Origin of the sequence: Bradyrhizobium shewense, assembly GCF_900094605.1 — a bacterium.
Classification (GTDB): domain Bacteria; phylum Pseudomonadota; class Alphaproteobacteria; order Rhizobiales; family Xanthobacteraceae; genus Bradyrhizobium; species Bradyrhizobium shewense.
Map to the genome: position 1 here is coordinate 1 of NZ_FMAI01000013.1, position 57,671 is coordinate 57,671.

At 63.2% G+C, this 57,671-nt stretch carries 47 protein-coding genes, 2 tRNA genes and 2 pseudogenes (1 of these 51 running past the window's edge); 26 read left to right on the plus strand and 25 right to left on the minus strand.

Going from position 1 to position 57,671, the window contains the following annotated elements:
• On the plus strand, positions 1 to 225 hold a 225-nt coding region (locus GA0061098_RS23600; protein WP_165637563.1), incomplete at its 5' end, for a transposase.
• 144 nt (positions 226 to 369) lie between these two features.
• On the plus strand, positions 370 to 2,070 hold the full coding sequence (locus tag GA0061098_RS23605; protein ID WP_091961933.1) for an alpha-amylase family protein: 1,701 nt from the start codon (positions 370 to 372) through the stop codon (positions 2,068 to 2,070).
• Positions 2,071 to 2,249: 179 nt separating this feature from the next.
• Here GA0061098_RS23605 and GA0061098_RS23610 read toward each other — a convergent pair whose 3' ends face one another.
• On the minus strand, positions 2,250 to 3,848 hold the full coding sequence (locus tag GA0061098_RS23610; RefSeq protein ID WP_091961936.1) for an alpha-amylase family glycosyl hydrolase: 1,599 nt from the start codon (positions 3,846 to 3,848) through the stop codon (positions 2,250 to 2,252).
• 184 nt (positions 3,849 to 4,032) lie between these two features.
• Between GA0061098_RS23610 and GA0061098_RS23615 the strand changes: the two genes are divergently transcribed.
• Complete coding sequence (locus tag GA0061098_RS23615; protein ID WP_091961939.1) at positions 4,033 to 4,713, plus strand: MBL fold metallo-hydrolase; 681 nt, start codon at positions 4,033 to 4,035, stop codon at positions 4,711 to 4,713.
• 4 nt (positions 4,714 to 4,717) lie between these two features.
• Here GA0061098_RS23615 and GA0061098_RS23620 read toward each other — a convergent pair whose 3' ends face one another.
• Positions 4,718 to 5,086, minus strand: a complete 369-nt coding sequence (locus GA0061098_RS23620) for a winged helix-turn-helix transcriptional regulator (protein WP_091961945.1) — start codon at positions 5,084 to 5,086, stop codon at positions 4,718 to 4,720.
• A 142-nt stretch (positions 5,087 to 5,228) separates the two neighbouring features.
• Between GA0061098_RS23620 and GA0061098_RS23625 the strand changes: the two genes are divergently transcribed.
• Positions 5,229 to 5,531 (plus strand): hypothetical protein, encoded by a 303-nt coding sequence (locus GA0061098_RS23625; RefSeq protein WP_245323506.1) that lies wholly within the window; start codon positions 5,229 to 5,231, stop codon positions 5,529 to 5,531.
• Positions 5,532 to 5,733: 202 nt separating this feature from the next.
• On the opposite strand, the gene GA0061098_RS23630 is transcribed toward GA0061098_RS23625, so the two are convergent.
• Both GA0061098_RS23630 and GA0061098_RS23635 read right to left on the minus strand, forming a co-directional pair.
• The gene (locus GA0061098_RS23630) at positions 5,734 to 6,927 is read right to left on the minus strand and encodes an extracellular catalytic domain type 1 short-chain-length polyhydroxyalkanoate depolymerase (protein WP_091962510.1); all 1,194 of its coding nucleotides are present in this window, start codon (positions 6,925 to 6,927) and stop codon (positions 5,734 to 5,736) included.
• A 146-nt stretch (positions 6,928 to 7,073) separates the two neighbouring features.
• A pseudogene (locus tag GA0061098_RS23635) lies at positions 7,074 to 8,485 on the minus strand (MFS transporter).
• Positions 8,486 to 8,789: 304 nt separating this feature from the next.
• Between GA0061098_RS23635 and GA0061098_RS23640 the strand changes: the two are divergent.
• Positions 8,790 to 10,025 carry an LLM class flavin-dependent oxidoreductase gene (locus GA0061098_RS23640; protein ID WP_091961951.1) on the plus strand — a complete coding sequence of 412 codons (1,236 nt, stop codon included), beginning with the start codon at positions 8,790 to 8,792 and terminating at the stop codon, positions 10,023 to 10,025.
• Positions 10,026 to 10,173: 148 nt separating this feature from the next.
• Complete coding sequence (locus GA0061098_RS23645; RefSeq protein WP_091962514.1) at positions 10,174 to 11,550, plus strand: cytochrome P450; 1,377 nt, start codon at positions 10,174 to 10,176, stop codon at positions 11,548 to 11,550.
• Positions 11,551 to 11,781: 231 nt separating this feature from the next.
• Here the strand turns inward: GA0061098_RS23645 and GA0061098_RS23650 are convergent, their stop codons facing one another.
• Positions 11,782 to 12,621: an SDR family NAD(P)-dependent oxidoreductase gene (locus GA0061098_RS23650; protein WP_091961954.1), complete on the minus strand. Its 840-nt coding sequence runs from the start codon at positions 12,619 to 12,621 to the stop codon at positions 11,782 to 11,784.
• A gap of 179 nt (positions 12,622 to 12,800) precedes the next feature.
• Here GA0061098_RS23650 and GA0061098_RS23655 point away from each other — a divergent pair, with 179 nt between their 5' ends.
• From GA0061098_RS23655 to GA0061098_RS23735, 16 genes and pseudogenes are all read left to right on the plus strand, one after another.
• Complete coding sequence (locus GA0061098_RS23655; protein ID WP_091961957.1) at positions 12,801 to 13,766, plus strand: sensor histidine kinase; 966 nt, start codon at positions 12,801 to 12,803, stop codon at positions 13,764 to 13,766.
• Between the two features lie 222 nt (positions 13,767 to 13,988).
• Positions 13,989 to 15,725, plus strand: a complete 1,737-nt coding sequence (locus GA0061098_RS23660) for a putative bifunctional diguanylate cyclase/phosphodiesterase (protein ID WP_165637564.1) — start codon at positions 13,989 to 13,991, stop codon at positions 15,723 to 15,725.
• Positions 15,726 to 15,989: 264 nt separating this feature from the next.
• Positions 15,990 to 17,432, plus strand: coding sequence for a sigma-54 interaction domain-containing protein (locus GA0061098_RS23665; RefSeq protein ID WP_091961963.1), 1,443 nt, complete (start codon positions 15,990 to 15,992; stop codon positions 17,430 to 17,432).
• A gap of 199 nt (positions 17,433 to 17,631) precedes the next feature.
• Positions 17,632 to 18,942 (plus strand): MFS transporter, encoded by a 1,311-nt coding sequence (locus GA0061098_RS23670; RefSeq protein WP_165637565.1) that lies wholly within the window; start codon positions 17,632 to 17,634, stop codon positions 18,940 to 18,942.
• Positions 18,943 to 19,053: 111 nt separating this feature from the next.
• Positions 19,054 to 21,075 (plus strand): annotated as a pseudogene (locus GA0061098_RS47455) (acyl CoA:acetate/3-ketoacid CoA transferase); the annotation flags it as partial.
• Between the two features lie 111 nt (positions 21,076 to 21,186).
• Positions 21,187 to 22,371, plus strand: coding sequence for a substrate-binding domain-containing protein (locus GA0061098_RS23680; RefSeq protein ID WP_165637579.1), 1,185 nt, complete (start codon positions 21,187 to 21,189; stop codon positions 22,369 to 22,371).
• 192 nt (positions 22,372 to 22,563) lie between these two features.
• Positions 22,564 to 23,334, plus strand: a complete 771-nt coding sequence (locus GA0061098_RS23685; protein WP_091961966.1) for an ABC transporter ATP-binding protein — start codon at positions 22,564 to 22,566, stop codon at positions 23,332 to 23,334.
• Positions 23,331 to 24,053, plus strand: coding sequence for a branched-chain amino acid ABC transporter ATP-binding protein (locus GA0061098_RS23690; protein ID WP_091961969.1), 723 nt, complete (start codon positions 23,331 to 23,333; stop codon positions 24,051 to 24,053). Before GA0061098_RS23685 ends, GA0061098_RS23690 begins: the two co-directional genes overlap by 4 nt.
• Entirely contained in the window at positions 24,050 to 25,060 is a 1,011-nt protein-coding gene (locus tag GA0061098_RS23695) for a branched-chain amino acid ABC transporter permease (protein ID WP_091961973.1), read from the plus strand. Before GA0061098_RS23690 ends, GA0061098_RS23695 begins: the two co-directional genes overlap by 4 nt.
• The gene (locus GA0061098_RS23700) at positions 25,057 to 26,142 is read left to right on the plus strand and encodes a branched-chain amino acid ABC transporter permease (protein ID WP_201760019.1); all 1,086 of its coding nucleotides are present in this window, start codon (positions 25,057 to 25,059) and stop codon (positions 26,140 to 26,142) included. The genes GA0061098_RS23695 and GA0061098_RS23700 overlap by 4 nt, the downstream gene beginning before the upstream one ends.
• Before the next feature lie 174 nt (positions 26,143 to 26,316).
• Positions 26,317 to 29,439, plus strand: a complete 3,123-nt coding sequence (locus GA0061098_RS23705; protein ID WP_165637566.1) for an EAL domain-containing protein — start codon at positions 26,317 to 26,319, stop codon at positions 29,437 to 29,439.
• Positions 29,439 to 30,518 (plus strand): sensor domain-containing diguanylate cyclase, encoded by a 1,080-nt coding sequence (locus GA0061098_RS23710; RefSeq protein WP_091961982.1) that lies wholly within the window; start codon positions 29,439 to 29,441, stop codon positions 30,516 to 30,518. The genes GA0061098_RS23705 and GA0061098_RS23710 overlap by 1 nt, the downstream gene beginning before the upstream one ends.
• A 61-nt stretch (positions 30,519 to 30,579) precedes the next feature.
• A tRNA-Arg gene (locus tag GA0061098_RS23715) sits at positions 30,580 to 30,656 on the plus strand.
• Between the two features lie 224 nt (positions 30,657 to 30,880).
• The gene (locus GA0061098_RS23720) at positions 30,881 to 31,105 is read left to right on the plus strand and encodes a hypothetical protein (RefSeq protein ID WP_091961985.1); all 225 of its coding nucleotides are present in this window, start codon (positions 30,881 to 30,883) and stop codon (positions 31,103 to 31,105) included.
• A 39-nt stretch (positions 31,106 to 31,144) separates the two neighbouring features.
• Entirely contained in the window at positions 31,145 to 31,420 is a 276-nt protein-coding gene (locus tag GA0061098_RS23725) for a hypothetical protein (protein WP_091961988.1), read from the plus strand.
• 215 nt (positions 31,421 to 31,635) lie between these two features.
• A complete protein-coding gene (locus GA0061098_RS23735) occupies positions 31,636 to 33,330 on the plus strand; it encodes an ATP-dependent nuclease (protein WP_129590916.1) in 1,695 nt (564 codons plus the stop codon).
• On the opposite strand, the gene GA0061098_RS23740 is transcribed toward GA0061098_RS23735, so the two are convergent.
• The 7 genes from GA0061098_RS23740 to GA0061098_RS23770 all read right to left on the minus strand — a co-directional run bounded on the left by GA0061098_RS23740 (position 33,327) and on the right by GA0061098_RS23770 (position 40,882).
• The gene (locus GA0061098_RS23740; protein ID WP_091961999.1) at positions 33,327 to 33,590 is read right to left on the minus strand and encodes a hypothetical protein; all 264 of its coding nucleotides are present in this window, start codon (positions 33,588 to 33,590) and stop codon (positions 33,327 to 33,329) included. The genes GA0061098_RS23735 and GA0061098_RS23740 overlap by 4 nt on opposite strands.
• Entirely contained in the window at positions 33,587 to 33,916 is a 330-nt protein-coding gene (locus tag GA0061098_RS23745; RefSeq protein WP_245323509.1) for a hypothetical protein, read from the minus strand. Before GA0061098_RS23745 ends, GA0061098_RS23740 begins: the two co-directional genes overlap by 4 nt.
• A 5-nt stretch (positions 33,917 to 33,921) precedes the next feature.
• Complete coding sequence (locus GA0061098_RS23750) at positions 33,922 to 35,016, minus strand: phage major capsid protein (protein ID WP_091962002.1); 1,095 nt, start codon at positions 35,014 to 35,016, stop codon at positions 33,922 to 33,924.
• A 741-nt stretch (positions 35,017 to 35,757) separates the two neighbouring features.
• Entirely contained in the window at positions 35,758 to 38,286 is a 2,529-nt protein-coding gene (locus GA0061098_RS23755; RefSeq protein ID WP_091962005.1) for a virulence-associated E family protein, read from the minus strand.
• Complete coding sequence (locus GA0061098_RS23760) at positions 38,287 to 38,658, minus strand: hypothetical protein (protein ID WP_091962008.1); 372 nt, start codon at positions 38,656 to 38,658, stop codon at positions 38,287 to 38,289.
• A complete protein-coding gene (locus GA0061098_RS23765; protein WP_091962010.1) occupies positions 38,658 to 38,942 on the minus strand; it encodes a hypothetical protein in 285 nt (94 codons plus the stop codon). Before GA0061098_RS23765 ends, GA0061098_RS23760 begins: the two co-directional genes overlap by 1 nt.
• A 674-nt stretch (positions 38,943 to 39,616) precedes the next feature.
• On the minus strand, positions 39,617 to 40,882 hold the full coding sequence (locus tag GA0061098_RS23770; RefSeq protein ID WP_091962013.1) for a tyrosine-type recombinase/integrase: 1,266 nt from the start codon (positions 40,880 to 40,882) through the stop codon (positions 39,617 to 39,619).
• Positions 40,883 to 41,023: 141 nt separating this feature from the next.
• Between GA0061098_RS23770 and GA0061098_RS45140 the strand changes: the two genes are divergently transcribed.
• A tRNA-Ser gene (locus tag GA0061098_RS45140) sits at positions 41,024 to 41,094 on the plus strand.
• 73 nt (positions 41,095 to 41,167) lie between these two features.
• Here the strand turns inward: GA0061098_RS45140 and GA0061098_RS23775 are convergent.
• From GA0061098_RS23775 to GA0061098_RS23805, 8 genes are all read right to left on the minus strand, one after another.
• The gene (locus tag GA0061098_RS23775) at positions 41,168 to 41,650 is read right to left on the minus strand and encodes a DUF2867 domain-containing protein (RefSeq protein ID WP_091962016.1); all 483 of its coding nucleotides are present in this window, start codon (positions 41,648 to 41,650) and stop codon (positions 41,168 to 41,170) included.
• Positions 41,651 to 41,668: 18 nt separating this feature from the next.
• Positions 41,669 to 42,055 (minus strand): DUF2867 domain-containing protein, encoded by a 387-nt coding sequence (locus GA0061098_RS23780; RefSeq protein WP_091962019.1) that lies wholly within the window; start codon positions 42,053 to 42,055, stop codon positions 41,669 to 41,671.
• A 430-nt stretch (positions 42,056 to 42,485) separates the two neighbouring features.
• Positions 42,486 to 42,806: a hypothetical protein gene (locus tag GA0061098_RS23785; RefSeq protein ID WP_091962022.1), complete on the minus strand. Its 321-nt coding sequence runs from the start codon at positions 42,804 to 42,806 to the stop codon at positions 42,486 to 42,488.
• A gap of 56 nt (positions 42,807 to 42,862) precedes the next feature.
• Entirely contained in the window at positions 42,863 to 47,686 is a 4,824-nt protein-coding gene (locus GA0061098_RS23790) for an NAD-glutamate dehydrogenase (protein WP_091962026.1), read from the minus strand.
• A 141-nt stretch (positions 47,687 to 47,827) separates the two neighbouring features.
• Entirely contained in the window at positions 47,828 to 48,121 is a 294-nt protein-coding gene (locus tag GA0061098_RS43970) for a hypothetical protein (RefSeq protein ID WP_129590918.1), read from the minus strand.
• Positions 48,118 to 50,595 (minus strand): hypothetical protein, encoded by a 2,478-nt coding sequence (locus GA0061098_RS23795; RefSeq protein WP_245323512.1) that lies wholly within the window; start codon positions 50,593 to 50,595, stop codon positions 48,118 to 48,120. Before GA0061098_RS23795 ends, GA0061098_RS43970 begins: the two co-directional genes overlap by 4 nt.
• Before the next feature lie 483 nt (positions 50,596 to 51,078).
• A complete protein-coding gene (locus GA0061098_RS23800; protein ID WP_091962029.1) occupies positions 51,079 to 51,288 on the minus strand; it encodes a hypothetical protein in 210 nt (69 codons plus the stop codon).
• A 94-nt stretch (positions 51,289 to 51,382) separates the two neighbouring features.
• Positions 51,383 to 51,826 (minus strand): TspO/MBR family protein, encoded by a 444-nt coding sequence (locus GA0061098_RS23805; protein ID WP_091962032.1) that lies wholly within the window; start codon positions 51,824 to 51,826, stop codon positions 51,383 to 51,385.
• Between the two features lie 43 nt (positions 51,827 to 51,869).
• Between GA0061098_RS23805 and dinB the strand changes: the two genes are divergently transcribed.
• Complete coding sequence (gene dinB, locus GA0061098_RS23810; protein WP_091962037.1) at positions 51,870 to 52,970, plus strand: DNA polymerase IV; 1,101 nt, start codon at positions 51,870 to 51,872, stop codon at positions 52,968 to 52,970.
• A 104-nt stretch (positions 52,971 to 53,074) separates the two neighbouring features.
• Complete coding sequence (locus tag GA0061098_RS23815; protein ID WP_091962041.1) at positions 53,075 to 54,487, plus strand: sensor histidine kinase; 1,413 nt, start codon at positions 53,075 to 53,077, stop codon at positions 54,485 to 54,487.
• A 92-nt stretch (positions 54,488 to 54,579) separates the two neighbouring features.
• Here GA0061098_RS23815 and GA0061098_RS23820 read toward each other — a convergent pair whose 3' ends face one another.
• The 3 genes from GA0061098_RS23820 to GA0061098_RS23830 form a co-directional block, all read right to left on the minus strand.
• Positions 54,580 to 54,873, minus strand: coding sequence for a hypothetical protein (locus GA0061098_RS23820; protein WP_018319488.1), 294 nt, complete (start codon positions 54,871 to 54,873; stop codon positions 54,580 to 54,582).
• A gap of 201 nt (positions 54,874 to 55,074) precedes the next feature.
• Positions 55,075 to 55,368 (minus strand): DUF1330 domain-containing protein, encoded by a 294-nt coding sequence (locus GA0061098_RS23825; RefSeq protein ID WP_091962044.1) that lies wholly within the window; start codon positions 55,366 to 55,368, stop codon positions 55,075 to 55,077.
• Positions 55,369 to 55,398: 30 nt separating this feature from the next.
• Positions 55,399 to 56,085, minus strand: a complete 687-nt coding sequence (locus tag GA0061098_RS23830; RefSeq protein WP_091962048.1) for a DNA-3-methyladenine glycosylase I — start codon at positions 56,083 to 56,085, stop codon at positions 55,399 to 55,401.
• Positions 56,086 to 56,240: 155 nt separating this feature from the next.
• On the opposite strand from GA0061098_RS23830, the gene GA0061098_RS23835 reads away from it, so the two are divergent.
• Entirely contained in the window at positions 56,241 to 57,068 is an 828-nt protein-coding gene (locus tag GA0061098_RS23835) for a metallophosphoesterase family protein (protein ID WP_091962051.1), read from the plus strand.
• Here GA0061098_RS23835 and GA0061098_RS23840 read toward each other — a convergent pair.
• Entirely contained in the window at positions 57,007 to 57,492 is a 486-nt protein-coding gene (locus GA0061098_RS23840; RefSeq protein WP_091962054.1) for a Crp/Fnr family transcriptional regulator, read from the minus strand. The genes GA0061098_RS23835 and GA0061098_RS23840 overlap by 62 nt on opposite strands.
• Before the next feature lie 78 nt (positions 57,493 to 57,570).
• A protein-coding gene (locus GA0061098_RS23845) for a GNAT family N-acetyltransferase (protein ID WP_091962057.1) crosses the window boundary here: on the minus strand, positions 57,571 to 57,671 show its 3' portion. It continues 436 nt past the right edge of the window; the window shows 101 of its 537 coding nt (coding positions 437–537); the start codon falls outside the window, past its right edge; it ends in the stop codon at positions 57,571 to 57,573.

Consider the following 57,671-nt stretch of genomic DNA (forward strand, 5'->3'; position numbering starts at 1 on the left):
AAACGCAAGATCGCCGGCGGTCGAAAGCGCGTTCGCGACGCTCTCTACATGGCTGCTCTCAACGCGGTTCGACGGGCCGATCCGTTCAAGGCCTTCTATGAAAGATTGCGACAGGTCGGCAAACCGGCCAAGCTCGCCCTCATTGCCGTTGCCAGGAAGCTGCTAACGGTCCTTAACGCTATGATGCGCGACAGGAAACCGTACCTGAAGGCCGGCCCCCAATAACAGTTGCCGGATCTGCGCTCCGCTTCGCTGCGCTTGTCCGGGACGACAGTGAGTGTGCGGGAACGACAGCCAACGGAACCTCCCCTCCCCCACGCACTTATCACGCAGCCGCCGCACCTCGGCGGAACCACCGAGGCTGCGCGGATGATCGACGATCTCTGGTACAAGAACGGCGTGATCTACTGCCTCTCCGTCGGCTCCTATATGGACGCCAACGGCGACGGCGTCGGCGATTTCAAGGGCCTGCTGCGCCGGCTCGACTATCTGCACGGCCTCGGCATCACCACGATCTGGCTGATGCCGTTCCAGACGTCGCCCGGCCGCGACGACGGCTACGACATCGCCGATTATTACAGCGTCGATGCGCGCTACGGCACGCTCGGCGATTTCGTCGAGTTCGCCCATGGCTGCAAGCAGCGCGGCATCCGCATCATCATCGACCTCGTCGTCAACCACACCTCCGACCAGCATCACTGGTTCAAGGAGGCGCGGCGCGACAAGAACTCGCCATACCGCGACTGGTATGTGTGGTCCGACAAGAAGCCGGCCGGTGCCCACAAGGGCATGGTGTTTCCCGGCGTGCAGAAATCGACCTGGACGCGCGACAAGGAAGCGGGCGCGTATTACTTCCACCGCTTCTACGATTTCCAGCCCGACCTCAACACCTCGAACCCGCATGTGCAGGCCGAGATCCTGAAGATCATGGGGTTCTGGATCCAGCTCGGCGTCTCCGGCTTCCGCATGGACGCCGTGCCCTTCGTGATCGCGACCAAGGGCGCGAAAGTGAAGAAGCCGGTCGAGCAGTACGACATGCTGCGCGCGTTCCGCGAATTCCTGCAATGGCGGCAGGGCGACGCCATCATCCTCGCCGAAGCCAACGTGCTGCCGAAGACGGACATGGAATATTTCGGCCGCGATGCCGACCGCATGCACATGATGTTCAACTTCCACGTCAACCAGCACCTGTTCTATGCGCTGGCCTCCGCAGATTCGCGGCCGCTGGCGAAAGCGTTGAAGGCGACCAAGCCGCGGCCGGCGACGGCGCAATGGGGCCTGTTCCTGCGCAATCACGACGAGCTCGATCTGGGACGGCTGACCAAGGCCCAGCGCGACACCGTGTTCAGGAATTTCGGCCCCGACAAGGACATGCAGCTCTATGACCGCGGCATCAGGCGGCGCCTCGCGCCGATGCTCGGCGGCGACCGCAGGCGGCTCGAGCTCGCCTACAGCCTGATGTGCACGCTGCCGGGAACGCCCGTCATCCGCTATGGCGACGAGATCGCGATGGGCGACGATCTCTCATTGCCGGAACGCAATTGCGCGCGCACGCCGATGCAATGGTCGACCGAGCCGCATGGCGGCTTCACCAAGAGCAACAAGCCGGCCTGCCCTGTGATCGACAAGGGGCCTTACGGCTATCCGCACGTCAATGTCGCAAAACAGCGGCGCGATCCCAACTCGATGCTGAACTGGACCGAGCGCATCGTCCGCATGCGCAAGGAGGTGCCTGAAATCGGCTGGGGCGATTTCGCGATCATTCCGGTGCGCGATCCCGCCGTGTTCATCATGCGCTACGACTGGCGCAACAATTCGGTGCTGTTCGTGCATAATCTCGACGAGAAGCCGCGCGAGATCGCGTTCTCGGTGGGGCTGCCGGACGAGGCCGGCGCGCACCTGATCAATCTGCTCGCGGAGGACCACAGCCACGTCGACAAGCGCGGCCAGCACCGAATCGTGCTGGAGCCGTATGGCTATCGCTGGTACCGCGTCGGCGGGCTGGATTATCTGCTGAAGCGGAGTGATATCGACGGGACTACGGCGCGGGGGAAGAAGCATCCGGGGTAAGAGCATCTACGCATCGCTATACTCCACCGCAGCCGTCCCCTCCGCTGTCGTCCCCGCGAAAGCGGGGACCCATAATCACAGGGAGAAGTCTGGGGCGCGCTGATCACTCCGAGTCTTCGCCAAACCACTCCCTGTGGCTATGGGTCCCGGATCTGCGCTGCGCTTGTCCGGGACGACCGCTACGGCGGAGCGACGATTACCCCCTCATTGCCACGCAGATCCAGCACGCCTTCAATGCGCTCGTCGTCGCGATCCAGGAACGTTGACAGCAGTATGCTGCTGCCGAAACGTATCGCACTCGTCGTCACCGCGACCGGATCGGGGCCGAGATTGAGCGCCACGATCACCGCCTGCCCCTCGGCTTCGCGGCGATAGATCAGGAGATCGCCTTGTGCCGCAATCGGATGATAATCGCCCGCGACCAGCGGCCGACTGCTCTTCCGCAGGGTGATCAGGCGTCTGTAGAGGTTGAGGATCGAGCGCGCGTCGGCTTCGAGATTGACGACATTGTCGCGCACATAGTGCTCCGGCAGCGGCAGCCACGGCCGCGCCGCCGAGAAGCCGGCGAATTCGGTCGCATCCCACTGCATCGGCGTGCGGCAGCCGTCGCGGCCGACACCGATGCCGGGCACGTTCTTCTCGAAGGGGTCGCGCACGTCCTCCGGCGCGATCGCCACCTGGTGCATGCCGATCTCGTCGCCGTAATAGAGCGTCGGCGTGCCGCGCAGCGTCAGCAGCAGCATGGCGGCGACGCGGGCCTGCTCCGGCCCGACACGGCTTGCGACCCGCGGGCGGTCGTGATTGCCGAGCACCCAGTTCGGCCAGGCGCCGCGCGGCAGCGCCTTCTCGTAATCCTCGATGATCTTCTCGATCGAGCGCGCGCTCCAGAAGGTCAAGAGCAGCGCGAAATTGAACGGCATCTGCGCGCCGGTGAGATCGTTGCCGTAATAGGCCATGAGGCGATGCAGCGGCAGATAGATCTCGCCGATCAGCACGCGGGCTCCGAATTCGTCGGTGACGCGCCGCATCTCGGCGATCACGTCATGCACCTCCGGCTGGTCGGTGGAATATTGCGTCATGATCCTTTCGTTCGGCGGCCGGCCCTCGACGTAGTGCGGATTGAGCGGGTTGTCGCGGAATTCGACATCCTTGATCAGGTGCCAGATCACGTCGACGCGAAAGCCGTCGACGCCCTTGTCGAGCCAGAACCGCATCACGTCGTAGATCGCGGCACGGACGTCCGGATTGCGCCAGTTCAGGTCCGGCTGCTGGGCGAGGAAGGCGTGGTAATAATATTGCCCCGTGGTCTCGTCGAACTGCCAAGCGCTGCCGCCGAACTCGGACAGCCAGTTGTTCGGCACCCCGCCATCGGGTGCCGGGTCGCGCCAGATGTACCAGTCGCGCTTGGGATTGTCGCGCGAGGCGCGGCTCTCGACGAACCAGGGATGCCGGTCGGAGGTGTGGTTCGGCACGAGGTCGAGGATCAGCTTCAGGCCGTTGTCGTGGGCGGCCGCGATCAGCGCATCGAAATCTTCCATCGTGCCGAACAGCGGCTCGATGCCGGTATAGTCGGCGATGTCATAGCCGAAATCCTCCATCGGCGAGGGAAAGATCGGCGACAGCCAGATCGCATCGACGCCGAGCGATCTGACGTAAGGCAGCCGCCGCAAAATGCCGGCGAGATCGCCGACGCCGTCATTGTTCGAATCCTGAAAGGAGCGCGGGTAGATCTGATAGAAGATGCCGTCGCGCCACCAGTTTTTATCGCCCTGAGCCATGCTGGAGAACCCATCCATAAATCTGCGCCTCGGGCGGAAGAACGCGACAGCAGCGCCCCGGTTCAAATTGGCGAGCCAATTGGGACGGCCGTGTGACGGCGGGCGTGATTGTTCCAGGCTCCATTCCAGATCTTTGGCCGAATCTTTTGCTTGGCGGCATGGCAAAAATCGGCATTGTGGCGCCATGACCGAGCAAAATGACACCCAAGACTCTTCGCAATCCAAGGCCGGCGCGATCATCGTTCCCGTGACGCTGTTCGAGCAGAACTGCACCATCATCTGGGACGAGCCCAGCAAGAAGGCCGTGGTGATCGATCCCGGCGGGGACGTGCCGAAGATCCTGGACGCGATCAAGCAGACCGGCGTCACCGTGGAGAAGATCTGGCTGACCCACGGCCATATCGACCATGTCGGCGGCGCGGCCGATCTGCGCGATGCACTGAAGGTGCCGATCGAGGGGCCGCATGAAGCGGACAAGTTCCTGCTCGACAACGTCGTCGACAGCGGCGCACGCTTCGGCATGACCGGCGTGCGCAATTTCGCGCCGGACCGCTGGCTCACCGAAGGCGACAGCGTATCGATCGGCGGCTTGCAATTCGATATTTTCCACTGCCCCGGCCACTCGCCCGGCAGCGTGGTGTTCTTCAACAAGGAGCTGCGCTTCGCCCATGTCGGCGACGTCCTGTTCGCCGGTTCGGTCGGACGCACCGATTTGCCGGGCGGCAGTCATGCGACGCTGATCAACTCGATCCTGACAAAACTGCTGCCGCTCGGCGACGATGTCGGCTTCATCTGCGGCCATGGCGCCGGCTCCAGCATCGGCCAGGAACGGATGACCAATCCGTTCATCACCGGCGAGATGTGAGCTTTTATTCTGCCGCGTCCACAAGCGACACCGCTTCACTGAGGTGACGATCGCCCCAGTCGCGGATCGCCGCGACGACGGGCACGAAGCTCTTGCCCTTGCGGGTCAAGCGATATTCGACCTTCGGCGGCACTTCGCCGAAATCCTTGCGGTCGATCAGGCCGCTCGCGGTCAGGGCCTTCAATTCACGGCTGAGCACGCGCGGGGTGATCTCGGCGCTGCCTTCCGTGCCGCGCAACAGGCCGCTGCGGATCTCGCCATAGCGGCGCGGGCCGTCCTTGAGGTCCCAGACGATGCGCAGCTTGTACTTGCCGCTGATCATCCTCTGAAAGGCCGCGACCGGGCAGATGCGCGCCGGGTTCGCCTTCGCCATGTCGTCTCCTCCACGCGTTAGCCACGCCTCACGCGAGGATAGGAGCAACGTCGAAAAAGTCCATACTATCAATTTTGTCCATACTTGCAGGATCGTTTGCGAGCCGCAGATGATGACGCACACGACGAACAGGGAGCGTCACATGAAGCACTTCATGATCAGATATGAATTCAGGAACGGCACCACGGAAGCCTGGCACCAGGAGGTCGGCCGCTTCATCAAGGCGATCGACGGCGATCCCGAGCTGACGGGCCGGATCGGCTATCGTGTCTTGAAGAATCGCGACGACGGCAGCTATTTCCATCTCGCCAGCGTCGCTGACGATGCCGCGCAAAAAGCGCTGCAATCGCGCGACTTCTTCAAAGCCTATCAGGAGATGACGCGGAAGGTCGCCGGCGGCGAGGTGACGGTGACGCCGATCGAGTGGATCGGTCAGACGGCGTAGTTTCCGCGGGCTGACGCGACGACATCGCTACAAACTCCGCTGTCGTCCCGGACAAGCGAAGCGCATATCCGGGACCCGTAACCACAGGAAGCCGTGACTTGCGGGGGCTCGGAGTTGCACCTTCGCGCCTCACTTTGCCCTGTGGCTATGGGTCCCGGATCGGCGCGCGCTTGGGGCGCGCTTGTCCGGGACGACAGTGGGGCTACTTCATCAGCCCCGCGGCGGTCAGTGCGCGCGTGATGATCTGGCCGAGATCGAAGCTGCGAGCCTCCTCGCGCGTCGGCTCGGCCGGCTGTTCGGCGACCGCCGTGCGGATTGAGCGGGCGAGATGCGGCGCGGGCGTCAGTGCCGGTTGCGCTACAGGCTTGCTTGTAGACTTGCTTGTAGGCTTGGCCTCCGCCTTTGCAGCGTCTGCAATCCAGCCGGTGAGGCCGAAGAACTTTGCGATGTGATAGGACGAGGAAATGCCGGCCTCGATCAGGAATGCGCCTTCGACGCCATAGCGCTGGTCGTTGTCGGCCAGCCCCAGCGGCGTGCCGTGCGCCATGTCGGTGATGGCGTAAGACTCGACCAGCGTCTCGCCGTCCTTGCCCCACCAGGCCTGGCGCGGATAGCCGTCGACATTGGTCTCCGCCATCGGCGCTTCCGGCAGATCGTGCAGATCGAGCCACTGCTTGACGATCTCGTTGGCATTGCCGGGATTGACGGTGCGGTCGGCGCTGCCGTGCCACACCGAGACCTTCGGCCAGGGACCGCGATAATCCGAGGCATTGCGCACGAGATCGCCGAGCTCGCGCGCGGAACGCACCGGGGAATGAAACATGCCGTCCAGTGCCTCGCGCAAATTCGAGGCGATGCCATAGGGCAGTCCGGCAATGACCGCACCGGCCGCGAAGACTTCCGGATAGGTCGCGAGCATCACCGACGTCATGCCGCCGCCGGCGGACAAGCCGGTGATGAAGATGCGCTTGGGATCGATGCGATGCGCCTCTGTCATATGTGCGATCATCTCGCGGATCGAATGCGCCTCGCCGCTGTCCCGCGCCGTATCTTCCGGATTGAACCAGTTGAAGCAGGTGTTGCCGTTGTTGATACGCTGCTGCTCGGGCATCAGCAGCGCGAAGCCATAGTGCTTCGCGAGCGTCGACCAGCCCGCGCCGAGATCGTAGCCCGCTGCGGTCTGCCCGCAGCCATGCAGCACGACGACCAGCGCGCGCGGCTTCTGCAACTGCGCCGGCACGAACGCGAACATGCGCAAGGCCCCCGGGTTGTGGCCGAAGCCGGTGACCTCTTCCAATGGACTGGACGCATCGGCGCTTCGGCCGAGCTCGGCAAAGCGCAGACCGTCCAGCCTCGGCAGACGTCTCAACAGATCAACATTTTTGGCTAACGACACGGCAACTTCCTGGTGGGCGGCTTTCAACGTTCAGCCAAACCAGATAGTTGCTGCATTGCAAAATAAAAAGACCGTGCGCTGTCGATCCACGACAATCACGGGAAATTCCGCAGAAATCCGCACGAATTAACCGCAATGCCTCGGCTTCACGCAGATGCGCGACGCATCCACGACAGAAATGCGGCACAGATCATGATTAATGTCACAAACAGCGCAAGCGAGACCAGAAATCCTGCGCGCGCTGATTGCAAGGCATCGATCGCGAAGAACACCGCGCCGATTGCGGCCACTCCGGCCGCATTTCCGATCTGCGCCGTCGTGCCGTAGATGCCGGACGCCGAGCCTGCGGCGACAGGCTTGACGGTCGAGAGCACCGCGCCGGAGAGCGGCGCCATCACCAATCCCTGACCGTAGCCGAAGATGATCATGACGAACGCGAGCAGAAGCGGCGATGGCGCATCGATACAGGCTGCAACAAGCGCGAGCGCGGCGAGGCCTGCGATCTGCAGCGTGCAGCCTTCGATCAACACCTTGGTGCCGCGATGACGCGCCCGCGCGCCGCTGTGGCGCGAGGCCACGACGAAAGCGAGCGCAAGCGGGATGAAGGCCATGCCGGCTGAGAGCGGCGGGATCTTCAGGCCGCGCTGCATGAACAGCGTCATGACGAGGTAGAAGGAGAGATTGGCAAGGAAGAAAAAGAAGGCGGCGCCAAGCCCGCGCAGGAAGGCGGCATCCGCCAGCAGCGTGAGGTCGATCAAAGGCATGCCGCCGGCACGAGCGACTGCGTGCTCGAGCTTCAGGAACGCTACGAGGACGACGCCGCCGGTCGCCATCACGGCCCACAGCCAGGGTGCCCAGCCAACATCGTGACCAAACAGCAGCGGGCCGATCAGGCAGAGCAGCCCCGCGAACAGGACCATGCTGCCTTTGATGTCGAGCCTCGTCCCCGATCGCCGCGGCACCGACGGCATGATGCGCCAGGCGGCAGCTGCAATGACGAGGCCGCAGGGCACGTTGACGAAGAACACCGAACGCCAGCCGGTGCCGGCAAGATCAATCGTGACCAGCAGACCGCCGAGCAGGAAGCCTGCGGCGCCGGCCAGCCCGAGCACGATGCCGTAGATCGCGAAGGCGCGGCTGCGCGTCTCGTCCGTAAAGAGCAGATGCAGCGTCGCCAGCACCTGGGGCACCATCAGCGCCGCGGTCGCGCCCTGCGCCAGGCGGGCGATGATCAGCTCCACCCCGGACTGCGCGAGCCCGCACCACAGCGAGGTCGCCGTGAAGCCGAGCAGGCCGGCCAAGAAGACAGTCTTGGTGCCGTGGATATCGCCGAGCCGGCCGCCGGTGACGACAAGCGTGGCATAAGCGATCAGGTCAGGTAGATCGCGATGACCGCTTCGATCTGCGCGGGCGATGCCTCCAGCTCGACCGCAATGGTGGGAATGGCGACGTTCACGATGAAGGCATCGACGCCGAACATGAACTGGGCGGCCACGACGATGGCCAGCACCCACCAGCGGCGGGACGAATCGATCTGTTGTGTGACGATCTGATGCATCGGCGCGTGGCCTCGAACTATCGTTGCCAGATCATCCTAGATCACCTGCGGTGTCGCGATTGCCTCGGAGGTAGGATTCGCGCGCTCCGAACTCGTCATGCCCGGGCTTGTCCCGGGCATCCACGTGCTCGTCTCCGCGCGCGAAGAGCGTGGATGGCCGGGACGAGCCCGGCCATGACGAAGGACCTCGCTTCGCCGCATGCCTGCATTCCGCCGCGCGGGACACCGCGCGATTGCGTTCGCGGCCTCCGGCACGTAGCTTCGCCGTCTCAACAAATAGAAAATCAAAGCCGGAGAGAACGCCATGGCGCGCCTGAAGTTCGGAGCCTTCCTTGCCCCGCATCACCCGATCGGGGAGCATCCGATGCTCCAGTTCCGGCGCGATCTCGACCTGGTCGAGCAGCTCGACGCGCTCGGCTACGACGAGTTCTGGTGCGGCGAGCATCATTCCTCGGGCTGGGAGATGATCGCCTCGCCCGAGATGTTCCTGGCTGCAGCCGGGGAGCGCACCAAGCGGATCAAGCTCGGCACCGGCGTGGTGTCGCTGCCCTATCATCATCCCTACAATGTCGCCCAGCGCATGGTGCAGCTCGACCACATGACCGGCGGCCGCGCCATCTTCGGCTCCGGCCCCGGCGCGCTCGCCTCCGACGCACACACGCTCGGCATCGACCCGATGACGCAGCGCGACCGCCAGGACGAGGCGATCGGCGTCATCCGCCGGCTGTTCAACGGTGAGCGCGTCACGGCCAGGAGCGACTGGTTCACCATGAACGATGCCGCGCTGCAGATCCTGCCGCTGCAGGAGGAAATGCCGTTCGTCGTGGCCTCGCAGATCTCTCCATCAGGCATGACGCTCGCGGGCAAATACGGCTGCGGCATCATCTCCTTGGGCTCGATGACGACGCAGGGGCTGATGTCACTGCAGCAGCAATGGCAGTTCGCCGAGGACGCCGCGAAGAAGCACGGCACGAAGGTCGACCGTGCCGACTGGCGCGTGCTCCTGACCTTCCACATCGCCGAGACCCGCGAGCAGGCGCGCAAGGAAGCCGGCGCCGGGCTGATGCGCTGGCACAACGAATATAATGTCGGCACGCTGCAGCGGCCGGGCCTGACCGCGTTCTCCTCGCCCGACGAGGCCGTGGACAAGACCGCCTTCGTCGAGGGCGCGGCGTCCACCATCGGCACGCCCGACGATCTCCTCAAAACCATCAAGAACGTGATGCAGGTCTCCGGCGGCGTCGGCGCCATCATCGGCTTCGTGCACGACTGGGCCAATCCGGAAGCCACGCGCCGCAGCTGGGACATGGTGGCGCGCTACGTCGTGCCCGAGATCAACGGCTATATCGACGGCCTGCGCAGGTCGCAAAAATTCGTGATCGAGAACCGCGCCATCTTCGAGCGCGCGGGCCAGGCCGTGATGGCCAAGATCATGGAGAACGAGAAGGCCGCCGAGGCGCTGAAGGTGACCGGTCCCGGCCGCGTCGCCATCCCCGCCGTCAACGCGCCGGATCTGCAGAAGGAAGCGGCGAAGCGATAGGACGCGCTCAGCCCGTCGTCCCGGGACGCGTGTAGCGCGAACCCGGGACGACGGCGGGGGGTGTGACGATTTTGTGCGCAAGACGACCGCAGCTCATCGCGGCCAGATCGTGCTATGTTCGCGGAGCCTGCCAACCGGAGCAATCGTCATGTCGATGCAGAATGTTGCCGCACCGGCGCCCGACTTCACCGCGCCCAAACGCAACGCGCTGACGCACATTCCCGGCGACGAGGGATGGCCGATCATCGGCAAGACCTTCCAGGTGCTGGCCGATCCCAAGGGCCATATCGAGGCGAACGGCGCCAAATACGGCCCGGTCTACCGCACCCATGTGTTCGGCGAGACCAATGTCGTGCTGCTCGGGCCCGAGGCCAACGAGCTCGTGATGTTCGACCAGCAAAAGCTGTTCTCCTCGACCCACGGCTGGAACAAGGTGCTCGGCCTGTTGTTTCCGCGCGGATTGATGCTGCTGGATTTCGACGAGCACCGGCTGCACCGCAAGGCGCTGTCGGTCGCGTTCAAGTCCGGGCCGATGAAATCCTATCTCGCTGATCTCGACCGCGGCATCTCCGCGCGGGTCGCGCAGTGGAAGGCCAAGCCCGGCGAGATGCAGCTCTACCCCGCGATGAAGCAGCTCACGCTGGATCTCGCCGCGGCGTCCTTCCTCGGCGCCGATATCGGGCCGGAGGTCGACGAGATCAACCGCGCCTTCGTCGACATGGTCGCCGCCGCGGTCGCCCCGATCCGCCGTCCCCTGCCCGGCACCCAGATGGCCGCCGGCGTCAGGGGGCGCAAACGCATCGTCGCCTATTTCCGCGAACAGATCCCGCTTCGCCGCGGCAATCATGGCGGCGATGATTTGTTCTCGCAGCTGTGCCGCGCCACCCATGAGGACGGCGCACTGCTCTCCGAGCAGGACATCATCGACCATATGAGCTTCCTGATGATGGCGGCGCACGACACGCTGACCTCGTCGCTGACCTCCTTCATCGGCGAGCTCGCCGCCAATCCGGACTGGCAGGACAGGCTGCGCGCGGAAGTTCTCGCGCTCGGGCTCGCGCCGGGCGCGCCGAGCAGCTTCGACGATCTCGAAAAGATGCCGCTGTCCGAGATGGCGTTCAAGGAAGCGCTGCGGATCAAGCCGCCGGTGCCTTCGATGCCGCGCCGCGCCATGCGCGACTTCACCTTCAAGGGTTTTACGATTCCCGCCGGCACCGCGGTCGGCGTCAATCCGCTCTATACCCATCACATGAAGGACATCTGGCCGGAGCCGGATCGTTTCGACCCCTTGCGCTTCACCGAGGAGGCGCAACGGGGTCGCCACCGCTTCGCCTGGGTCCCGTTCGGCGGCGGCGCGCATATGTGCCTCGGCCTGCACTTCGCCTACATGCAGGCAAAATGCTTCGCGCGGCACTTCTTGCAGAACATCGAGGTGTCGCTGGAGCCCGGCTACAAGCCGGACTGGCAGATGTGGCCGATCCCGAAGCCGCGGGACGGGTTAAGGGTGCGGGTGAAGGCGGTGTGAATTAGTGCACCGTCATTCCGGGGCGATGCGAAGCATCGAACTATGGTGCGCAATTGCGCACCTGAGAATCTCGAGATTCCGGGTTCGCACTTCGTGCGCCCCGGAATGACACCCCCGTAGGGTGGGCAAAGGCGCGGAGCGCCGTGCCCACGATTTGCCGCGATGGAAAGGGTTGGTGGGCACGGCGCGAAGAGCGCGCCTTTGCCCACCCTACGGCACCGTCTCCGTCGCTTACGCCCCCTGATCGAACGCCTTGCGCAGCGCCACATAGCCCTGCTGTTGCTGGCTCCAGTTGCGGCCGCCGGTCATGGCGCCGTCGACGACGAGATCGTGGCCGTTGATGAAGCTGGATTCGTCGCTGGCCAGGAACACCGCAGCCTGGGCGATGTCATCGGGAAGGCCCGCGCGCGGGATCGGCTGCGCGGTCTTGTAGACCTCGCGCATCACCGCCGGCGTCTTCTCCGCAGCATCGGTCGAGAGCCCGAGCGCCTTGCCGAAGATGCCGGTCGCGATCGCGCCCGGCGAGATCGCGTTGACGCGCACGTTGGACTCGCCGAGCTCCATCGCCACGCATTTGGTGAGATGGATCACCGCTGCCTTGGCCGCGCTATAGACCATCGAGGACGAGAACCCGGCGAGGCGGCCGGCGATGCTGCCATTGTTGATGATGCTGCCGCTCCCCTGCTTCTTCATGGCGGGCGCGGCATGCTTCATGCCGAGCATGACGCTGCGCACCAGCGTCGCCATCGCCGCATCGAAGCGCTCGACCTCGAGGCCCTCGATGCCGCCGGTCTGCGCCGGGCCGCCGGCATTGTTGAACAGGCAGTCGATCCGGCCGAACTTATCCACGGCGAGCGCGATCAACGCCTGCATCTGTGCTTCGACCGTCACGTCGGTCTGGCGGAAGATGCAGTTGGCGCCGAGCTGCTTGGCCAGGGCTTCGCCCTCCGGTACGCGCCGCCCCGCGATCACAATTTTGGCACCTTCGGCAACGAAGACTTCCGCAGTGCGCAATCCGATCCCGCTCGTCGCCCCCGTAATCACCGCAACCTTGCCGTCCAGCCTGCCCATGGAATGTTCCTGTTTTCGAACGATTTGATGCCAAATGGCGAACATCGGCCGCTGCCATCGCCGCGGGCGCCACTATCCCTGCCGGCCTCCGACAAGGCAAGCTATGCTTGTGCTGACGGGATGCGTAACATCTTCACAGGTCGCTCGATTTTCGAACGCATATCGCAACTGGGCTGCGCATGGGGAAGCTGATCGAGGAATTCCGCAGGGGTTGGCAGGGTGCGGCGCCGCCATCGCTCGGTCTGAGCATTGCCTTTGCGGTGGCCTGCCTGCTGATCGCGACGCTGACGCGCTGGGGGCTCGCGCATGTGCGACCCGACGTCTACTTCACGCCCTACTTCCCGGCCGTGTTCTTCGCCGCCGCGTTCGGGGGCTTCCGGATCGGAATCGTGACCGCGCTGGTCGGCGGCATGCTCGGCGTCGTCGTGAATTTCGGCGATGCATTTGCCGATCGGGCGCGGTTTGCCCTGCTGGCACTCTATTGGGCGGTCTGTGCGCTCACCATCTGGGGTGTCGAGCACTATCGCACCATGCTGGCAGAGCAGCGCCGGATCTCCAAGCGCCTGATCGAGGAAGAAGAGTATCGCAAGCTGCTGGTCGACGAGCTCCAGCACCGGCTGAAGAACAAGCTGTCGACGGTGCACGCCGTGCTGCACCAGGTGCTGCACGACCACCCCCAGGTCTGGGACCGGGTCGATCCGCGGTTGCGCTCGCTGGCCGCGACCGACGATCTGATCTCGCGGATCGACAAGGCCGGCTGTGACATCCGCGACCTCCTGATCTCGGAGCTCGGCCCCTATGGCCATGTCCGCTTCACCCTCAATGGCGACCGCCTGTTCCTGCCGCCGAAGCTCGCGGTCACGCTGTCATTGATGTTTCACGAACTCGCCACCAATGCGGGCAAGTACGGCGCGTTCTCCGCGCCGCGCGGTCTGCTGCAGGTGTCATGGACCGTCAGCGACGACCGCCTGATCATCACCTGGGACGAGACCGAGGGTCCGAGCGTGGACAAGGTGTCCGAGCCCGGCTTCGGCACCAAGCTGCTGAAATCGGCACTGTCGTCCTTCGATGGCAGGACCGAGATCTCTTACTTGAAGACCGGGCTGCATTGCATCATGCAGTGCCGCATCCCCCGAAGTGAATAGCATCGCGCGTCAAGCGAAAGCCGGCCCGCGCACCCCGTCCGCAGTTTCGCATGGGCTGTTGACCCTCTGTTAATGACGATTTTCTGCGCGCGTCGCATCGCCGCAAGTTTTCTCCAAAACACCCCCGTATTTCTCCGTACCCCTTAACCAAACCTAAGAGGGAACCGCGCAAGATCGCGCCCATTGCAAAGGCGCGCTGAAACAACAAGATTCATGACTTCTATGAACGACAACCAATATTCCGGCGCGACTGAAGCCGAGCTCGGTTTTCTCAAGGAAATCGTTAGAATGCTGCCGGTCGGCCTGACCGTGCAGGATGCGCATGGCGAGCTTCTGCTGGTTAACGATGCCGCCGCCGCACAGCTCGGCATGGACGGCAGCCGTCCCTCACCCGATCTTGCGCCGCGCCGCGAAGCCTGCCGCCGGGCGCTGAGCGCCGGCCAGGCTGTCGTCACCGAGGAGGCGCTTCACGGCGGCGCCGCGCGCCAGGTGCTGCTCACGACCCATCGTCCCGTTCGCCTCGCCGGACGCGAGCTGCTGATCTCGGCGTCCTCCGACATTACCGAGCAGAAGAATTTCGAGGACCAGCTGTTCCGCTCGGCCTATTTCGACGAGCTGACCGGATTGCCCTCGCGGCGCGTGATCGAACATCACGCCAACAATCTGCTGGCGGAGAATGGCGGCGGCGAGCGTTTCGCGCTGGCCTTCCTCGACGTCGACAATTTCAAGCACATCAACGACTATTACGGCCACGCCGTCGGCGATGCGCTGCTGGTCGAGCTGTCGAAGCGGCTCGGGCGCGACTTGCGCGATTCCGACATGCTGTCGCGCATCTCCGGCGACGAATTCCTGCTGCTGCTCTCCCCGATCCAGAGCCAGGAGGAAGTCGCCGAATTCATGCAGTCGACGCTGGAGCGGCTGACGGCGCCGTTCTTCATCGACCATTCGGAACTCTTCGCCTCCACCTCGGTCGGCATCAGCCTCTATCCCGATCACGGCCGCAGCTTCGAGACGCTGCGCCAGAATGCCGACATCGCGATGTACCGCATCAAGAACGACGGCAAGGGATTGGCAGCCTTCTTCGATTCCAGCATGGAGCGCGAGGCGCTGGCGCGGATGAAGATCGAACAGTCGCTGCGGCTCGCCATCCTGGAAAAGCGTTTCTGCTGCGCCTTCCAGTCCAAGGTCGACATCCGTACGCAGGCGGTGAAGGGCATCGAGGCTCTGGTGCGCTTGCGCGACGACGAAGGCGTGATCCAGGCGCCGGGATCGTTCATCAATCTTGCCAGCGAGCTCGGGCTGATCGACGAATTGACCCATCTCGTGCTCGCCGAAATCGTCAAATCGATCGACCTGATCAACGAGACGTTCGGCGCGGAAGCGACCATCAGCATCAACGTCGCAGCCAAGCAGGCCGGCAACCCCGAATTCATGCGCAGCTTCGCGCGGGCGCTCGACGACACCGGCTTTCCGCAACGTTTCATGATCGAGGTGACCGAAGACGCCTTCGTCGCCAAGAATCACTTCCAGGACGAGATCCTGCCGATATTCCGCAAGCTCGGCGTCGGTATCTCGATCGACGATTTCGGCACCGGCTATTCGTCGCTCTCGGCGCTGGCCGACATCACCGCCGACGAGATCAAGATCGACCGCTCCTTCATCACCGACATCCATAAGCGCCCGCGCAGCCAGGGCATCCTGCGCGCGATCGAATCCTTGAGCGAAGCGCTCGGCATGACCGTGATCGCCGAAGGCCTCGAATCCTACGAGGAGCTCGCTTATCTGCAGGCCGCAACCAAGATCCGCTACGCCCAGGGCTATTACTTCTCCCGTCCGATCTTTTTGGAGGAGCTGAAGCTCGCAACACCGGCCTCGAGCGAGTCACGCGCCAGCGTAGTGAGCCGCCCGGCGCAGCAGAACCGCCAGGGCTATTCGCGCGCGAGCGGGTATCGAAGGTAGGCCGCAAACCGCCGCCGCACGCACCGCTGTCGTCCCGGGGCGCGAAGCGAACCCGGGACCCATAACCACAGGGCGTGGTTTGGCGCGAAGATGGTCACTCCGAATCCCAGTAATCACATCTCCCTGTGGTTATGGGTCCCGGATCTGCGCTTCGCTTGTCCGGGACGACAGCGGAGAACGGGGCTCGCCGCAAACGGCCATTTCTCCTCTTTGAAATTGCTACCCTTTTGCTAATACACAGGCAGACTTCCCCCGGGATATGTCATGTCCGCCTCTTCCGCCTCGATCAGCGATCCCGCCTATCTCCGTGCGCGCGCGATGGAGACGCTGTTCGAGCGGCTGGAGAAGCTCTGCGAGGGCGCGATCGCGATCGACCGCGGCGGGCGCGTCGTCTACGTCAATGAAAAATATCTCGCCGCGCTCGGTCTCAAACGGACCTCCGAGGCAATCGGCCGGCCGATCGAGGAGATCATCCCCAACAGCCTGATGCGCAAGGTGGCCGAAACCGGCGAGCCGATCCTGCTCGACATCATGGAGCTCGGCGGCGAGCAACTCGTCGTCACGCGCATGCCGATCGAGGACGAGAACGGGACGGTAATCGGCGCGATCGGCTTCGTGCTCTATGACCATCTCGAAAGCCTCAAACCCCTGCTCGCCCGCGTCGCCCAGCTCGAGAGCGATCTGCGGCTGGCGCGGCGGCAATTGTCCAACGCCCGCGCCGCACGCTTCACCTTCGCCGACTACGTCGGAACCACGCCTGGTATCGCGCAGGCCAAGCAGCTTGCAAGCCGCGCGGCGCGGCAGAGCGTCACGGTACTGCTCACCGGCGAGACTGGCACAGGCAAGGAGATGCTGGCGCAGGCGATTCACAATGCCTCCTCGCGCGCGGAGAAGCCGTTCGTCAGCGTCAATGTCGCCGCGATTCCCGACACGCTGATCGAATCGGAGTTCTTCGGCACCGCGCCGGGCGCCTATACCGGCGCCGACCGCAGGGGACGCGAGGGCAAGTTCCGCATCGCCGACGGCGGTACGCTGTTCCTCGACGAGATCGGCGAGATGCCGCTGCAATTGCAGGCCAAGCTGCTGCGCGTGCTGCAGGAGCGCGAGATCGAGCCGCTCGGCTCGGACAAGATCTCCAAGGTCGACGTGCGCGTGGTCGCCGCGACCAATGTCGATTTGCGCAAGCGCGTCAGCGACGGCGCGTTCCGGCCCGATCTCTATTACCGCCTGAACGTGCTCTCGATCGATTTGCCGCCGCTGCGGCACTGCCTGGATGATCTCCCCGACATCTGCGCCCGGCTGCTCGAGGACATCAGCGCCTCCGGCGATTACGTCAAGGCGAAGATCACGCCGAGCGCGCTTTCCGCGCTGGCGCGCTATGACTGGCCGGGCAACGTCCGCGAGCTCCGCAATATCCTTGAGCGGGCGCTGATCCTGAGCGATTCCGGCCGGCTGACCGGCGAAGATGTCGCCCGCATTCTTCCCGTCGGCGCCGACGTCAGGCCCACAGCATCCGAGCGCCCGGCCGGACCCGTGGTGCCCTATGCCGAAGCCGAGGCCGAGTTCGAGAAGCACACGCTCGAACAGGCCCTCGCCGCCAGCAACGGCCAGATCTCCGAGGCCGCCAGGATGCTGAAAATCTCGCGCGCGACCTTCTACAAGAAGCTCGCCAAGTTCGGCCTCGCCGCAGGGCCGGCCCCTGTCTGAGTTTCGAGACAGTGGACTGTCCGGAGTCTCGGATTCCGGACATGGCGCCGAACGGCTGTGTCCGGGCGCCATTGCGGAAATTGCCGGGATTTAGGCCAGTTTGCGTAGGGAGGCCGCATCTGGCGCGGACCTTGCTCTTCGCTTTGCACAATGACGCATGCTGCACATGCGCATTTCGCAAATCAGGGAGGACGCAAGGATGAGTGAAGCGATCTCGGTCCATCAGCTTCAAGCGAAACAGCCCTCGCACGTCACGGTCGCCACCGCGAGCCTGATCGGCACGGCCATCGAGTGGTACGACTTCTTCCTCTACGGCACCGCCGCGGCGCTGATCTTCAACAAGCTGTTCTTTCCGACCTTCGACCCCATGATGGGGACGCTGCTGGCGTTCGCGACCTATGCGCTCGGCTTCATCGCGCGCCCGCTCGGCGGCGTCGTGTTCGGGCATTACGGCGACAAGATCGGCCGCAAGACCATGCTGTATCTGACGCTGCTGATCATGGGCGTGGCGACCGCGGCGATCGGATTCCTGCCGACCTACGAGACCGCCGGCATCTGGGCCGCGATTCTGCTCGTCACCTGCCGCCTGATCCAGGGCTTTGGCCTCGGCGGCGAATGGGGCGGCGCGGTGCTGATGGCGGTCGAGCACGCGCCCGCGGACAAGAAGGGCTTTTACGGCAGCTGGCCGCAGCTCGGCGCGCCGCTCGGCCTCGTGCTCGGCACGCTGGTTTTCTCGGTGGTATCGGCGATGCTGACCGATGCGCAGCTGCTGGCGTGGGGCTGGCGTATCCCGTTCCTGTTCTCGATCGCGCTGGTGCTGGTCGGCCTGTGGATCCGCTTCACCATCGCGGAATCGCCGGAGTTCCAGAAGGTCAAGGATACCAAGCAGGAAGTGAAGATGCCGATCCTGGAGGCGATCAGGATGTATCCCAAGAACATCCTGCTCGCGATGGGCGCGCGCTTCGCCGAGAACGGCTTCTTCTACATCTACGCGACCTTCGTGCTCGCCTATGCCACGCAGTCGCTCGGCATGAACAAGCAGGACATGCTCAATAGCGTGCTGATCGGCGCGGCGATCGAGACCTTCACCATCCCGGCCTTTGGCGCGCTTTCGGACCGGCTCGGGCGGCGGCCGATCTACATTTTCGGCGCGGTGTTCTCGGCGCTAATGTCGTTCCCGCTGTTCACGCTGCTGGCGACCAGGAACCCGCAATATGCCTGGATCGCAATCGTGCTCGGCCTCGCCATCGGACATGCCGCGATGTACGGCCCGCAGGCGAGCTTCCTGTCGGAGCTGTTCGGCACCAAGGTGCGCTACAGCGGCGTCTCGCTCGGCTACAACTTGGCCTCGATCTTCGCCGGCGCGCTGTCGCCGCTGATCGCGACGGGACTGATGACGGCCTACGCGCCGGCGACCTGGCCGATCTCGCTCTACATGATCGCGCTGGCGCTGATCACCATCGTCTCGGTTTATTTCGCCACCGAAACACGCAAGATAGTTCAGGGCTGAATGTCCTGATCACCTTGTCCACCGCGAGGAGCAGCCTGTTCCAGGGGCGCTCCTCGCGATAGGATCAACGCACAATAACGGCATACGGTCTAGGAGATCGGGAGGAACGCCGTGAGCCATCACCCAGCTCTGCCTTATCTGCGCAATTCCGAGAAGGGCAAGGTCGTCACCGCGGCCGAAGCGGTCATGCTGATCCGTGACGGCGACACGGTCGCGACCGGCGGCTTCGTCGGCATCGGCTTTGCCGAGGAGATCGCGATCGCACTGGAGGAGCTCTATCTCTCCCACGAGGGCGATGCCCCCTATACGCAGGGCAAGCCGCGCAATCTCACGCTGGTCTACGCGGCGGGCCAGGGCGACGGCAAGAATCGCGGCCTCAACCATTTCGCGCACGAGGGCCTGGTCCGACGCGTGATCGGCGGACATTGGGGCCTTGCGCCGAAATTGCAGCAGCTTGCGATCGCGGGTCAGATCGAGGCCTATAATTTGCCGCAGGGCGTCATCACACACCTATTCCGCGACATCGCCGCGCACCGGCCCGGCCACGTCACCCGCGTCGGCATGGGCACCTTCGTCGATCCCAGGCACGGTGGCGGCAAACTGAACGCGCGCACCACCGAAGACATGGTGGAGCTGATCAAGATCGGCGGCGAAGAGTGCCTGCTCTACAAGACCTTTCCGATCAATGTCGGCATCATCCGCGCCACCACCGGCGATCCCGACGGCAACCTCACGATGGAGAAGGAGGCGTTGACGCTGGAAGCGCTCGCCATCGCCATGGCGGCACATAATTCCGGCGGCATCGTCATTGCCCAGGTCGAGCGCGTCGCCGAGGCCGGCAGCCTCAATCCGCGCCAGGTCAAGATTCCCGGCATCCTCGTCGACTGCGTCGTGGTGGCAAGGCCGGAGAACCATTGGCAGACCTTCGGCACGCAGTACAATCCGGCCTTCTCAAGCGAGATCCGCGTCCGCGCCGCCTCGCTGCCGGTCATGCCGGTCAGTGAGCGCAAGATCATCGCCCGGCGCGCCGCCCTGGAGCTCAAGGCCAACAGCGTCGTCAATCTCGGCATCGGCATGCCCGAGGGGATTGCCTCCGTCGCCAACGAGGAACGGATCATCGACCTCATCACGCTGACGGCGGAACCGGGCGTGATCGGCGGCATCCCCGCGAGCGGCATCGATTTCGGCGCGGCGATCAACACCCAGGCGGTGATCGACCAGCCTTATCAGTTCGATTTCTACGACGGCGGCGGCCTGGATGCCGCCTTCCTCGGGCTCGCCCAGGTCGATCGCGCCGGCAACCTCAATGTCAGCAAGTTCGGGCCGAAGCTTGCGGGCGCCGGCGGCTTCATCAACATCAGCCAGAACGCCAAGGAAGTCATCTTCGTCGGCACCTTCGGCGCGGGCAAGCAGCGCATCGCGGTGAAGGACGGGAAACTTGTCATTCTCGACGAGGCCAAGTCGCGCAAGTTCGTGGAGAGCGTCGAGCACGTCACCTTCAGCGGCCCGTTCGCGGCCGCGCGCAAGCAGCGCACGCTTTATGTCACCGAGCGCTGCGTGTTCGAGCTCAGGCCCGACGGGCTCGAGCTCACCGAAGTCGCGCCCGGCATCGACATCGAGCGCGACATTCTGCGCCTGATGGACTTCAAGCCGCGGATGCCGCGCGAGCCGGCGCTGATGGACGATCGCATCTTCCGTGAGGGTCTCATGGATTTGCGCGAGCGCCTGCTCACCATCCCGCTCGACCAGCGCTTCACGCTGGACGAGCAGCAGAACCTGTTCTTCGTCAATCTCGAGCGCTATCCGCTACGCAGCAAGACCGAGATCGACACCATCGCTGGTATCGTCGAAGCCAGGCTCGCTCCGCTTGGCCGCCGGGTCTACGCCATCGTCAATTATGACAATTTTTCCATCCTGCCGGAGCTGATGGACGATTATTCGGCGATGGTGCGCAGCCTCGTCGATCGCTTCTATTCCGGCGTGTCGCGCTACACCACGTCGGGCTTCCTGCGCATCAAGCTCGGCGAAGCCCTGGAGCGGCGCGGCGTCGCGCCGCACATTTTCGAAAGCGCGGACGAAGCGCAGTCGGATCGGCGTCAGACCGAGGGAGCCGGCGATGCGCGGCCAGCCCAAAATGATGCATGCTCGAAAGGCCGACGCGCTCGGCCGGAAGGTTCAATTGCAATGTTCGTAGTGTTATGCAAATCGCTGTTGCCGAGAAACGTTAAATCAGGAGGGACCATCGTGCGTCGATCACTCATCATAACAACAACCATTCTCGCACTCGCTGCGGGCACCTCCGCACGGGCCGACGATCTCAAGGTCGCGCTGATCTACGGCAAGACCGGTCCGCTCGAGGCCTACGCCAAGCAGACCGAGACCGGCCTGAAGATGGGCTTCGAATACGCCACCAAGGGCACGATGACCCTCGATGGTCGCAAGATCGTCATCATCACCAAGGACGACCAGGGCAAGCCGGACCTCGCCAAGGCTGCGCTCGCCGAAGCCTATCAGGACGACAAGGCCGATATCGCGATCGGCACGACCTCGTCGGCCGCGGCGCTCGCCATTCTCCCGGTCGCCGAGGAGAACAAGAAGATCCTGATCGTCGAGCCCGCCGTCGCGGACCAGATTACCGGCGAGAAGTGGAATCGCTACATCTTCCGCACCGCGCGCAACTCCTCGCAGGACGCGATCTCGAATGCGGTCGCGATCGGCAAGCAGGGCGTGACCGTCGCAACGCTGGCACAGGACTATGCGTTCGGCCGCGATGGCGTCGCCGCCTTCAAGGAGGCGCTCGCCAAGACCGGCGCGACCCTCGCGGCCGAAGAATATGCTCCCACCTCGACCACCGATTTCACCGCGGTAGGCCAGCGCCTGTTCGATGCGCTAAAGGACAAGCCGGGCCGCAAGGTCATCTGGGTGATCTGGGCCGGCGCCGGCAATCCGCTGGCCAAGCTGCAGGACATGGACCCGAAGCGCTACGGCATCGAGCTCTCTACCGGCGGCAACATCCTGCCGGCGCTCGCCGCCTATAAGGGCCTGCCCGGCATGGAAGGCGCGACCTATTATTTCTACGAGATCCCGAAGAACCCGGTGAACGACTGGCTGGTCGCCGAGCACCAGAAGCGCTTCAACGCGCCGCCGGACTTCTTCACCGCGGGCGGCTTTGCCGCCGCGATGTCCGTCGTCGCCGCCGTCACCAAGGCGAAGTCGACCGACAGCGAGAAGCTGATCACTGCGATGGAAGGCCTGGAGTTCGACACGCCGAAGGGCAAGATGGTGTTCCGGAAGGAAGACCATCAGGCGCTGCAGAGCATGTACGCCTTCAAGGTCAAGGTCGATCCGAACGTCGCCTGGGCCGTGCTCGAGCCGGTGCGCGAGCTGAAGATCGAGGACATGGACGTTCCCGTCCGCAACAAGCGGTAAGAGCGCTGGTGCTCACCTCTCCCGCTTGCGGGAGAGGTCGGATCGTATCGTCAGATGCGATCCGGATGAGGGCTTTCTCCTCTTCGGGGTTCTCGCCTGCGGAGACACCCTCTCCCCTACCCTCCCCCGCACGCGGGGGAAGGAGCGCAGCTTGATCGCGGATCTATCTCCATTCATCATTCGCCGGCCCCCATGACGCTCACCCTCGAAACTCGCGACCTCACCATCCGCTTCGGCGGCCATGTTGCGGTCAACAGCGTGACCTGCACGTTCCGTCCGGGCGAGCTCACCGCGATCGTCGGCCCGAACGGCGCCGGCAAAACCACCTATTTCAACCTGATCTCGGGCCAGCTGCGCGCATCGACCGGCAGCATCCTGTTTGGCGGCACCGACATCACCCAGCACTCCGCGCCGATGCGGACGCGCGCAGGCTTGGGCCGCGCGTTCCAACTGACAAACCTCTTTCCGAACCTCACCGTGGAAGAGAACGTCCGCCTCGCAGTGCAGGCGGCGAACGGCACCCATTACGACATGCTGCGGCCCTGGATGGTGCGCCGCGACCTGATCGCGCGCGCCGACGCCATCCTCGACCAGGTCGCGCTGGGCAGCCGCCGCGGCGTCGCCGCGACCGCGCTGTCGCATGGCGACCAGCGCAAGCTCGAGGTCGCCTTGATGATCGCGCTGGAACCGAAGGTCTTCATGTTCGACGAACCGACCGCCGGCATGAGCATCGACGAGGTGCCTGTGGTGCTCAACCTGATCGCGCAGCTCAAGCAGGACAGGAGCAAGATCATCCTGCTGGTCGAGCACAAGATGGACGTGGTGCGCTCGCTCGCCGACCGCATCATCGTGCTGCATAACGGCCAGCTCGTCGCCGACGGCCCGCCTGCCGAAGTGATCGCCTCGCCGATCGTGCAGGAAGCCTATCTCGGTGTCGCGCCCAAGACAGGGAGTGCGGCATGACTGATCTTTTAAGGCTCTCCGGCGTCCACACCCATATCGGTCGCTATCACATCCTCCAGGGCATCGACCTCGCGGTCCCGCAGGGGCAGACCACGATGCTGCTCGGCCGCAACGGCGCCGGCAAGACCACGACGCTGCGCACCATCATGGGACTGTGGCAGGCCTCCAGCGGCGAGATCAGCCTCTCTGGCGATCGTATCGAGAGCCGCGCCACGCCCGATATCGCAAGGCTCGGTGTCGGCTACGTGCCGGAGAGCATGGCGGTGTTCTCCGATCTCACCGTGAAGGAAAACCTGGTGCTGGCGGCGCGCGACGGCCCGCTCGACGACACCCAGCTCGACTGGATCTTCGGCTTCTTCCCGGCGCTGCGCCGGTTCTGGCTGTCGCGGGCGGGAAGCCTCTCGGGTGGGCAGAAACAGATGCTCTCGATCGCGCGCGCCATCATCGAGCCGCGCAAGCTCTTGCTGATCGACGAGCCGACCAAGGGGCTCGCACCGGCGATCGTGATGGCGCTGATCGAGTGCCTGAAGGAGATCAAGCGCAAGGGCGCGACCATCCTCCTGGTCGAGCAGAATTTCTTTGCCGCCCGCGAGCTCGGCGACAACGTGCTCGTGATGGACAACGGCACCATCGTTCATCGCGGCGAGATGGCGGCGCTCGCCGCCGACGTGCCGCTGCAGGAGCGGCTGCTCGGCCTGAGCCTGGAGACGCATCAGTGACTGACCTTGCCGCAACCGATCCGCTGCCGAAGCCGAAGCGCGATATCGCGCCGATCCTGCTGCCGGTCGCGCTCGCCCTCGTGACCATCCCCCTGATCGGCTCGCCCAGCACCTGGCTGACGCTGACCGCGGCGAGCCTCGCCATGGGCATGATGATCTTCATCATGGCCTCGGGCCTGACGCTGGTGTTCGGCCTGATGGACGTGCTCAATTTCGGCCACGGCGCCTTCATCGCCGTCGGCGCCTATGTCGCGACCCTGGTGCTGGCGCCGTTCGCAGCGTCCATGCAGGCGGATTCGCTCTGGATGAACCTGGCGGTGCTGGCGCCGGCCGCGCTGCTCTCGATGGCGGTGTCGGGCGCCCTTGGCCTCGTCGTCGAGCGCGTGCTGATCCTGCCGGTCTACGGCCAGCACCTGAAGCAGATCCTGATGACGACCGGCGGCCTGATCGTCGCCGAGCAGACGCTCTATGCGCTGTGGGGACCCCAGATCATCCCGATGCCGCTGCCGGCGTCGCTGCGCGGCTCCTTCATCCTCGGCGACGTCGCGATCGCCAAATACCGCGTGCTGGCGATGCTGATCGGCCTTGCCGTCTTCATCGCGATCCAGCTCGTGCTCAACCGCACCAAGCTCGGACTCCTGATCCGTGCCGGCGTGGAGAATCGCGAGATGGTGGAAGCGCTCGGCTATCGCATCCGCCGGCTATTCCTCGGCGTGTTCATGACGGGATCGGCGCTGGCCGGCCTCGGCGGCGTGATGTGGGCGCTCTATCGCGAGCAAGTTCATGCCTCCATGAGCGACGATCTCACCGTCTTGATTTTCATCGTGGTTATCATCGGCGGCCTCGGCTCGATCGGCGGCTGCTTCATCGGTGCGATCCTCGTGGCCATGGTTGCCAATTACGGCGGCTTCCTGGTGCCGAAGCTCGCCCTCGTCTCCAACATCCTGCTGATGGTCGCCATTCTGATGTGGCGGCCGCGCGGCCTCTATGCGGTGACCAGCCGATGATGATCCTGTCAGGCGATCCGCCGCGTAGCCGGATCCTCACGCTCGTTCTCGTCGTCATCATCCTGGCGCTGGCGGCGACGCCGTTCCTGTTTCCGGGTGCCAAGGCACTGAACGTCGCTGCCAAGATCTGCGTGTTCGCCGCGCTGGTCGCCTCCTACGACCTCCTGCTTGGCTATACCGGCTCGGTGTCGTTCGCCCACACCATGTTCTACGGCATCGGCAGCTACGCCATCGCCATCGCGCTGTACGGGATGGGCCCGAATTGGGCCGCGGTCGCCACCGGCATCGTCGTCGGCCTGCCGCTCGCAGCCCTGCTCGCGCTCGCCATCGGGCTGTTTTCGCTGCGCGTCGCCGCGATCTTCTTCGCCATGATCACGCTGGCGGTCGCCTCCGCCTTCCAGGTGCTGGCTTCGCAGCTGTCCTGGCTGACCGGAGGCGAGGACGGACGCAGCTTCCAGCTGCCGGAGCTGCTGCGGCCCGGCACGGTGCTGATCTCGAAAAACCTGTTCGGCTTCGAGGTCAACGGCCGCATCCTGACCTTCTATCTGGTGTTCGCCGTCTCAGCCCTGATGATCCTCGCTTTGCTCCGCGTCGTGAACTCGCCGTTCGGGCGCGTGCTGCAGGCGATCCGCGAGAACCGCTTTCGCGCCGAGGCGCTCGGTTTCCGCACGGTGTTCCACCTGACCTATGCCAACTGCATCGCCGCGCTGGTCGCTGCCAGCGCCGGCATCCTGAATGCGCTGTGGCTGCGCTATGCCGGTCCCGATACCTCGCTCAGCTTCTCGATCATGCTGGACATCCTGCTGATGGTCGTGATCGGCGGCATGGGCACGATCTATGGCGCGATCATCGGCGCCACCATCTTCATCCTCGCCCAGAACTATTTACAGTCGCTGATGGGGGTCGCCTCCACGGCGGCGTCGGAGGCCGGCCTGCCGCTGCTGCCGGGGCTGCTGCATCCCGACCGTTGGCTGCTGTGGCTCGGCCTGCTGTTCATCGCCAGCGTCTATTTCTTCCCGACCGGCGTGGTCGGACGGCTGCGCAATCCTGCTGGCGACAAGAGCGCGGGCAGCTCGCATTAAGGCGCGATTAATGATGCGGCGCGGCGATTGCTGCGCCGGCCACACAACCAAGGCGCGATTCCCGCTCCGCTGCACACGGACGCGATTGCGCAACTGGATTAATGCTTAGGTAACTGGCTTTCCTAAGGTTTAGGCCATTTGTGCGGTGTATTCGTGTTCCTCCAGGGAGGGGGAATGCGCGAGGTTTTTTCCACGGTGGCAGCCGGAATGTCTCGAGCCGCAAGGAACGGCTGGGAGGCTTTGGCGCGACGTGGTCCTGTCCTGTGGCTGACCCTGTGCGGCGTGTTGCTGGTCGCGGGCATCTTCGGTGTCACGGCCGTGGCCGTCGGTGAATTTCGCGAGCGCACCCTGGCCAACCGCGAGCGCGAGCTGGAAAACACGGTCCAGCTGATCGCCCGGCATTTTGATCAGCAATTCGAGGACTCCGACGTCGTCGCCGCCGATCTGATCGGTCAGATGAGCCTGACGGAGATCACCTCGCCGACGACGTTCCGCGAGCGCATGTCCGGAGCTGCGGCGAACCAGATGCTGCGCAGCAAGATCAGCTCCGTGTCTTACCTCGGCGATATCGCGATCTACGATGCCGACGGCGAGCTGATCAACTGGTCGCGAGCCCAGCCCCTGCCCAAGATCAACGTTTCGTCGCGGGCCTACTTTCAGACATTCAAGACCAATCCGCAGTCCGAACCGGTGCTGCTGGAATCAGTCCGCAGCTTCATCATCAACAAATGGACCACGATCGTAGCGCGCCGCTTGAACGGCGCGGACGGCACCTTCCTCGGCGCGATGGTCCGCCGGATCGATCCGGACAGCTACCAGCATTATTTCGCATCGGTCGCGCTTGCCGAGGGCACGGCCATCTCGCTGTTCGATCGCGAAGGCAAGATGCTGGCGCGTTATCCGCATCATGAGGAGTTGATCGGACGGAGCTTCAAGGATGCACCGCTGATGCGGAAGGTGCTGACCAAGGGCGGTCAGCAGACGCTTCGCGTCAGGAGCCCGCTCGACGGCGAGGAGCGGCTCGGCTCAGCGGCGTCGCTGACGCATTTTCCGCTGGTCATCGTCGCCACCAACACGACAGTCGCGGCTCTGGCGGACTGGCGGCAGCAGACCGGCTTCATGGTCACGACCGCCGCCCTTTCGGCTGCCGTGATCGCACTGATCCTCTATCTGATCATCCGCCTGATCAACCGGCAGAACCGCGAAGCGCAGGAACGGCTGGAAGCGGAGCGGCTGCGGCTCGACACCGCCTTGAACAACATGACGCAGGGGCTGATCCTCTACGACGCGAGCGGCACCATCGTCACCTGCAACCGACGCTACGCCGACATGTTCGGCCTCTCCCACGACGTCATCAAACCCGGCTGTCACATCCGCGAGGCGATGTATCATCGCCAGGAGCGCGGCGCGTTTGACGGCGACGTCGAGGAATTTTGTGCGGACGTGATGAGGGTCGTCGCCGAAGGCACGGTCTCCACGCGAATTCATCAACTGGCCAATGGCCGCGCCTTCCAGGTCATCAACACCCCGCTCGCCCAGGGCGGCTGGGTCGCCACGATCGAAGACATCACCGATCGCCGCCACCTGGAACAGGAGCGCGATCGCAACCACACCTTCCTGCGCGAGATCATCGACCATATTCCCTCGCGGATCACCGTGAAGGATGCCCGAACGCGGCGCTACCTCCTGGCCAACCAGGTGGCCGAGCAACAGCTCGGCGAAACCCCGGAGTCGATCGTCGGCAAGAGCGCGTTCGACCTTTACCCGACGGAAGACGCCGAGATCATCACCCGGGACGACGACAAGCTGCTGCAGTCGCCGAACGGCCTGTTCCTGGATGAGCACATCTGGAATACCCCGGCCACCGGACGGCGCTATATCACCTCGACCCGGATCGGCATCCGCGACAAGTCCGGCGAGCCGCGCTACATCATCAATGTCGTCGAGGACGTCACCGAGCGGCGGCGCGCCCACGAGAAGATCGCGCATATGGCGCATTACGATGCGCTGACCGACCTGCCGAACCGCACGCTGTTCCGCGAGCAGATCGAACGCGAGCTGGCGAGGGTCGCCGATGGCGGACAGTTCGCGCTGCTCTACATCGACGTCGACGAATTCAAGGGCATCAACGATTCGCTCGGCCACCACGTCGGCGACGAGCTGTTGAAGGCGATCGCGGGCCGCCTCCGTGGCTGTCTCAAGCACGGCGATCTCATCGCGCGACTCGGCGGCGACGAGTTTGCCGTCATCCAGACCGGGATCCAGTCCTCGGCCGACGTGGTGTCCTTCGTGACGCGGATCTACGAGGCGATCCGGCAGCCCTATCATTGTCTCGGCCATCAGCTCTCTACCGACGCGAGCATCGGGATCGCGCTGGCGCCGCAGGACGGCACCGATCTCGACCAGCTCATCAAGAACGCCGATCTCGCGATGTACGGCGCCAAGGCCGAGGGACGTCGCACCCACCGTTTCTTCGAGCCGGAGATGGATGCCTGCGCCAAGGCGCGCCTGAGCATGGAGCAGGATCTGCGGCAGGCCCTGGTGAACGGCGGCTTCGAGATTCACTATCAGCCGCTGGTCGACCTGCGCACCAACGACGTGGCGGGCTGCGAGGCGCTGCTGCGCTGGCGCCATCCCGAACGCGGCATGGTGTCGCCGGCGGAGTTCATTCCCGTCGCCGAGGACACCGGCCTGATCAACGAGCTCGGCGACTGGGTGCTGCGCATGGCCTGCAACGAGGCCGCGACCTGGCCGTCGCATGTGCGCGTCGCGGTCAACGTGTCGCCGGTGCAGCTCAAATGCGACACGCTGGCGCTGCGGATCGCGGGCGCTCTCGCCGCCTCCGGGCTGGACCCGCGCCGGCTCGAGCTCGAGATCACCGAGGCCGTGCTGATCCGCGACGACGAAGCTGCGCTTTCGATCCTGCACCAGCTCCGCTCGATCGGCGTGCGCATCGCGCTCGACGATTTCGGCACCGGCTACTCCTCGCTCAGCTATCTCAAGCGCTTCCCGTTCGACAAGATCAAGATCGACCGCTGCTTCGTCGCCGACATCGCGGAGACGAGCGGCGCACCCGTGATCGTGCAGGCGGTGGTGAACATCGCGGCCGCCAGCAGCATGACCACGGTCGCCGAAGGGGTCGAGACCGAGGCGCAGCGCGAGCTGCTGCGCGCGCTCGGCTGCACGCAGATGCAGGGCTACCTGTTCAGCCCGCCGAAGCCGGCCAGCGATGTGCGGAAACTGTTCGGCTCGGGCGATGGCCTGCCCGGAGCCTTGCCGGTGGCGGCGGTGGCCTGATGGCGAAGCCAGGGAAGTCGTCAGGAAAGGTCTCGAACAAGACGTCGGCAAAAACCGTCGACGTCGCGGATTCCTATGCCGTGCGGCTGATGCAGCATCTGGTGGTGCCGACCTTCGTGATCGACCCCAAGCGCCGCGTCGTGATCTGGAACAGGGCCTGCGAGCGGTTGACCGGCCTCGCCGCATCCGAGGTGATCGGCACCAACAAGCACTGGCAGGCGTTCTACGAGACGAGGCGCCCCTGCCTCGCAGATCTCGTCGCACTCGACCGGCCCGAGCGGCTTCCGGAGTTCTATTCGGAGTATGCCGCGCGCGGCCATAACGGGCTCGGCTTTTCCGCGGAGAACTGGTGCACGATGCCGAAGCTCGGCAGCCAGCTCTATCTCGCCATCGACGCCGGTCCGATCCACGACGAGGCCGGCCATCTGATCGCCGTGGTGGAGACGCTGCGCGACCTCACCGACCAGAAGCGCGCCGAGATGGCGCTGAAGGAGCTCGCCACCAAGGACGGGTTGACCGGCCTGTCGAACCGCCGCTCGTTCGACCAGATGCTGATGACCGAATGGGCCCGCGCCCAGCGCACGCAGAAGCCGCTGGCGCTGCTGTTCGTCGACGTCGATCATTTCAAGCTGTTCAACGACCACCACGGCCACCAGATCGGCGACGAATGCCTGCGCGCCGTCGCTTCGGTGGTCAGCCGGTATGCCGTGCGTCCGCTCGATCTCGCCAGCCGCTATGGCGGCGAGGAGTTCGCGCTGATCCTGCCGGACATGGATTGCGACACCGCCTGCGTCATCGCCGACGAGATCCGCTGCGCCGTCATCGCCTTGCGGATCGCCCACGGCGCCATCGGCGCCGGCGACCACGTCACCCTCAGCGTCGGGGTCGCCAGCCACGTTCCCGGCGGCGCCGATGGCGGGCCCGACCGGCTGCTGGGCGCGGCCGACGAGGCGCTCTATGTGGCCAAACGCCTCGGCCGCAACCGCGTCATTTGCGCCGAAAGGGTGCTCGCCGAATTCGCAAGCCTCGGTAGGGAGGCCGCAGCGGTTCCGGGCCCTTTCCAGCGCAAAACCGCTTAAAGCGCAATGTGGCGAGAACCGGTTGCCCGCCCCGCGCCAATCGGCTAAATGAGCGAGCACTGCACCCGTAGCTCAGCTGGATAGAGCGTTGCCCTCCGAAGGCAAAGGTCACACGTTCGAATCGTGTCGGGTGCGCCAGTGAAACAAGGGCTTTTTCTTAAGCTTTCGCGTTCCGAACAACCTTACCGGAAGCACACCGGAAGCCTCACAACCTGCCTGTCTCGTCAGCGTTCTTCAGCAGCAGCGCCAGCATGGGGTTGGTTGCCCTGCCCCCTGTGAATAACCGGGACAAACATCCCAACCCTCGTATTGCTACCCTGCATTGTGCCACCGTGAGCGCTCCCGATTCGCAGGACCCCATCATGAATGATGACAGCGCAGATTTTAGTTGGCGAGACATTGAGGCCGTCGTCGTGCGCCAGCAGGATGCCATCGCCGTGTACAGTAACCCTGATGGTGACCTTGTGATCAGACGTCGCCGAGCATGGGATGAGGACGATGACGTCTGGATCGTGGTGGCGCAGACGCAAATTCGGACTGTCATCGACGCGATGGAGAAGGTCTTGACGGAAGTTCAAAGCCGATAGCATGCGGCAACGGCGACGCTGTGCCGGAGGGGGAAACCAATGAAGCCATTCCAAAGACTCAGCCACGGCGATGAGCGGACGGTCACGCTGCAGCTAAGCGGAATCGATACGGCCGAGCTTCTGGATTTTCTAAAATACATTGGCGATCACTTCACCGAATGCGCCGATGAGTACCTAAAGAACGGCGAGCATGACAAGCGAGCGGAGATGATCGACCTTGCAGCGATCGCTGCAAAACACTGGCTGGAAATAAATCATCAGTCCGTATTCAGAAAACCATCAGGATTTAAGCTGCCGACGCTCCCGACGCGTTAGGTGACTATGACACGACCTACCCGCCGATGATCAAATGACCGATTTGCAGCCACATCGATACCTGCACCCGGCCACCTAGCTCTCGGCAGGAGCGCGCTTCCCCAGCCTCGCCTGTGAAGCGGTTGGACCGTAAACACCTTGGGCAAGCCAGACAAGCCGCATGCCGCCGTTCAAGAGTAGCCCCCAACCCTGATTAAAATTAGCGTCAGAGTCTCGTGGTCGCGGCGCTCACCAGCAACGAAAAAGCATTAAGAGAGAATCCAGTGCTCGAATCCGTCTCCCTAAAATTCACAGAACTTGCCGAGCCGCTTCGTATCCCGGCTCAAGGTGTAACGATTTTTGTCGGCCCGAACAATTCCGGCAAAAGCCTGGTACTCCGCGAAATCGAGCAGGATATCGCGTCCCACGCAAACATCGCAAAAAAGATAGTAAGCGATTTCGAGATTGTTTGGATCGGCGAAGAGCAGCTCAAAAGCGACATTACGAAACTTACCGAAAAAGCCCCCTCGAATACTTCGCCCGACAACGTCTATGTCGGTCGATTTAACCCAGACGGAAGATTCGGCGGACATTCTATCCCTCATCGGCCACTTCGGGAATACATGGCTGCACGTAGGGAAATGCGATGGATTGCTTCGCAGTTTCTACGCTTTTTCCTCATTAGGTTGGATGGGCGAACCCGATTCGATCTCACGAATGATCGACCGCGCGGCGACCTTCTCGGCCTAGCGCAAAACATCCTCATGCACCTTTTTCAAGACGGCGATGCTCGAAAGAAAGTGCGTGAAATCGTCTTTGATGCATTCAACGTTTATTTCACTGTTGAACAGCTATCGGCCGAAAGCCTCCGAATCCGCCTGTCTTCCGTCGAGCCCGACGATAACGAACAGAACTGGAACGATGCGGCGCGGGAGTTTCATGGAAAGGCCCTGCACATAAAAGACGCGAGCGACGGGGTTCAGGCGTTTGTAGGCATAGTGTGTGCCGTGCTCTCAGGTGACTACCGCGCTATACTCATCGACGAGCCCGAAGCCTTCCTGCATCCCCCGCTCGCACGTAAACTAGGTCATCAGCTCACGAGCAACCTCAAGGCGGGCGGAACCTTGATGGCATCGACACACAGCCCCGATTTCCTCATGGGCTGCTTGCAGGCTTCACCGCACGTTCGGGTCGTGCGATTGGAATATTCGAATAACAAATCAAAGGGAAAGATCGTCGACTCGGCCGTCCTCACGAAGCTGTTCAAGGCACCCCTCCTCCGAAGTGCCAATGTTATCTCTGCCCTCTTTCATGACGGAGTCGTCGTAACCGAGTCCGACAATGATCGGGCGTTTTACGCAGAAATCTATTACCGCCTAGCCGAACAGGAAAAAGGTTACCCCTCAATACTGTTCGTGAATGCGCAAAACAAGCAGACCATCCGCGACATCATCGGCCCCCTCCGCGCATTCGGCATTCCGGCAGCCGCCATTGTAGATGTTGATATTCTAAAGGACGGCGGCGGAGATTGGATACCATGGCTCAAGGCCGCCCATGTCCCTACGGCATTGCATGTTGGGTTGGGCCATCAGCGCGCTACTCTGCATAAACTGTTCGTTGACCAGAAGCTCGACATGGAGCATGGCGGCATCACGCAATTGGGCTCGGGGGATCAAGCGGCTGCGAACGAACTGTTTGACCAACTCCAGCAGTACGGCATCTCTGCCGTCCGGAATGGAGAGGTAGAATCGTGGCTTTCGGACCTCGGTATCAAATCAAAGAAGGCGGCATGGGCTGTAGAAATGCTTGAGCGGCTAGGTGGCGATCCGAACGATCCTGAGTACGTCAAACCCGCAGCGGGAGATGTTTGGGACTTCATGCGCAACGTGGTCAAATGGGTAAAGGAACCGGGTCGCAAAGGTACCGACTAAACAGTCGCGCGACGGCTTGCCGGCGAGGAAAAGAAATCCGCAGCGTGCCGCTCGGGATCGAACGCCTCAGCTTGCGCCAAGTCGAAATAGACCGAGACGGCATCAGGCTCGCTGTCGACGTCCGCATAAACCATCACGGTCTTGAAGTCTTCGCAGAGAACGAAGTCGACGTTGGTCAATTCGCCACGCAACGCCTCAACTTTTCGATTGATGATGTCGCGGGCTTCGCCAAGCGTTCGAGACTTCAATGTCGCGGTCATCGCGCATCCTTTCCCTTTTTTATGGCGAGCTGCCAAAAGGCGTTGCCATCCCCCGGACGAATGCCGCGAGTCTCGGTCTTGGAAATCCATGCCGAGCCCTGATCGGTCACAATCGCGTTGGCGGGAAAGGTTTTGGAGCGATCCCAGACGCCGCAATACTTGAGCTGCGTCGATTCCAATTCGGCAATGCGCGCCTTGAGCGGCTCTGTCGCTTTCACCACGAATTCGGCGATGGTTGGCGCGAGCGCTGCCATCAGCGCCGGCAGATCGCCAACGCGCACCGCCTTTGCGAGTTGTTCCGGTGATAGATAGGCTGGTTTTTCCATTTGCCTTAGCTGCTGTAATTCACGCCCGTCAGATAGGCGACGGCACCGGAACGCCGGGGCTGCCAACGAATGTTGCGCTTCACCAAAAGCGCTAGCAGATTCGACTGCCAGAGAGACCGCAACACCGTCGAAGCTGTCGGGGGAGAGTCCGGCAATGACGACATTTCAACGATGGTGTTCTCGGACGCATCGAGTTCGATGCCGCCTTCGTTCATGAAGACTTCGGCGGCATCGATCAAAATAATCAGATCATCGCCCGGACTGTCGGCATCGCTCGGCGTGTTCGCCGACACAATGACGGGGATGCCCGCGACGTCGCCGCCGTTAGCGGAAATGTTTTTCAAAAGATTGGACGAGTCGCCCAAGGTCGCCAGGGCGATGGCCGTCGTCGGTTTCATCACCAGATAAGGCGCGGTCATGTTCGACGTCACTAGCGCGCAGAGCGCGGCGAAATCAGCGCGAAACGCGGCGGCGGTGGTGCCGCTCGACGCGACCAATGGCGCGCCGAAGGTGATCGAAGCGGGTGAAGCGTCATCAACCTCAGCGAGCGCAGGGTCAAGAAAGCACTGATCACTAAATTGCGCGACGGCCGCCGAAAGGTCTTGGCGGATCAATTGAGCCGAGTCCGGGTCGCCAGCGAGTGCCAGTTCTTTAGTCAGTACAACGACGCCGCCGACCTTCGATGTTGCGAACGTCATCGACTCAAATGCCATCTCGGAAACGATCATCGGTCGGCCTTGGCCGATCCAGCCCACCGCCGTACCGGATGTGGCGCGCGGCGCGCGGACGTTGAACGGCATCGCGCGAAAGCCCTGCATTCGGCCGATGACGGTCATCGGTCGCAGATACTCGACGAAGGCTTCGCCAAGGGGTGCCAAGGGCGACAGCGGCGCGCCCCAAACCGAGTCGGCGGTGGTGCCCGGCAGAACGGCAGTCTTCCGAACCATTTCCAAGGCGCGCGAATTCGGATGACGCTTCTCGAAGGTGGCAGCGGCCTGCATCGGGTCACCGCGCGCTAACGCGAGCATGGCGGCATAGTGCGCAAATTGCAGCGCCATGCCGTCGCGCTGAATTCGACCGGCGGTTTCAATGGGATTCATCGGTTTGTGTCCTGTACAGCGATGGCACAGCGTGACACACAACGAAATGCCGCGACGTTACGCGTTACGGCACCACGTTGAAACTACTTCAGCCAGCGCCGCCGCAACCCTGCCCGCGTCATCTGCGTCTTGCTGCGATAGCAGGCCCACGCCGATCAACGCCTCGGTGATCGCAACCTCGTCAACTTCGACTGGCAGCACGACTTTTCCAGCGGCCTGCCGCCTGCGGTGCGCGCGCTGGCGTTCGGCTGCGGTTCTCGTGCGGGTCGCACTGCCATCCGTTGTTGGTAATGCTGGCTTCACCACTGGTTAACCCCTGCTTAGGATTTTGATCCCATTGCATACGGACCGCCCCGTGCGGTCCGACGCCCCAAGGCGTTGAATTTCGGCATGCCCCCCCGAGGCGCGGCGCTGCTCCTTTCGCTGCGCGCGCTTGCGAGCCGATCCAACGTCGTCGGTCATGATGATTGTCTCCCAACGCCCGAATGGGCTGCGCGGCTTCGTCGCAACGAGCGACTGAGTGACTCAACCCGGAAGGTAGAGAGCAGGTCGCTCGCACTCAGACCCTTTAAAACGAAGGCAAAGAGCGACTGAGCGACCTTGAACGACCTATCGGGCACACTTCTCCCCAGCGCGAGATACCGCCCCACGGGCACAGCGCGCCGGCTGGGCTGCTCCGCCGCGGACTTCTGAGAATGGTCGCTTGGGTCGCTCAAGGTCGCTCAGTTGCTCTTTGCAATGTTAAAATGGAATCGGTTGCTGTTGCCGGTAATAGCCCTTCACGCGCCTGCCCTTGATGGTGACATAACCGTTGTCATGGCGGCTCCAGCCGAGCCGCTTCATCACGGTCGCCAGGCGCATCATATGCCCGGTCTGCTGGTTGCCGGGCGCGATGTTGAGCACAAAGGTCAGCAGTTCCTCTGACGACACCCGCTGTTCGTCGCCGAGCACCGCCTTGGTCGATGCTTGGCGATCCTCATCGCGGGCATAGTGAACAATGTTCCGTGTTCCCTCATGCCACGCACCGTCCTTCCGGTAGCTGTATCTCGTCACGTCCTGCATGTTGCGCAGCACGTCCTCCCACGGATCGGTCACCCGCCGGTGCTCCTGCTCATTGCCGGCTTCACCCCACAGTGACGGATCGAGCACGAGGCTTTCGCCCTTGCTCTGGTTGTGCGCGGCTTCACCCCACAGTTGGAGCCGGTCCCGCTTCAGCTTCTCGATATCGATAGCCTTGAGAACTCGGAGCGGCCAAAACCGGCGATTGCCGGTCTGCGACTGCAGGTAACGATCACTGTTCGTGGTGCCGACCTCGATCGAATGCCGCTTCTGCTTCTTGAGGAAGTGGCCGTATGCAGGTCGTGCGCGGTCAACCTGTTTCGAAGCATAGTTCTTGACGGTCTCGACCTCGGTTTTCTTCATCCCTGCGAGATCGGCGCTTTCGTGGACCCAGACTTCTGCGAGTTGCTCCTGCACCTCACGGCTCTCCTTGCCGATGATGCTCTCGTCGGAGAAGTTCTCATCGCCGGCAAGCACGCGCCAGGCTGTGGACTTGTTGAAGCCTTCCTCGCTCTCCAGCACCAGGATTTCGTCCTTCTTGATACCGGGGGCGCGTGCCCGTGCGACGGCGGCGATCATGGTCTTGCGCACGAAGGCCCTGTTGAGCGGGGTGTCCTCGGCATTGAAGTACTCGGCTGCCATACGGTCCAGCCGCGCGACACCGTCCCATTCCACCTCGGCCTTGGCGAGCATATCAATCACGGGATCAAAACAGCGCTCCAGCGCAATCGAAATTACGGCATCGCGCGTATGTTTATCAGTGAGATCGAATCCGAAGGTTTCCGACATGAGGTTGCGCAGCGCAATGATGCCGTGGTCGGTGACCTCGCCGACAATGTGCTCGATCGCGTGCCGCACGCTGTCGTCCTTGAAGCCGAACAGCATCTTATTGTGGAAGGTGTCGTACTTGCATTCGATCCCCAATGCAGAGATCGCCAAGCGCGCGTTGTGCATGCTCGGCAGCGGAAAGCCGTTCTCCTTGCGCTCGCGCCAGTTCGGCGCGCCCGCTTTGGACGGTTTGCCCGGCGAGGGCTCATGCGAGCGCAAAACCGCGCGCTCGACGGCACGACGCTTGTCCGCCCGGTTGGCGATGTGCTGGTTGCATTCTAGGTCGGCCAGCAAGGCGGCTGCGATCTGCTCGTTGCTATAACGACCATAATTCTTGAAGACCGCCGCGAGCGCGAAGGACACATCGCTCCAACTCCGATACGGCCTCACCGGCGCCGCACCGGCCCGTTGCAGATCAAAGTTCAGGTCAGCCAGATTGCCGGAGTGCCCGACGATCACCCTGCCTCGTATGTTGAAGTCGGCGGGCAGATCGGCGGCGCCCTTCAACCAGCCACGGTGCGTCTCGACAGCAGCCCAATCGATGCTGGTATCGCTCGCGCTGCTGGTCGGATCGGAGTCGCCGGTGGTGCCAGTACCGGCACCGCGGCTGGTGCCGTTACTGGCGCTGCTGTTGGTGCTGTCGTCGGCATTGGCGCTGCCGGCATCGGCCGCGAAGTCTTCCAAGCTGCACACCGCATGCTCGTTATGCGCGAGCAGGCTCGACTGACACGCCTTGCGACCCTTCTTGATCTTCGCCTTGGTCGGCAGGTTCTTGGTGCCAGGCAAGCGCAGGATGCGGTCGATATTCTGGGTCCCGGCGACACTATTCAATTTCTCCATGGCCGCCTTGGAGCGGGCTTCGACAGCGTCAACGATGGTTTGCGCTTCCGGAGAGAGAGCCGGCTTCGTCTTGCCATCGGTGTCGGTGACCATCACCGGATCGGGCAGCGGGATCGGCTGGTCGAGGTGCCACAGCACCTGCACGCCATTGCCGCTATCGACCACAAACATCGGCGCGGGCTCAAACGACTTCAGTGCCGCGAGAAAGCGAGCCTTCGCGGCCTCGGGCGCTTCACCTTCGTTCGGGTCGAGATCGCCAGGCAGAAATTCGATCGCGCTGACCTCGGTCTTCGATGCCTTCTTGTCTTTGACCCGGACCGGATTGGGTGCGTAGTAGAGATTGTGGTTGCCGTTGTAGCGATCGATGAACCCGCGCGCTTGATCGGGCGTGGTCGCGGTAATGGTCTTGATGTCGTTGTCGACGTTCGGATTGATCGCGGACAACTGCCACGGACCACCCGGCCGCAGCAAACTGAGGAAATCAACCGCGATGTCGGCGGCCACCGGCTCACCGTTCGGCGGGTTCGGATCGTGCGCATTCATTCAGCGCACCCCGCTTGCCATCAGGCGCACCTGCGCCTCGATCTCGCGCGCCTTGTCGCAATTGACGCGTTCGTACAGCGCCTGCGCCAAGTCCTCCGGGATGTCCGTATCGGCATCACGCGGGCCGACAATGATCAGCCGCAGGTTCGTCCTCGGCGCGACGCTCTTCACCGCGACGTAAATCTGCCGGTCGGGCGCGACGGTGATCTTATCGCCCTCGATGATTGCGTTTGTTTCAATCTCGGCCTGACTGGCGAGCCGCACGCGGTATTGCCGGTCAGGGAAGCGCTCGAAGAAGCGGTGGTCGGATTCCACCACCCGATCGACGCGCTCGGCGAGCTTTTGCAATTGCCGGCGCTGGTTGCGGGTCATCACGACTCCTCCTGCGAGGTGTTCATGACAGGCTTGCCGAGCTTCTTGATGGCCCATGCATCTAGCGCCGCTGGCGAATACAGCGGCGTGCGATTGAGGCGCTGATATTCGGGACCGCCGCCCGTGCAAGCCCATTTCGCAAGGGTCTGCACCGCGACGGTGATTCCCCAGCGCAGCTCCAAATATTCAGCGGCAAGAGAGCGTCGAAGACGCGGCCTATTCAACCTCTCGGGCAGGCACACGTCTCCCGTTCCCGCCGAAGCGGGTTCCACGAACTCGGTCATCTGACTTCCTGTGATCGTGCGGCGCGCGGAGGGTTTAAAACGGCTGAGGCGCGCGGAACGGCGGCATTCCCGTTCCGGCGTTACTCAGCGCGCGTTCGATCTCGGCAATGCGGTTTTCGGAGATGCGCCAGCGGCCTCCGAGGCGGAAGCCGAAGCCCGTCTCGCACCGCGCCGCACCGTCTGCGGCCGTCACTCCCAGGCGGGCCGCCGCCTTGGTGGTACTGATTCCAGATGCTAATGATTTCATCGTCACCGATCCTGTTAGACCCCTTTTGGGCCGGGAAATCGGCGCACTAGTGCACAGGCTGGCCGTCTACAGATCAGAACCGGGGAAATTCCGGGGAATTCCACCTACCCCCAGTTGACTACAATCTGAACACGTAGCAATTCTGACACTGCGAGGACGGCGATGCCCCTTCAAAGGAACCGCCTTGCGCTAGTTGCGATGTAACGGCCCCTTGGCGCCAACCTCGGGGCCGTAATCGTTTCTAGCGACTCGTTTGTGCGCTTACACACTCAAACCGAACACTAGGGTGATACTCGATGGCGACGATTTGAGAAGCCAGTTATTAACATCGCCGTTGCTAAACCCGATAATTCCCGGTTCATAACTATCCAACCGCTCACCGCGATCGATAGTTATCCACAGGAACTGAAACCGCCAGTTGTTTAACTCAACGCGCGCCGGCCGCTTTAGTGCTCAGCGACTCACGTGTCATGAAGCCGTGTATCGTGCGCGCAACGTTGTCGGCCGCTGCGATCAGCACGGAGTCCAGTCGATGGATGTATTTGCTGGTCACGTTGCCGGCGGTGTGGCCAAGCAGGGTCTCAATTGTTGAATCGCTATAACCGAGATCGCCAGCCACCGAGGCATAGGAATGCCTGAAGGTGTGAGCGGACACGTCGTCAAGGCCGGCGCGTGTCATGATGCGGTCCATCGCCCGCGCCATGCCACCATAGCGACCGGCGCTGCGAGCTGCCGGCAGGACATAGGGGCAATCCTTGCGGCGCTCGATCTTCGCGAGCATGTCGAACACCGCCTTGCCGATCGGCCGCACCGACGCGCCTTCCTTGCTGTCCGCGAGACGGAAGCAGCCGGCCTGTGCGTCTGTCTCGGTCCATTTCAGCGCCTCTACCTCGCCGAGGCGACACCCGGTGGGCGCAAGCAGCCAGATGCCGTGTAGCCCCTGAACAACATCGGCATCGTCACGCGCGGCCTTTAGCGCCTTGCCGACCAGCCTGTATTCCTGCGGTGTAAGGCGGCGGTTGCGCGACCCGTCAGCTTGCCGCTTGGCACCCCTCGCCGGGTTGTCCGGTCGAATTCCCTCGTGAACCGCAAACGTTAGAATGCCGCCGAGAAGCCCGGCAGTGCGCGCAGCAGTGCCAGCGCCGCCCTCGACCACCGACTTGCCGCGTTTCTTGTCCGACTTTGCGATGCGCGCCGTTTTGCCGACCGTCACATCCTTGATGAACCGATTCACGTCCGCGAGGGTGAGGTCGCGAACCAGCTTGTAGCCGAGAAGGGGCTTGATGTGCTGTTCGATCCGTCCGCGATCACTGGCGAGCGTCGAAGGCTTTTTAGGCAGATTGCGCTTGCCCATAATCAGACCAGCTTCCGCCGCAGCAATGTAGTTGTCGCACAGCTCCCTGACGGTGATCGATTTCCGACGAGTGGCCCGATCTTCTGCGGGGTCCTCGCCGCGAGCAACGTCACCAAGGATGACCCGTGCTTCCTTGCGCGCCTCTTCGACCGTGAGCGCACCATGAGCGCCGATCTTCACCCGTCGCGATCGACCGGCCTTTCGATACTGTGCAACGTAAGTCTTGCGGCCGGAAATCCAGGTGCGCACACCGAAGCCGGGAAGCTCCTCGTCCCAGGCGAAATAATCGGTATCCTTCGCCTCAAGCGAGTCAACGAACCGTTTGGTAAGTTTTGGCACTGGGCAAAACCTCCTACCGGAAGCACACCGGAAGCATCAGAACGGCATTCCGGGGAATTCCCCGGAAGAGCGTTGCCTTCCGAAGCTGGCTGTTTTAGCCCCATTTGCCGTACAAAATCAATGATTATAGACCTACAGGAAGCACCGGAAAACCCAAGAGACCTGCCCTCCGAAGGCAAAGGTCACACGTTCGAATCGTGTCGGGTGCGCCATTTCGTTACAAAACTGGGCACTCCAAAACCTGCGGTACTTGCGCTTTCAGCGGTGGCCGGCGTGCGCGTCGATCTAACCCTCCACCGCCCTTGCCGCCTGTTCCAAACTCGCCCGCGCGATCACGCGGTGGAACGGCGCGATCGCCGCCAGGTACGTCCGCCCAAGCCGGTTATGGCAATGCACGACCGTCACCACGACGAGATCCCGGCCGCCCGCCGCGCCCGTGCGCAGCAGGATCGCGACTCGGAAGTCGAGATGCCGGTCGTCCTCGCCGACCACCAACTCGCCCGCACTCTGCGACAGCAGCGGAAAGAAGCCGATCACCGGCCCCCGCGCCGCCGCGGCAGCACCGACCGCGCGAGACGATTTGACGCCGACCGTCGCCATCATCACATCGCGCACCCGCGTCAGCGCGCGTCGGCCTGCTATCGCAGGAGCCGCCCTGATCGAACTTCGGCATGCTCTATGACCGCCTCCGGATGAAGGGCAACAACCTGAAATCGCTGTTGCAGCAGGTTGCTTTAAGCAACCAAGCCACAATAGCGCGGAGCCCATTGAGGGGCAAACCGCGCCTCATAGACGCTGCGCGGCAAGCGCGTTGGCGAGCAGCTTCTGCAAGCCAAATCCGTGAAAAGGAGTAATGCAGGACAAGTAGCATTGCCCGAACTTGTTGTGAGCCATGCAAAGAGTAGACACCACGGCGCTTGGCCTGGTGCCGTCGTGTACCTTCATGACCGAGAGCCTGAAATCCATATGCTTGTTGTCCCGGCCGGCAACGAGCTCGTCCGGGCCCAGAAAAAAGATGGGCCATGGTCCGATCTTTTCGCCGACAGAGTAGTGGGCTCTCCTTTCCACCTTCATGATCTCCGACGTGGTCGGCACCTCCAGACCGGCCAAAGCTGCGGCCCTGTTGCGCGCATCAGCATCAGATTCATCCAGCCGGGCCGCTCCGCGAAAAATGCGAAAAAGATTTCAACGACACTAAGGTCCGAGCGGCTCAGCGGTACGCGGTAAGCGTCACGAAAATCAGCACGTTCGATCAAGTCGTTGCCCAATACGCCGTGGCGGGGCACGTCGCATTCGACGACATTCATAACTGCCCTCCGGGCACCCGGCCCCTCGTCCCTGTCGGGACTCGACCCTCGCCTGTCCGCAGGATGTTTTCCATCAAAGGCATCGCTCCCATGCACTGATCCGGTCAGACCACATGCGCCATGATGTATAGCGGAAAATCGCAGGGCGTCGCGGACTCGCAGATCTTGGCGCATGGCCGGTGCGGCATCATAGTGCCACGGCGAAGCAATAGTGCCCATCTTCCATCGGCCGTGGCGTGCCATTTCGGCTTCGTATGCCGCCAATCAATTGTGGCCCTTGCTGCGCTCGCCGTGGCTTACGGGATCCTTGCCACAACGTTGGGCCGGTTTTTCTCGAGCCAGGCGACGGCCTCGGGTCCATCGACGACACATTCGAAGGTTTCCCAGGTCGGATCCTCCAGCGATTCCAACTGCAGTCGCTTCACAGCGTATTCAACGAGATCGTGCAAGCCTTCGTAGCCTCGTCGGTGCTCGAGGGATTCTGCGATCGCCAAGCTGGTCCATCCGCGTCGGGCCAAATCGATAATGCTCGGAGCGTCAGCCTCGCTGAACCACGGTGTGGCATCGAACTCGATGCAGCGGACATTGTCGGCGGTATGGCAAGTGGCGTGGATCATTGGCTTCTCCGTTCTGCGCTAGCATTGCACGTCTCGCGTCGCTGCCTCGCACGCCCTCAGGCTTTGACCAGGTCCCCCAGCAGATTCGCCGCCACCATCAGCTTGGCGAGCGTCAGGCCGCCAGCAGCAATCTCTTCGACCGCACGGCGGATGCGCGTCGCCTCGGGATGAGCTGCAAGCCAGGTCTCCGCCGCCTGCTGACCGGATTGGCCGATGGTCAGCATGTCTGCAGCCAGGCGTCTTTCGGCTGCCGCGATCAGCTCGACGGCGCGGTCGATGGCCAGGCGCTCGAAATGATCGCTGGCCAGCACGCTGCGCGCGGCGGCGGTGATGCGGTCGAGACGGAAACTGGCCTCGGCGGCAAAGAATGTCGCGGTGGCATCGCCGATGCTGCGGCTGGTGCGCTCGGCGACGGTCACGATATCAGGCGCCGAGACCAGGGCGTCGAGGTCGGCCAGCTCGCCGGCGAGTCCGGTCGGCACGCCGGCACCGGTCAGGTCCTGCCGGCGCTTGCTGCGTGCGGCCTGCAAGTCCGGTGGCAGGGCGTCGTCGAGCGAGGCTGCGACCTCGCGGACGGCAGGGCCAAACCGGGCGATCACTGCGCTGAGACCATCCCTGAAGTCGACATTGCGCACATACCAGACCATGCGGGAGAGCAGGAGATCCTGGATCGCCGCGTAGAGGCTGAGCTGCAACTGTCCGTCGATGCCGGTGTCGAGCGCGTCGATCGCGTCATTGAGCCGCCTGAGCTCGTAGATCGAGTCCACCGCCACCTGGGCCATGACGATGGTCGAGATATCGGCGTCGGTCTCGTCGGTCAGGCGTACGATGCAGGCCGGGCCCCCGCGGTTGATCACGGCATTGACGAGACTGGTCGCGATGATCTCGCGTCGGAGTCGATGGAGCTCGACCGCGGCCGGGAATTTGTCGAGAACCTCGCGCGGAAAATACAGGGACAGTCTGCGGGCGAGATAAGGATCATCAGGCACGCCGGTTTCGAGCAGGTCACTGTAGAGCGTCAGCTTGGCGTAGGCGAGCAGCACGGCAAGCTCGGGCCGTGTCAGGGACTGCCCGCGCCTGGTCCGTTCGGCGATCGCGGCGTCGTCAGGCAGGAATTCGACGGCGCGGCTGAGCAGGCTGCGTTGCTCGAGCGACTGCATCAGGCGCGTGAGGAAGCCGGTCTCGGCCATGCCCTTGCGTTCGGCGAGCGAGAGCGCCAGCGTCTGCAGATAGTTGTTGCGCAGGACCAGCGCACCGACTTCGCCGGTCATCGCGGCAAGCAGGGTGTTGCGGTCAGCCGGGCTGAGGCGTCCCTCGCGCTCGGGGCGCGCCAATGCGATCTTGATGTTGACCTCGACGTCGGACGTATTCACGCCGGCCGAATTGTCGATCGCGTCGGTGTTGAGCTTGACGCCCTTCTGCGCCGCTTCGATGCGCCCGCGCTGGGTTACGCCGAGATTGGCGCCTTCGCCGATCACCCTGGCGCGAACGTCGGTCCCGCTGATGCGGATCGGATCGTTGGCGCGGTCGCCGGCCTGATCGTCGCTCTCCGCCGACGACCGGACATAGGTGCCGATGCCGCCGAACCACAACAGGTCCGCGCGCGCCTTCAGGATCGCCGTCATCACCTCGAAGGGCGTTGCCTGCGGCTTGTCGAGATCGAGCAGGGTGCGCACTTCCGGCGCGAGCGGGATCGCCTTGAGCGAGCGCGAGAACACGCCGCCGCCCTGCGAGATCAGCGATTTGTTGTAGTCCTGCCAGCTCGATCGCGGCAGGTCGAACAGGCGCTTGCGCTCAGTGAAGCTGGTCGCCGGGTCAGGGGAGGGATCGATGAAGATGTCGCGGTGATCGAACGCCGCAACGAGCTTCGTCGCCGGCGAGAGCAGCATGCCGTTGCCGAAGACGTCGCCGGACATGTCGCCGACGCCGACCACGGTGAAAGGCATGGCCTGAATGTCGGTGCCGAGCTCGCGGAAGTGGCGCTTGACCGCCTCCCAGGCGCCGCGCGCCGTGATCCCCATCTTCTTGTGGTCGTAGCCCTGGCTGCCGCCGGAGGCGAAGGCATCGCCGAGCCAATGGTTCTTCTCGGCCGAGATCGCGTTGGCGATGTCGGAGAAGGTGGCGGTGCCCTTGTCGGCGGCGACGACCAGATAGGGATCGTCGCCGTCATGCCGCACGGTCAAGTCGGGCGGCACCACGATGTCGCCGTCGAGATTGTCGGTGAGTTCGAGCAGCGAGCGCACGAAGATGCGATAGGCTTCGGTGCCTTCCGCGAGCCACGCCTCGCGGTCGGAGGGCGGCGGCAGGCGCTTGGGCACGAAGCCGCCCTTGGCGCCGACCGGCACGATCACGGCGTTCTTGACTTGCTGCGCTTTCACGAGGCCGAGGATCTCGGTGCGGAAATCCTGCGGCCGATCGGACCAGCGCAAGCCACCGCGCGCAACCTTGCCGAAGCGCAGGTGAATGCCTTCGACACGCGGTGAATAGACGAAAATCTCGTAGAGCGGTCGGGGAGGGGGCAGATCCTCGATCTTGCGCGCGTCGAACTTGAAGGAGATCACCGGGCGCGGATGTCCGTCCGGGCCGAGCTGCCACAAATTGGTGCGGATGGTCGACTGCACCAGATTGGTGAAACGGCGCAGGATGCGGTCTTCATCGAGCGAGGCGACGGATTTGAGCTGCTCCTCGATCTCGGCAAGGAGAGTTATCTCGCGCGCCGAACGCTCGCGATCGGTCAGGACGAGGCGCGGATCGCGGCGGGCCTGGAACAGCGCGACGAGGTTTGCCGTGATCGCGGCGTTCTTGCGCAAGGTCTCCCACATATAGTCCTGGGTGAACGGTGCGCGGATCTGGTGCAAATAGCGCGACAGCGCCCGGATGGTCGAGATTTCCCGCCAGCCCAGGGCCGTGCGCAGGATCAAGGCATTGTACCCGTCGGATTCGGCGCGATCGGTGACCACCGCCATGATCGAGGCCTCCAGGCGATGGCTGAAGTCCGGGCTGATCTCGATCGGCTGGCCGTCGCTGGTCTCGATCGTCATGTCGTGCAGCCAGACCGGCTCGGGCCTGTTGCCGGGCACGATCTGATAGGTGCGTTCGTTGACCACGCGCAGGCCGTGATTTTCGATCACCGGCACGCGGTAGGACAGCGACAGCGGCGCGGCATCCGAAAACACCCTGAGGCCGAAGCGCCTGGGATCATCCTCCTCGAAGCGATGAACCGAAATCGTCACCGGGCGGGCCGGTGTGAGCTTCTCGATGGTGGCGATATCGGCGATCGCCTGTTCTGCCGTGGAAGCCTCGGTATAGCCGCCGCTGAAGGCCTGGGCATAGCGATTTGCGAGCATGCGCGCCCGCATGCCGTCGGTCGACGCAGCCAGCGCCGCCTTCAGCTTGTCGGCCCAGGTCGCGGCAATGGCGCTGATCCCGGCTTCCAGCGTGGCGCGCTCGACGGCGGGGGTCTTACCTTCATAGCGTCCGACGATGTAGTGGACGCGCGCCAATGCTCCTTCGGGGAAGGACACGTAGGAGGCCGACAGTGTCCCCTTGTAGCTCTGCGAGAGGAAGGCGCCGACGCGCATGCGCACGTCGGTGTCGTATTTGTCGCGCGGAATGAAAACGAGGATGGAAACGAAGCGATCGAACTTGTCGACCCGCGCCAGCGCCCGGACGCGGGGGCGCTCATAGAGGATCAGGACCTCCATGACGAAATCGAAGAGGGTATCGACGTCGATCTGGAAAAGCTCGTCGCGCGGATATTCCTCGAGAATATGCTGGAGAGCCTTGCCGGAATGGCTGTTCGGGTCGAAGCCGGCGCGCTGGAGCACCCGCGATACCTTGTGGCGAACATAGGGGATCTGTCGTGCCGAGCGCGTATAGGCACCCGAGGTGAACAGGCCGACGACTCGCAATTCACCCTCGAGCCGGCCGTCGGGCGTATAGAGTTTGATGCCGACATAATCCATCCGGATGCGACGATGAACGCGGCTGCTCACATTGGCCTTGATGACGATGAGCAGGGTCGGCTCGTGCATGAACTCACGAATCTCCGGCGTCATCACCACCATTTCGCTGCCGCGGCGCAGGACCTTCACATCGGGATCGCGGAGGATACCGAGGCCCTCGGCGGTCGTGATGTCGTCCGACGCATCGCGGCCGGGCGAGAAGCGATATTCGCGCACGCCGAGAAATGTGAAATTGTCCGCGCACAGCCATTGCAGGAACTGGTTGGCCTCGGCGACCTCGTCGATCGGAAGCGGCGGCGGATTGGACGCGAACGTCTTGACCGCGTCCTCGACGCGGTCGCGCATGGCGCGCCAGTCCGCGACGCAGGCGCGCACGTCGCTCAACGTCCTGGTGAGGCCGTCAATCAGCCTCTCGCGGTCCGCGTCGGCGTCCAGGCGGGTGATGTGGAGGTGAATCAGACTCTCTCGCGCGCCCTTTGCCCCTTCCGGCAGTGCCTCGCCATAGAATCGCAAGAGCTTGCCCTGGTCATCGCGCTCCACCGCGACGATGGGGTGAGCGACGAGGGCGACTTCGATGCCCTGCTCGGTGAGCTCCGCCATGGTGGAATCGAACAGGAAGGGCATGTTGTCGTTGAGGATTTCGAGCACGGAGATCTCGCGCCCGTCCGGCATCATCGGATTGACGACGCGGATATCGGCACGCCCCGCCGTGCGCCGCTGCACATGCTCCCAGGCTTGCTCCGCCAGGAAGGCAAGCGAGGAGGCATCGTGACTGGCGAGATCCTCGACATTGGTGAAGGCGAACAGAAGCTCGGCAAAGCTTCGGGGGGCCTTGCCCGGTTGCACGCTTCCTGCTGCCTCGTGGATCAGAGTTGCCCGGGCCTTGTCGTCACGCCATGCCATAGCGTCCTCCATCTCCCGGCCGACGAGCCGCAATTACGGTCGGGCATTGTTCTTGGAGTGCGCCTCTTCGAGCGCATCTTCTTGACCGCGTTTCAATCGCCTCGGCGGAATCTACGGTCTTGCGGCTTCGACGATATTAGCATTCCGCAGCCGTCATGGCGCGCGGAGTTGTGAGGCGCGCTTTGGGGGGCGGAAAATCGGTGCCGACGACCATCGCGCCGTTGGGCGCCCTGCAAAATGACGAGGAATTTCAATCGTGTATGAGTTCGTGATTTTATTCTGAATGGCGCGCCACGTCGGTACAAAACTGGTGATGTCAAGGACGCGCGCGGGCGTTTTCGCGGGCGCTGCGCCCTCGCCGGCGAGATGATTGGTCGTACCGTTCCCCGACGCCCCGACATTGATCGCGCCGGACTTCGCCTTCGCGAGCGCGATCAGCTCCTTCACGTCCTCGCGGCGGCCTGCGGCGACGGAATGGGCGAACCGATCGGAGAGGCAACGTCGTCCGGTACCAGTCCTGGTCCCTGGATCAGCTCGACCACAGGCAGAACGGGATGACTTTCCTTACGCCTGAGGGCGAGCAGGGCGGCAGAGACAACGTAGAGGGCGACGCCCAACGCATATGTCGAGGCGATGCCGAACAGGATGGAAAGGGTCACGCCCAGCACCGAGGCTAGCATCGAGGTAATGCCGTTGGCGCTCCAAAGGAACGGAAGTATTTCCGAGTGGCGGCGCCAGATGCTTAAGCCGAGCGGGAACATCATGCCCATGCAGAACGCCGGCGGCGCTAACAAGGAGACGGAGATCAGTATCCGGATGTCGGTCGCTTCCGACCGTGCCCAGGTGCTCACCAGCGGTGTAAGGAAGCCCGCCACGGTGAGCGTGACGAGGAGAGCAGCCACCCGGCCGAGCACTACGCCGCGATGAGGGGTTAGCGCACCAACCGTCGCACTGCCGATACCGCTGAAGATGAGAATGGTGAAGAGAACGACGCTCAATCCGTAAACGGGATGTCCGAGAAAGACCATTAACCGCTGCATCTGCGACACTTCGATCAGCATAAATCCGAGGCCGATCGCGCTGAAATAGACCACCGGCGGCGTCAGTCTCGTTAGCGGCATCTGTCGTGCCAGACGCACAAACGGAACGACGATATAATATGCGCAAGCGGCGAGCGCGACACCGAGCACCAGCAAGATCATGCTGGTGGCCACATTGTTGTTCGTGACGGTGGACGACGGTTTGGTGATGAAATTCGTAAAGCGCTGCGTGAAGAAGAAGAACGGACTATCGTCGGTCGAAGCGGTGATATTCTCCGGCAATGACGCCAAGAAAGCAGGGCCTGCGTTGCCGGAGAGCAATTTAGAAGTGATGGCGTCGAAAGCGACGTCGGGTGCCAGGATAATCTTGAAGCCCTGTGCAGCAAGTCTTACCCGCGCGCTTTGCCATTCGGCGTCCGTGAGAGCGTCGGGGCGGGTGATGACGGTCACGATAGGACCAGCGTTGACGGCGATCACATGCCGCGCGAGTTCGCCCACGGGTACACCGTGCCGCTGTAGTGCGTTGGCGGCGATCGCCACAAGCCGGTAAAATTCTCCGCTATGATCCGTGGGATCGTACCAACGCGAGATCGACAGCAGCCCGCCGGGCTTCAAGGCACGGTAGAAGTCGCCCCAGGCCTCCACGGTATAGAGGCGATTTTCCGTCAGCGTCAGCCCGCCGGCGGCCGTGGCGGCCCAGGTGTCGATCAGCGAAATCTGGACGAGATCATACCGATCGGAAGAATGATTGATGTAGCTGCGTGCTTCGGCGTTCACCAGCTTCACACCCGGCTGACGATCAAGATGGCCGGAGAATTCGGCGAATTTGTCGGTCAGGACCTCGAAAATGGCGGGGTTGATCTCGATTCCGCGGATGCGCTTCGCGCCAAACAAAAGTGCAGAAAGGATGTCGCGCCCGCCGCCGACGCCGATGACAGCCACGTCTGTTGGCGGCTGAACTAGGTAGGCCGCATTGATAACGTCGTCTTTCAGATAGGACAGCTTGTCGAGATCGCCATCGTGCCGGGTGATGACGGTAGCCGCGTCGGAGTCGATATCCAGATAGTTCTGGTCGATCTTTACCTTGGGATCGCGGGCAAAGCCCCAGCCGAACGGAGCTGTCTCTCCGAGCGGCCTAACTCGTACACGGGAATATGTGTTCCAGCGCTCGAACAGTGTCCCGGTCTCCTCCCGCCCCTTGGCCCAGAACACTCCAAGGTGACTTTTGCCAGCAACATCAAGACCAGTGTGCAGGGCGGCCGTAGTCGCCAGCGTCAGCGCAACCACACCGCTCAGTCGCCGGCTGCCGACATCGCCGCCGCTGCGGACCACCATCCAGCCCGCACCTGCGGCAAAGGCACCGAGCCACAACGTGGCGCTGACGGGATCGACGACGAGCAAAGCGAAGATGATGCCGAGGCATCCGAACGCGGCCCCGGTCAGATCCGCGGCATAGAGCCAGCCACCGGCATACGGAAGACGCGTGAGCAGCAGCGTGATGCAGATGCCGCTTTCGCTGAAGGGGATCACGAATGCCAGGGCCGCAAGCGCGAGAGCGCCCTGCGCGAGGACTGCAGGAATCACGAGAGGCACGCAGAGGAAGGCGACCATCGCGCCAACACCCGAGACTGCGAACCACGAGGCGTGGCGTGCGAACTCGGGGCCCACTGCCTCGGGCCCGTAACGCTCGGCGTTGTTGTAGACCTCCATCGCGCCGCGCGTCAGTCCGAGCATCGCAAGCGAAATGGCCGCGAACGCGAAGTGGTAGTATAGCATCACGCTAAAAAAGCGCGTGATCAGGATCTGGAAAGAGAGAGTAGCGCAGGCCAAGACAAAAATTGCAAAATAGTAGCGGCCTGGAATCCCGAGACTTGCCGGCACGGCATTCACCCTTAGTTGGTCATCGGCGAAAAATTAGATCCGTTCTGGCCAACACTGGACAACGTTTCCTAACATCTGGTTGCCTGTTTGGGCGCCTTGCAACTTTTAGGAGAATGTCTTCTTAACGGTCTCTAAAGGCTTGGCGAAAATCGTGCCGAGTTAACGGACTGTGCCGTGCGGCTTTTCAAACTAAGCGACCATAACTCGGAAACAGGTCCGTGCCCTAAACATTCTTGATGAGCGGGGAAGATAGCGATGCCTCTTCTTGGCCCACCGCGCTGTTCCCGAGATTGATCGAAATGGCCGCAACCGCGAAATCGGGAGGACAACGGCCTATGAGGCGTAGCGCAAGATCGCAGTCCGTCGCTGGTTATAGGGCGTGATCGCGTCGCCGGCCGCCGCGTCATAGCGCTACGGCGAAGCAATAGTGCCCATCTTCATCGACCGTGGCGCGCCAGTCCTACGGCCGTTTCAGGCCGACGCTCACGTCAGCATCGCGACAATCGCCTGGAGCTGGTCGGAGGCGGACGAGACCAGTCCGTCATATGACGTCTGGCCGTGTGCGGCGGCGTTCAGGATGCATTCGGCCACGGCCGCTTTCAGGCCGAACACCGATTGATGGGCCGGTACGCTCGCCATCACGGTCTCCAGCGCTTGACGCATCGTGTGAACGAGCTCGGAGCTGTATTGCATTGGCTGTCCTCCGTGCGCTCATATTAGGTCGCGCGACCATGCTTGCCACTCACAAGCCTGAGATTGCTCTTTGAACTGGTTGAGATTGAATGTCTCAATTCAAACGCCAGATGGCCGCATTGAGCACGCCGGCAAACGCGACCCAGGCTGCGTAGGGCACGAACAATGCGGCGGCCAGCCTGTCTCGTGATGCCTCGAGACCGATATAGGTCACGATCGCGACGAACAGGCCGATGAGTATGACGAGTGCAGCGCCGATCTGGTGCATCGTGAACATGACCGGAGACCAAATGAAATTGAGCGCCAGTTGCGCAGCCCAGGCCAGCATCGCCTTGCCCCCGGGCTCACGGCGAAAGGTCCGCCATCCTGCGATGGCGATCGTGATGTAGAGCAGCGTCCAGGCCACCGGGAACGCCCAGTTCGGTGGCACGAAGGCCGGTTTGGCGAGGCCCGCATACCAGTCTCCGGGGAGATTGGTCGCACCGATCAGCCAGCCGGTGCCGACCACGGCGACGACGAAGACCAATAACTGAAGCATCCATCACCTCGCGCTTCCCGTGGCGCAATTGTATCATCCTTCCATGAGCGAATCCGACACGGTGACCGGCGAAGCCTCGCCCGTCCGCAAGATCATCCATATCGACATGGATGCGTTCTATGCGTCGGTGGAGCAGCGCGATAATCCGGACCTTCGCGGCAAGCCGGTCGCGGTCGGAGGCTCCGCGGAACGCGGCGTCGTCGCGGCCGCGAGCTACGAAGCCCGCCAGTTCGGCGTTCGCTCCGCGATGCCATCGGTCACTGCGAAGCGGCAGTGCCCCGATCTGATCTTCGTCAGGCCGCGCTTCGAGGTCTACAAGGCGATCTCCAGGCAAATCCGCGACATCTTTGCCGAGCACACACCCATCATCGAACCCTTGTCGCTCGACGAGGCCTATCTCGACGTGACGGAAAACCTGCAAGGCATCCCGCTGGCGCGCGACATCGCCCTGAAGATCCGCGGGAAGATCAAGGCCGAGACTGATCTCAACGCGTCGGCGGGCATCTCCTACAACAAGTTTCTGGCCAAGCTCGCCTCCGATCATCGCAAGCCCAACGGTCAGTTCGTGATCTCGCCGGAGATGGGCCCCGCCTTCGTCGAGACGCTGCCGGTCGGCAGGTTCCACGGCATAGGCCCGGCGACAGCTGCGAAGATGAATGCGCTCGGCCTGTTCACCGGTCTCGACATCCGCAACCAGACGCTGGAGTTCATGAATGCGAATTTCGGTAAGTCAGGTGCGTACTATTACTGGATCTCACGCGGCGTCGACGATCGGCCGGTCCGGGCCAACCGGATCCGCAAGTCCATCGGCGCGGAGACCACCTTCTCGACCGACCTTGCCGAATATGGCGCGCTGGCGGCCGAGCTCAAGCCTCTCGTCGACAAGGTCTGGCGGCACTGCGAGGCGACCGGCAATCGCGGCCGCACCGTCACGCTGAAGATCAAGTTTGCCGACTTCGAGATCATCACGCGCAGCAGGTCTGTCGCAGCGGCCGTCGCGGGGCGGGACGACCTGGAGCGGCTGGCCTGCGGCCTGCTCGAGATCGAGATGCCACTGCCCAAGCGCGTCAGGCTGCTGGGTGTCTCGCTGTCCGCGCTCCAGATCGGGGACGAGGCGGAGCCGCAGCTGACCTTGGGCATTTGAACGAGGCCGCCAGGCCCTCGGCAAACGCGACATCTTTATCCGCGACGCGGGGCAAAACCTGTCGTAGAGACACCAAAACACGATTTTTCGCGATTGATGCTGGAATGCTTGCTCTATTGATACGCCTCGGATTGCGCTTCGAAGACCGCATCGAGGAGCGCCGGTTTGTCGACCAATACGTCCGAGGCAGTCTCGGCTGGACGCAGATCGCGATGCTGCTCGGCGCCGCCACCTATGCCGGCTACACCCTCTGGGATTGGGTGCTCTATCCCGAGGTCGTTCCAACCACGCTTGCCATCCGTGGCGGCACCGCTCTGTTCGTGCTGCTCCCGCTGACCGCGTTACTGTCACGGCGCTTGATGAAGCCATGGGCGGAGACGATTTTCCTCGTCTACTGCGTCATTCCCGGCTGCATCCTGCCGAGCATCTATCTCGTCCTGCCGTCGGGCTTCACCTTTGCCGCCCCCGGCATGATGATGATCATCCTGTTCGTCTCCACCATGCTGCCATTACGAATCGGCTCACTGGCGATTTTCTGCCTGCTGTCGTGGCTGGCGCTGCTGGTCGCCGAGACGTTCGCACCGACGATGCCAATGGGCCTGCGATTCATCAATCATTCCCTCGTCGGCAACGCCTACGCATTATCGCTCTACGCGGTGGCTGCGCGCGAATACCGGGCGCGAAAGCAATTCCGAACGTCGGAGGCCCTGCAGCGGGAAAAGGAACGTTCGGAGAAATCGCTGCGCGATCTGCGCGCGACCCAGGAGCATCTGGTGCAGGCGGAAAAACTCGCCTCGCTCGGTCGATTGGTCGCCGGTGTCGCTCACGAGGTCAGCACCCCGCTTGGCCTCGCCCTGACGACCTCGACGGCCATGCAGACCGATCTGCAGACAATGGCCGACGCATTGGGCGGAGCGTCGGTCCGGCGATCCGATCTGACCAAGGGAATTGACAGGCTCAAGCAGGGCCTCGACATGACCTTCGATAATCTGCACCGCGCATCCGAGATGGTGCACAGCTTCAGGCAGGTCGCAGTCCACCAGGCTGACGAGGACCGGCGCTCGTTCGAGCTTAAGGATTGGCTGGCTGAGCTGATGTCCAAGCTTGGGCCGCTGCTATCGCACCATGCTCTGGCGGTCGACGTCCAATGCCCGGCGGGCATCAAGCTCAACAGCTACCCGGGAGCGCTCGCCCAGGTGATCAGCAATCTCGCCCTCAATACCGCGGGGCATGCGTACCCGGACGAAAGAGGCGGCAGATTCGCGATCACAGTCAGCCAGCCGGACGCGAAACGGGTCCGCCTGGTCTGCGCCGACGACGGCGTCGGGATACCCGAGGAATTACAAGCACAGATCTTCGATCCGTTCGTCACGACCGGCCGCGAGAGCGGACATGCCGGCCTCGGGCTGCACATCGCGTTCAATTTGGTGGCCTCGTCGCTGAACGGGCGCCTGCGCCTCGAAAGCAGGACGGGTCCAGGGACTCAGATCGCGATCGAGATCCCGATCGAAGCATGAAACTGCGACCGCTGGAGCCGCCTCGGAAAGCGGCGCGCGGCCGACGGTGACGGGATTTTCAGCCCCGCCACCGGTGACCCGCTCGGGGGCAATCAATGCCTCACGTGCTCGAACACCACGATCACGCCGGTCGGCTCGGGCTCGTGCGCCATCAGGCGCGTCAGGTCGGAATCGCCCCAATCGGCGAGGCTGACGACTTCGCCGCTCTGGCGGTCGGCACCGAGCGATGGTGTGGGCTCGAGGACCTTGAGGCCCATCTCGTCGACGAAGAAGGTATGCTCGCCGAACATGCTGTTGAGCTGCGGCATGGCCGGGTGTTCGTCGGGCAGCACCTGAGCGCCGAGTTGGTTGACGGTCTGCTTCACCTGTTCGGATGTGAGCTTCATGAGCTGCTCCGTTTCTGTGTCCGGTTTCGTTGGCCTGGGCGGGAGCACGCGTTCCCTGCGCCTTTGTCCGCCTGGCCCGACTCCGAACAGGTACTGCGCACAAATGTTCCCAAGAAATGTATTTCGTGATCGCGCGTTGCATCTGCCGCGCTCGCGGCACGAGATCGCCACAGGATGCACACGATTTATCCGCGGGCGGCTCTAATCGACTGCTTCGACGATCCGGATGTCGCGGTCCGCACCGTCTCCGAGCAGATCGTGAGCTGCCTGGTAGGCCGGGCTTGCATAGGCCGCCTTGGCGCGCTCGACGCTGTCGAACTCGATGAGAACCACGCGCTCCATTTGGCCGAGCTCGAAAGCCGCAGCCGGCACCCCGCGTGCGAGCACGCGGCCGCCCGCCGCTTCGATCGCCGGACGCGACAGTTTGGCGTAAGCCGCCATGGCATCGGGATTCTTGATCGCGCGGTAGGTGGCAACCCAGTAGGCTTTGGCCATTTTTCTTTCCTGGTTTTCAGGGGGAATCTGCTACGCGCTGCGGCTTTCACCGACCGAGAGCGCGCAGATCCGTGACAGATATGTGTAGGGCAGGCCGGTCTCCTCGGCCCAGGCATTGAACTGCGCCTGCACCTTGGCGAGATCGCCCTTCGACTTGACCTCTTCGGCAATGTCGAGACCGGCATCGCGCAGGCAAGCCACCACGTCCCCGGACGTCACAAAGCCGTCCCATCCGACGAAGCGCAGCAGCATCTGCCCGGTGTTGCCCCCGAGCCGGCTGCCGCGCTTGGTCATGAGACCGAGCAGGCCGATCTCGTCGGACGAGGGCCACTTCGCCAGAAACTTGCCGAAGCTGCCGTGCTCCTTCGCGATCTCCTGCACGAAGGCGGCGTTGTCGCGCACCGACATGATCTTGGCACCGTTGCGCACGATGCGCGCATCGCGCAGCAGGCCTTCCCAATAATCCTCGGGCCGGAAGGTGAGCTTGGCCGGCTGGAAATGCAGGAAGGCGTCTTCAAAGCCGTCCCATTTCGTCTCGATCACGCTCCAGGCAAAGCCGGCGCAAAACACCCGCCTGGTCATTTCGGCGAGGACGCGGTCGTCGCCGAGCTTGGCCAGCCGCTTGAGGTCCGGCTTTGCCGGCATCAATTTCTCCAGCGCCTTGGGCCCGCCCTTGCGCTTCTCAGCGCGGGCACGAATGGTCTTGAAGGAGGTCATGCGGACATCCGCGTTGAGGGATCGTCAAGACACCAGAATTCGATGATCCGGTCCAGCCCCGCGGCGATTGACGAGAGCAGGCGGCCATGCTGATCTGCTTCTTGCTTTATAAGCTTTGGAATTCCCGGACATTTTCAATCTCGAACGGATTTCCCATGCGCTGCCTAGTCGTCGCCGACCTGCATTATTCGCTGCCTCAGCTCGACTGGCTCGTCAGCGCGGCGCCGCAGTTCGACCTCGTGATCTTCGCCGGCGATGCGCTCGACATCGGCTCAATGGTGGATTTTCGCGCGCAGATCGTGGTGGTGAAGAAGTACCTTGCGCTGCTCGCCGCCCGGACCCGCGTGATCCTCTGCTCCGGCAATCACGACCTCGACGAACGCAACCCGGACGGCGAGAAGATCTCGCGCTGGATCTCGGAGGTGCGAGAGCTTGGGGTCGCTTGCGACGGCGACGGCCTCACCATCGGCGACACCCTGTTCACGGTGTGCCCATGGTGGGATGGACCGCTGGTCAAGCAGCGCCTCGTCGCGCAGCTTGGCGAGGCCGCGGCCAATCGGCCGAGGCGCTGGATCTGGGCACATCATGCGCCGCCGGCAGAATCACCGACGAGCTGGGGCGGCAAGCGCTTCTTCGGCGACGTCGAGCTGGTGCAGTGGATCACGCAGTATCAGCCCTCGATGGTGATCTCCGGCCATGTGCACCAGTCGCCCTTCATTACGGATGGCTCGTGGTTCGACCGACTGGGCGAGAGCTGGGTCTTCAACACCGGTCTGCAGCCGGGTCGGCCGCCGACCTACATCGTGCTCGATCTCGATGCCGACAAGGCGTACTGGCTTGCAGCGGGCGAAGCGCAATGGATCGATTTGAGCGCGCCGCTGCAGCGGCCCGCCGGTCCGATCACGACGCCGCCGGACTGGCTCACATCCTTGGATCAGATTGCCGATCCGAGCCTGGCGAGACCTCAAGCGGCGGCAGGTTGATCATGCTCTGCAAGACCTCGCCGACCATGGCCAGATGGGTGCCGTGGCCGGCATATTGCCGCTTGAGGTCGGCGAGATAGGTGTTGGCGACGTTGAGCCGCTGCGCCAGCATCTGCGCAATCAGCAATGCCACGCCCGGCTCCTGCTTGAGAAACGAGGAGGCATCTTCGAACTCGTAGATGACCGCGTCGGAGCAGGCCCGCACGGTTGCGGTATGCGGCTGGCCGAGCAGCACCGACATTTCACCGAGCACGGCACCCGGCTCGGTGACGGTTGCGACGACCATCTCGCCCTTGAGCACCTCGAGCTTGCCCTGCATCAGCACGTAGAGATGGCCGGTGGTGCCGCCCTCGGTGACGACGACCGCCCCGGCCTTGACCTGCCGTTCCGTCCCGCCCGTGCAATAGTTCAGAACTGCGCGCATCCTGCGAAAGCTCCCGTCACGGGCGGCAGTAGAGCACGATCCGCGCCGCAAGCTTGCTCAAATTTACAGCAGGCCCGGCTAACGCGACAAGCGCTTCGCGAGATGGACCGACTGCCAATCTCCCAGTCCGGTATCCCTGAAACCTGCTTTCTTCGCCAGGCCGCGCATCTCGGCGTTCG

What these genes read in the sequence shown, in the direction of transcription:
- GA0061098_RS23605 (WP_091961933.1), top strand. Translation starts at nt 370, where the DNA reads ATGATCGACGATCTCTGGTACAAGAACGGCGTGATCTACTGCCTCTCC.
- GA0061098_RS23610 (WP_091961936.1), bottom strand. Translation starts at nt 3,848, where the DNA reads ATGGCTCAGGGCGATAAAAACTGGTGGCGCGACGGCATCTTCTATCAG.
- GA0061098_RS23615 (WP_091961939.1), top strand. Translation starts at nt 4,033, where the DNA reads ATGACCGAGCAAAATGACACCCAAGACTCTTCGCAATCCAAGGCCGGC.
- GA0061098_RS23620 (WP_091961945.1), bottom strand. Translation starts at nt 5,086, where the DNA reads ATGGCGAAGGCGAACCCGGCGCGCATCTGCCCGGTCGCGGCCTTTCAG.
- GA0061098_RS23625 (WP_245323506.1), top strand. Translation starts at nt 5,229, where the DNA reads ATGAAGCACTTCATGATCAGATATGAATTCAGGAACGGCACCACGGAA.
- GA0061098_RS23640 (WP_091961951.1), top strand. Translation starts at nt 8,790, where the DNA reads ATGGCGCGCCTGAAGTTCGGAGCCTTCCTTGCCCCGCATCACCCGATC.
- GA0061098_RS23645 (WP_091962514.1), top strand. Translation starts at nt 10,174, where the DNA reads ATGTCGATGCAGAATGTTGCCGCACCGGCGCCCGACTTCACCGCGCCC.
- GA0061098_RS23650 (WP_091961954.1), bottom strand. Translation starts at nt 12,621, where the DNA reads ATGGGCAGGCTGGACGGCAAGGTTGCGGTGATTACGGGGGCGACGAGC.
- GA0061098_RS23655 (WP_091961957.1), top strand. Translation starts at nt 12,801, where the DNA reads ATGGGGAAGCTGATCGAGGAATTCCGCAGGGGTTGGCAGGGTGCGGCG.
- GA0061098_RS23660 (WP_165637564.1), top strand. Translation starts at nt 13,989, where the DNA reads ATGAACGACAACCAATATTCCGGCGCGACTGAAGCCGAGCTCGGTTTT.
- GA0061098_RS23665 (WP_091961963.1), top strand. Translation starts at nt 15,990, where the DNA reads ATGTCCGCCTCTTCCGCCTCGATCAGCGATCCCGCCTATCTCCGTGCG.
- GA0061098_RS23670 (WP_165637565.1), top strand. Translation starts at nt 17,632, where the DNA reads ATGAGTGAAGCGATCTCGGTCCATCAGCTTCAAGCGAAACAGCCCTCG.
- GA0061098_RS23685 (WP_091961966.1), top strand. Translation starts at nt 22,564, where the DNA reads ATGACGCTCACCCTCGAAACTCGCGACCTCACCATCCGCTTCGGCGGC.
- GA0061098_RS23690 (WP_091961969.1), top strand. Translation starts at nt 23,331, where the DNA reads ATGACTGATCTTTTAAGGCTCTCCGGCGTCCACACCCATATCGGTCGC.
- GA0061098_RS23700 (WP_201760019.1), top strand. Translation starts at nt 25,057, where the DNA reads ATGATGATCCTGTCAGGCGATCCGCCGCGTAGCCGGATCCTCACGCTC.
- GA0061098_RS23705 (WP_165637566.1), top strand. Translation starts at nt 26,317, where the DNA reads ATGCGCGAGGTTTTTTCCACGGTGGCAGCCGGAATGTCTCGAGCCGCA.
- GA0061098_RS23710 (WP_091961982.1), top strand. Translation starts at nt 29,439, where the DNA reads ATGGCGAAGCCAGGGAAGTCGTCAGGAAAGGTCTCGAACAAGACGTCG.
- GA0061098_RS23720 (WP_091961985.1), top strand. Translation starts at nt 30,881, where the DNA reads ATGAATGATGACAGCGCAGATTTTAGTTGGCGAGACATTGAGGCCGTC.
- GA0061098_RS23725 (WP_091961988.1), top strand. Translation starts at nt 31,145, where the DNA reads ATGAAGCCATTCCAAAGACTCAGCCACGGCGATGAGCGGACGGTCACG.
- GA0061098_RS23740 (WP_091961999.1), bottom strand. Translation starts at nt 33,590, where the DNA reads ATGACCGCGACATTGAAGTCTCGAACGCTTGGCGAAGCCCGCGACATC.
- GA0061098_RS23745 (WP_245323509.1), bottom strand. Translation starts at nt 33,916, where the DNA reads ATGGAAAAACCAGCCTATCTATCACCGGAACAACTCGCAAAGGCGGTG.
- GA0061098_RS23750 (WP_091962002.1), bottom strand. Translation starts at nt 35,016, where the DNA reads ATGAATCCCATTGAAACCGCCGGTCGAATTCAGCGCGACGGCATGGCG.
- GA0061098_RS23755 (WP_091962005.1), bottom strand. Translation starts at nt 38,286, where the DNA reads ATGAATGCGCACGATCCGAACCCGCCGAACGGTGAGCCGGTGGCCGCC.
- GA0061098_RS23760 (WP_091962008.1), bottom strand. Translation starts at nt 38,658, where the DNA reads ATGACCCGCAACCAGCGCCGGCAATTGCAAAAGCTCGCCGAGCGCGTC.
- GA0061098_RS23765 (WP_091962010.1), bottom strand. Translation starts at nt 38,942, where the DNA reads ATGACCGAGTTCGTGGAACCCGCTTCGGCGGGAACGGGAGACGTGTGC.
- GA0061098_RS23775 (WP_091962016.1), bottom strand. Translation starts at nt 41,650, where the DNA reads ATGGGCTCCGCGCTATTGTGGCTTGGTTGCTTAAAGCAACCTGCTGCA.
- GA0061098_RS23785 (WP_091962022.1), bottom strand. Translation starts at nt 42,806, where the DNA reads ATGATCCACGCCACTTGCCATACCGCCGACAATGTCCGCTGCATCGAG.
- GA0061098_RS23790 (WP_091962026.1), bottom strand. Translation starts at nt 47,686, where the DNA reads ATGGAGGACGCTATGGCATGGCGTGACGACAAGGCCCGGGCAACTCTG.
- GA0061098_RS23800 (WP_091962029.1), bottom strand. Translation starts at nt 51,288, where the DNA reads ATGCAATACAGCTCCGAGCTCGTTCACACGATGCGTCAAGCGCTGGAG.
- GA0061098_RS23805 (WP_091962032.1), bottom strand. Translation starts at nt 51,826, where the DNA reads ATGCTTCAGTTATTGGTCTTCGTCGTCGCCGTGGTCGGCACCGGCTGG.
- dinB (WP_091962037.1), top strand. Translation starts at nt 51,870, where the DNA reads ATGAGCGAATCCGACACGGTGACCGGCGAAGCCTCGCCCGTCCGCAAG.
- GA0061098_RS23815 (WP_091962041.1), top strand. Translation starts at nt 53,075, where the DNA reads ATGCTTGCTCTATTGATACGCCTCGGATTGCGCTTCGAAGACCGCATC.
- GA0061098_RS23820 (WP_018319488.1), bottom strand. Translation starts at nt 54,873, where the DNA reads ATGAAGCTCACATCCGAACAGGTGAAGCAGACCGTCAACCAACTCGGC.
- GA0061098_RS23825 (WP_091962044.1), bottom strand. Translation starts at nt 55,368, where the DNA reads ATGGCCAAAGCCTACTGGGTTGCCACCTACCGCGCGATCAAGAATCCC.
- GA0061098_RS23830 (WP_091962048.1), bottom strand. Translation starts at nt 56,085, where the DNA reads ATGACCTCCTTCAAGACCATTCGTGCCCGCGCTGAGAAGCGCAAGGGC.
- GA0061098_RS23835 (WP_091962051.1), top strand. Translation starts at nt 56,241, where the DNA reads ATGCGCTGCCTAGTCGTCGCCGACCTGCATTATTCGCTGCCTCAGCTC.
- GA0061098_RS23840 (WP_091962054.1), bottom strand. Translation starts at nt 57,492, where the DNA reads ATGCGCGCAGTTCTGAACTATTGCACGGGCGGGACGGAACGGCAGGTC.